Source organism: Streptomyces tubbatahanensis, from assembly GCF_022699385.1.
GTDB classification, from domain to species: domain Bacteria; phylum Actinomycetota; class Actinomycetes; order Streptomycetales; family Streptomycetaceae; genus Streptomyces; species Streptomyces diacarni.
Map to the genome: position 1 here is coordinate 3034724 of NZ_CP093846.1, position 50277 is coordinate 3085000.

Genomic DNA, 50277 nt, shown 5'->3' on the forward strand with positions numbered 1-50277 from the left:
CGCTCAGCGGCCCTGCGGTCCACCTGCTCAGCGGCCCGGCGGCCGACCGGCTCAGCGGCCCGGCGGCCGACCGGCTCAGCGCAGGAAGCCGTCCAGCACGTCGGCGGTGTAGCCGCCGTCGTGGTAGGTGCGCACGTACTCCACCGACTCCTGTGCCGTACGGCGGGCGGAGTCGCGGTCCTCGACCAGGGACTCGACCGCGGTGCGGAGCGTGGCGGGGGTGGCGTTGACGATGGGCGGGCGGATGCCGACGGAACGGTGCAGCCGCTCGTCCAGGAAGGCGATCACGGGCCGGCCCGCCGCCATGCCCTCGCAGGCGAAGGTGCCGTAGGTGCCGACCGCGAACTGGTCCACGACGATGTCCGCCTCCTTGACCAGCTCCTGCACCTGGAGCCACGGCACCCCCGTGGCCATGCGGAACTCGATCAGGCCGCGCCGGTCCAGCTCCTCCAGGACCGGGACCACCCGCTCGGTGCCCTTGGTCCAGCGCTTGGAGGGCGCGTGCACCACCACGGGCCTGGCGCGTTCCAGGGCGGGCCGCTCGCTCGCCCAGCCGTCCACGTCCACCACCAGGGGCGCCCAGCGGGACCCCGGCAGTTCGTCCAGCAGGTCGGGGGTGGTCACGAACTGCGGCAGCCCGCTGCGCGCCGCCAGCCGCCGGTTCCGTGCGCTCTTCTTCACCAGGGCCGCCAGGATCGCCTCGTCCGCCGCGTGGAAGAGGGAGTGCTCGTAGCGGCTCATGTGCCGTTCGGGGTCGCGGACGTCGCTGCCGTGCGCCAGCAGCGCCACCTTGATCCCGGCGGCGGCCAGCGACGGCAGGTCGTCGCAGATGTGGCCGCCGTTGAGCCTGCCCAGGGCCGGGGTGAAGGAGTCGGCGAGGTAGTGGGTGTAGGAGCCGAGCACGCGGCGTGCCCTGTCCAGTTGGAAGCCCAGGTCGCCGGTGCGCTCGCCGATCGCGTAGATGTCGGCCGGGTAGATGACGCTCTGGTCGTGGGTGTGCATCACGACCTCGGCGGACAGGTCCTGGCGCCGCTCGCACAGCGCGCGGGCGAAGCCGGCCAGCTGCCCGGCGGAGTTGGCGCAGCCCAGGCCGAGCCGTACGGGCGTGGTGCCCAGCGCCCGCCAGCCGGGCGGCGCCCCGTCGGGCGGGGTGGTCTCCAGCGGGCGCGGCCGCCCGGGGGCGCCGAGGCCCGGCTGTTCGGACACCGACCACGACAGGCCGCGGGGGGCGAGCCTGGCGGCCGCCTCGGACCCCGCCAGCCGCTCGTAGAGGGCGAGCAGCCCGGCCGACTGCTGCTCCCAGGACAGTTCCCGCAGCAGCGGTTCGGTGATCTTGCCGACCAGCGTGCCGCGCCGGGACAGGCCGCGCTGGACGGCGGTGGCGAAGGAGGGGACGTCCTCGGTGACGAACACCTCGCCGACGCCGGTGCGCTCCACGAAGTTGCGCAGCGTACGCACCCCGCTGGTGATCAGCGGCAGCCCCGCGTGCAGGTACTCGGCGGCCTTGGTGGGCAGGGAGATCTCGCAGTTGGGCACGTGCCGGAAGCAGATCAGGCCGAGGTCGGCGGAGGAGAGGTAGTCGGGCACCTGTTCCTGCGGCACGTAGGGGACGACGTGCACGCGCTCCCGTACGCCCAGCTCCTCCGCGCGGGCCAGCAGCGCCTGGAGGGTCGCGTTCGGCTTGGGCCCCACGACGAGCGCGAGGTGGGCGTGCGGCAGCGCCGGCAGACCCTCGACGGCGGTGTCCAGGCCGCGCTCGGGCCCGATCCACCCGGCGTAGACGAGCAGCGGCACGTCGGGCCCGAGCCCGCAGGCGTCGCGGACGGAGACGCACTCGTCGGTGTGGGCGCTGACGGCCTCGCGCACCGGCGCGTTGGCGACGACGTGCGGCGTCTGGGGCAGCCCGTACGCCTCGCGCAGGATGCCCGCCAGCTCGCCCGAGACGGTCACCACCGCGTCCGCGCGGGAGATGAACTCCTTCTCCACGCCGGGGAACGCGGAGGCGCGCACCGCGTCGGGCCACTCGACGCCGCGTACGTACTCGTGGGCGTCGTAGAGCCAGGCGGTGCGGTGCCCGCGGGCGCGGAGCCGGGCGACGCTGCGGGCGCCCACGGCGATCATGGTGATGTCGTTGGCGTGCACGACGTCGGGCGCGAGCTCCTCGATGACCGGGCCGAACGCCAGGTCGAGGTCGAGGAGTTCGGGCCAGTCCCGGCGCCAGTCTCCGGTCGGCCGCGGCGGGCCCGCGGCCATCCTGCGCTCCCACTGGTAGACACGGCCTCGCCCCTTGTGCGCGTACCGGCGCAGCCGCACCCAGCCCTTGAGCGCCTCCCTGGCCACCGCGGCGCCCGGTCTCGACGCGAGCCTCGACGCGGGTCTCGTCGCGGGCCTCGGCGCTGATCCCGCCAGCCAGCCGACGCGGGCCGTCTGCTCGCGCACCCACGCCGCGTGCGCGGAGCGGGCCCGCACCCAGGCGCCGTCGTCCGGCAGCCCGAACTGGGTGACGTGGGCGCGCAGGTGGGGGCGGCGCCGCTCGGCGTTCACCACGGCCCGCATGTGCGTGGACACCGGCACCTTGACGACCCGGACAGGCCCGAGCACGGACTCCTCACGCCGTTTGGAGGGGCTGCGGCCGACCAGCGTCACGTCCCAGCCCGCGCGCGCCGCGGCGATCGCGGTCTTCTGCACCCGCGAGTCCCCGGCGATGGAGTTGCCGACGATGACGGCGAGCCGCGGCCTGCCCCGGGGACGGCCGTCCCCGGTACGGCCGCCGGCCGCCGCCGGGCCGGCCGCCGCCTGGCCTTCGGGGCCCGCGCCCTCCGGTGCGGGCGCCGGTCCCGCGCCGGGTCCCGGTGCCTCCTCGTCCTCGCCGAACCGCGCCTCGGCCGCGCCGGGCGCCTCGGGGGTGGTGCCGGTGAGCGTGGCGCGGCGGCGGATCCTCCCGCGTGGCCGCCTCATGCCGTGCGCTCCGCGACGTGCGCGCTCCGGTGGGCGGACGCGCCGCGCTCCGCCGGGGCCTGGTCCGCTTCCCGGGTGCGGAACGCCGGGGCCGTCTCCCCGGTGGCACCCGCCTCCTGACCAGCGCCGCCCGCGCCTGTTTGGGCGTCCGGGCCGCCCGCACCGCCCGGGTCCGACGCGCCGTGCGGTACGGCCAGGTCGCTGGTGCCGCGCGCCGACTCCAGCACGGCCGCCGACACCTCCACCGTCCGCAGGCCCTCCCGTATGGTGACGATGCCGCAGCCCTCCGCCGCCTGCCCCGCCCGCACCGCGTCGCGGAACCGCTCGTGCTCGACGGCCAGCGGCTCCCGCTTGGGGAACGCGAAGCGCACGGTGTCGCCCTCCGCCACACCGCGGAAGGCACGCAGGGCCTCCCACTCGGTGGCGACGGCGCCGTTGGCGTGGAACGTCAGATCGGCGGTCAGGGTGTCCGCGACGAAACACCCCCGCTCCCCGGTGACGGCCGTGAAGCGCTCCTTGAGCGGACTGAGCCAGTTCACCAGGTGCGAGACCATCGTCCCGTCCACCAGGGAGCCGACGACCGCGACCATGTCCTCGTGCTCCCGCCCGCTCTTGGAGACCGTGCGGGCCGACAGCGACGCGTACGCCGCTCCCGTGATCCAGCTCGTGAGATCGATGTCGTGGGTGGCCAGATCCTTGACCACACCGACATCCGCGATGCGGTGCGGGAAAGGGCCCTGGCGCCGGGTGACGACCTGGAAGACCTCCCCCAGTTCCCCGGCCTCCAGCCGGGAGCGCAGCTGCTGGAGCGCCGGGTTGAACCGCTCGACGTGGCCGACACCCGCGACCAGCCCCCGCTCCTCGAACGCGCGCACGAGCCGGCGGGCTGCCTGCGCCGTGTGGGCCAGCGGCTTCTCGATGAGCGCACACACCCCGTGCGCCGCCAGCTGGAGGCCGACCTCCTCGTGCAGGCCGGTCGGGCAGGCGATCACCGCGTAGTCGACGCCCAGCGCCAGCAGGTCGGCCACCTCGGGCAGCACCGGCACGCCCTGCGCGCCGAGCAGCCCGCGCAGACTGCCGTGCGGATCGCCCGCAGGGTCGACGGCGCCGACGAACTCGACGCCCTCCAGGGACGAGAGGATCCGCGCGTGGTTGCGGCCCATCGCGCCCAGACCGATGAGCCCGGCGCGCAGCGTGCCGGGGCGGCGGCGCCCGTCGGCGGCCCGCTCCGCCGCCGGAGCGTCCGCGCGTGCGGGCGCCTGGGCCGCCGGGTCCGCGGTGTCGGCGGCCCTGGGTGCGTCGGCCGTCTTCGGGGCGTTCGCGCGCGGCGCCGTGGGCGCCGGCTTCGCTCTCGATCCGGTCATCGGGCCCCTCCCACCTCGGCGACCGCACGGTTGGCGGCCGCCACGATCTGGTCCAGGTCGCCCGGGGTGAGCGAGGGGTGCACGGGCAGGGACAGCACCTCGGCCGCCGCCCGGTCGGTGACCGACAGTTCGGCGCCCACGTGCGCGTACGGCTTCAGCCGGTGGATGGGCGTCGGATAGTAGACGGCGCAGCCGACGCCCTCCGCACGCAACCGGGCCTGCACCGCGTCCCGCACGGCCGCGCCGCCGCGCACGCGCACCGTGTATTGGTGGTAGACGTGCCGGGCGCCGTCCGCGACCCGCGGGGCGACCAGACCGGTCTCAAGCCCCAGATCCAGCACCCGCGCGTTGCGGCGCCGCTGCTGCGTCCACTCCGCCAGCCGTTCGAGCTGGACGCGGCCGATGGCGGCGGCCACGTCGGTCATCCGCATGTTGGCGCCGACGATCTCGTTCTCGTACCGCTGCTCCATGCCCTGGTTGCGCAGCAGCCGCAGCGTACGGGCGCGCTCCTCGTCGGGGACGACGACCAGACCGCCCTCCAGGGTGTGCATGTTCTTCGTCGGGTAGAAGCTGAAGCACGCCGCGTCCCCGAATGTCCCCACGGGGCGGCCGTGCAGCTGCGCCGCGTGCGCCTGGCAGGCGTCCTCGATCAGAGCGAGCCCGTGCCGCTGCGCGAGCTGGGTCAGCCTGCCCATCGGCGCCGGATGCCCGTACAGGTGTACGGGCATCAGTGCCGCCGTGCGCGGGCCCACGGCCTCGGCGGCCGCGTCCGGGTCCAGGCAGAAGGTGTCCGGGTCGACCTCGGCGAAGACCGGCTCGGCACCGGCCAGCCGCACCGCGTTGGCGGTCGCCGCGAACGAGAACGAGGGCACGACCACCTCGTCGCCCGGCCCGATTCCCAGCGCCAGCAACGCCAGATGCAGCGCCGAGGTGCCCGAGTTCACCGCGATGCACGGACGGCCCTCGACCAGCGCCGCGAACTCCTGCTCGAACGCGGCGACCTCGGGGCCCTGCACCACCCGGCCGTCCCGCAGCACCCGCACGGCGGCGGCCACCTCCTCGTCCCCGATCACCGGCTTGGCCGCCGGAATCGTGGACGAGGCCACGAGAGGCGCAGCGGAAGCGGTCGGCGGCGCCAGAACCCCGCCGACCGCGCCGGAATCCACGGATCCGGCGACGTGCGTGTCCGGCCTCGCGGAGCCCGCCACCACGGGCTCGGCGGCGAGCGCCTCCCGCAGGGCGGGCGCGTCGTGCGCGGCGGGCGCGTCGTGGCCGGTGGGCGCGTCGTGGCCGGTGGGCGCGTCGTGGCCGGTGGGCGCGTCGTGGCCGGCGGGCGCGTCGTGGCCGGCGGGCGCCTCATGGGTGGCGGGCGCCGGGCGGGCGTCGGTGGACGCGCCGGGGCCGCCGGGGTCGCCGGCGGTCGTCGCGTGCGCCGACGCCGGGTCTGTCGTCGATGCCGTCGTCGGCGCCGACGCGGGCCCGGCAGCCGGATTCATGTCTTTTCGCAGCCCTTGCATGGCGGATGTGCCCCTCCGGTTCCCCGGCAGATTCGCCCTATGTGGACCCACATCCGGCCGCGCTCTTGCACTATAGGCCTACAAATCACCCGGACCGCCTAATCACGGGCTCATCCTGGACCTCGGGCACAGGCCCACGGTTCACCCTGCGGAGCGCCCCGCGGGGCCGGACTCACGCAGCGTCACGGCCGCGCCCACCACGCCCTCCGCACCGTCCGCCGCGCGCTCCTCGTACCGTTCGCCCGTCGCCGTGCACTCCCACACGCCGGGGCGGTCCGGCACGGCACGCAGCCGCACGCCCGCTCTGCCCACCCAGCCGATCCGGCGCGCCGGCACCCCCACCACGAGTGCGAAGTCCGGTACGTCGGACGTCACCACGGCACCCGCCGCCACCATCGCCCAGCGGCCGATCCGCACCGGAGCCACGCACACCGCGCGCGCCCCCAGCGACGCGCCCTCGGCGACGGTGACGCCGACCGCGTGCCAGTCGCCCGCCCGCTTGAGCGTCCCGTCCGGGTCCACGGCGCGCGGCGCACGGTCGTTGGTGAGCACCACGGCGGGCCCGACGAAGACGCCGTCGGCCAGCTCGGCCGGCTCGTAGAGCAGCGCGTGGTTTTGCACCTTGCACCGCGCGCCGATCCTGACGCCCGCACCGACGTAGGCGCCCCGCCCGATGACGCACTCCGTACCGACCACGGCTCCCTCCCGCACCTGCGCCAGCTCCCACACGGTCGTGCCCGCGCCCACGGCGGCGTCGTCGGCGACCTGCGCGCCCGGCATCGCCCGGAAGGAACCGCACGAGCCCTCGCCCGAAACGGTGCTCGCCGCAGTGGTGGTCACAGTGCTCGTGTCGGTGATGTCCATGAGGGCTCGCTCTCTGTGTGGGCGGGGTCCGCGTGATCGGTGCTGTGTGACCGGTGCTGCGTGACCGGTGCTGCGTGATCGGTGCTGCGTGACCGGTGCTGTGTGACCGGTGCTGTGTGACCGGCTCCGCGTGGCGGGGTGTGGCGTGGCGGGCCGCGGGTGCCGCGCCGGACCGTCGGTGGCCGGGAGGCCGGCCGACGGCCCGCTGGGGCGAGGATGGCGGCACCCGTGCGGACGCGGTGCCCGGCGCGCCGCGCCGCGCGGGTACCGTCGACCGCCCGGGGCGGCCCGTCCGCCGACCGGGTGAGTGGGCCCCGTGCGGCGCGCCGTGCGCGAGGGGGCCCACGGGCCCGGAGCGATGGTGGCGTCATGGCCCGATCCGATGAGATTCCCGTCCCCCAACCGACCGGGGAGCCGCGGTCCTTCAGCCTGCCCGGCACCCTGGCCCAGCGGTGGAACGCGCTGGCCGTGGCCGCCTGCGGGGCCACGGTGCTGGTCATGGGGTACCGGCACCGCTGGACCAACGACGACGCGCTGATCTACACCCGCGCCGTGCGCCAGATCCTCGCGGGCAACGGCCCCGTCTTCAACGTCGCGGAGCGCGCCGAGACGTCGACCGGAACGCTGTGGCAGTGGTTGCTCGCCGCTGGCAGCGCCGTGCCGGGCGTGGACGATCCGCTGCGGCTGGCCGTGGCGCTGGGGCTGCTGCTGACTGTCGTCGGCTACCTCCTCGCGCTCGACGGCACCCGCCGCATGATCCGTCTCACCCGCCCTGCGGGGGCGCTGCTCCCCGTCGGTGTCGTGCTGCTGCTGCCGCTGTGCGCGACCTGGGACTACGCGACCTCGGGCCTTGAGACGGGCCTCTCGTTCGCCTACCTGGGCGGATGCTGGTGGCTGCTGGTCCACGCGCGGGTACTGCGGGCGCGGGTGGAGGGCGGCGGCCCGGCACTGCCCGCGACGGCGTTCGCGCTGGGGCTCGGCCCCCTGGTGCGGCCCGACCTGGCGCTGGTGAGCGGGCTGTTCCTGGTGGCGCTGTGGCTGATGTGGCGTCCCGGGTGGCGCACGACCCTCGGCTGGGCGGGCGCCGCCGTGGCGCTCCCCGTCGCCTACGAGGTCTTCCGCGCGGGCTACTACGGGGTACTCGTCCCCCTGCCCGCCATCGCCAAGGAGGCCTCGGGAACCGAGTGGCGGTTCGGCTGGGACTACCTGCTCAACACGGTGAACACCTACGCGCTGTGGGTGCCGCTGGGACTGCTCACCGCGTACGCGCTGCACGCGGCGGTCCGCCGCGCCCTCGGACGGCGGCCGGGCGACGCCCCCACACCGGACGACGCCCAGGCACCGGACGGCCTCCACGGGCCGGCCGGCCTCCACGAGCCGGACGGCGTCCACGGGCCGGACGGCACCCGGCGTCCCTGCGGGGGGCACGTGGCGGACGCGGCGCTGGTGGGGGCGCCGGTCGTCGCCGGGCTGCTGTCGGCGTTCTTCGTCGTCAAGATCGGCGGCGACTTCATGCACGGCCGCATGGTGCTGCCCGCGCTGTTCCTGGTGCTCCTGCCGGTCTTCCTGCTGCCGTACGGGCGGACGACGGCGGCGCTGGCCGGGGCGGTCGGAGTGTGGGGGCTGGTGTGCGCGCTGGCGCTGCGGCCCCCCATCGAGAGCCCCGACGACCCGCGCATCGTCTTCGACTCCCACACCGTCTACCAGCACATCCTCGGCGACCGGCACCCGGTCGGCCAGCTCGCCCACACCACGACCCCGCGCGCCTTCACCACGGCCGCACGGCGCACCATCGAGAACGGGAACCACGGGCTGGTGCTGCGGCTGCCCTACGACAAGGGATACCCCGTCGTCCCCCTCGCGCCCCACGTGCGGGCGCCGGTCGCCGCCGCCGAGGCCCGGCTGGGGCACGCCGGAGCGGTACTCCCGCTGGACGGCTTCGTCATCGACATCCTCGGACTGGCCAACCCGCTCGGCGCCCACACCGAACCCGTCAGCCACAAGAAGGCGGGGCACGAGAAGCCGATCGACCGGGCCTGGATCGTCGCGGACGTGACCGCGCCCGGCACCAGCGTCCCGGGCGTCGACTCGGGTGACGTACGCGCCGCACGGCACGCCTTGACCTGCGGACCGCTCCCCGAACTGCTGGCCTCGACCCGCGAGGCGATGAGCCCCGCGCGCTTCTGGGACAACCTCACCGGCGCCTGGGACCGCACCCGCATGCGCGTCCCCGCCGACCCGGTGGAGGCCGAACGCGCCCTGTGCCGGCGGGGCTAGAGGCGCTGGAGGGCGCCGTCGTCAGCGTGCCGGGCGGCGGGTGTCGCGGGCGCGGACGAGGGCGCGGGTCACCACGGGGGGCAGGAGGTCGACGGCGAGGCGGCGGGCGGCGCGGGTGCGCGGCGCCCGCGCGGCGGCGGCGTCCGGCGCCGGCGCGTGCCGCGAGACGGGCACCGGCGGCGCGTCGGACTTCCGCGCACCGACCAGCAGCATCCGCCGGCCCGCCACCTCCTGCCACTGCAACCAGCACCTGCCCCGCTCCCGCAGCGCGGCGTGCAGCGCGTCCTGCCACGGCTCGGCGTCGCCCCACGTGCCGTAGAACTTGTGGCTGGAGACGCACACGGGCCGTAGCCCGCTCTCCAGTACGGCCTGCCAGGTGGCGCAGGCGACACCCGGCGTGTGGTCCGAGCGGTAGTCGTCGAGGACGACGATGCCCCCGGGCCCGAGGGCGTCCCGGGCGGCCGCGATGTCGCCGTACACGTGCTCGTACAGGTGCGAGGCGTCCACGTGCACGAAGCGGCAGCTGCCGTCCTCCACCTCGCGCGGCACCACGGTGGTGGGCGCCTGGAGGATGTGCGGCAGGTCGTCCCAGAAGGAGCCGTAGTTGGCCTCGAACGCGCGCCGGGTGAGGGTCGCGTAGGAGCCGCGCATCTCGCGCCCGTTGGCGGCGTCCGGCGCCTCGGAGTCGAACAGGTCGCAGACGGTGAACCTCTCGTGCGGGGCGTCGAGGTAGGCCCGCAGGAGAACGGCGCTCTTGCCCATGTAGGCGCCCATCTCCAGCAGGTCGCCACGGTGTCGCAGTTCCCGCTGACGGCGCAGGAACCAGTCGAAGAGGATGAGATCCGTGCGGTAGAACCAGCCGGGCACCTCCTCGAAGGAGCGCGGTGCGGGCAGTTCCTGCGCCTGGCCGCCCGGGTCGGTGGCGGACGGCGTCCGGCCGGGCGTGGACGCGGCTGTGGTGGTCATGGGGGCGGGTCTCCTCTGCGGACGGGGGCGTTCGAGGGGGCCGAGGCCCTGTATAGGGGGCAGGACCGCGCCGGCGCACGCCCCCAAGCCGCACATCGGCAGAGCTTCCGCGCGCCGCCGCCCGCGGGCCACCCGGCGTTCAGCGACCGTTCCGCGCGGCTGGGGAACCGCCCTGACGGGCACGGTTCACGCCCTGCCCTGGGCCGTGCGCGAACGCCCCGCCCGCGACGCCGCTGACGCCGCTGACGCCTTTGACGCCCGCGACGCCGTTGACGCCGTTGACACCCGCGACGCTCGCGACGCCCTCGGGCCGGTGCGGGTCCGCCGGGTCGCCGCCGGAGCGGTCACGGGACCGCAGCCACCCGGGGAACGGCGGCTCGACGAACGGCCACAGACAGCTCCGCACCTGGGGCGTGCTCAACAGCACGGCGAGCCCGACGGCCAGCACCGTCGTCCCCGCCACGGCCGGCAGGCCCCAGCCGAGGACGAGCCGGTAGCCGCCCGCCCTCTCGACCGCCTCGATCACCAGCCCGTGCAGCAGGAACGGGTAGAGCGCGCACGCCCCCAGCGCGGAGAACCTGGTCACCCGCTGCGAGACGAGGGCCAGGAAGGCGGCGACGAGAACGGCGCCCGCACCGAAGAGCGCCAGCCGCACACACACGTACCTCAGCGGGGACAGCCCCAACTCCTCGCTGGTCGCCTCCATCAGCAGCCAGCCGCGGCTCACCCTGGGCGCCGCCCACCAGGCTCCCGCCACGGCGGCCGCCACCACGGGCAGCGCACACAGCCGCGCCACCCGGCCCCCCACCAGACGCAGGTGCGCGGGGCGCAGCCGCAGACCGAGGACGAACCACGGCCAGTACATCAGCAGCCGCGGCAGGGCCGGTTCGCCGCCCAGGTGCAGGAATCCGGTGCCGACGGAGACGAGCGCGGCCAGCGCGACGGGCCAGCGCACCGCGTGCCACAGCGGCGCGGTCAGCCGCCACACGAGCAACGCCGCGAGGAACCAGCACACGAAGGACGGCCGCGTCAGGGTGACGGCGAAGGGCCGGTCCCACACAAGCGTGTCCCACCCCGCGTACGCCGCCTCGAAGGCGAGATAGGGCACCAGGACGTGCGTCAGCAGCCTTTGCACCTGGTCCGGGCGCCCGGTGAAGCCGCGCGAGAGGTAGCCGCTCAGCAGGGAGAGGGCGGGCAGGTGGAAGGCGTACACCAGCAGCCAGGCCGCCTTGGCGCCGCGCATCCCGTCGGCGACGGGCGCCCAGTTGTGCGCCAGCACCACCAGAACGACCAGGAGGAACTTCGCGTTGTCCATGAACGGGTCCCGCCCGCCGTACCGCCGCGCCGGGCCGCGGTCCGGGCGCCGCTGCTGCGGTGCCCGGACCGCGCGCCGCAGCCGTGCTCCTCCCGTCGCCGCGCGCGTCGCCCCCGTGGGCGGAGCGGGGGCCGGACCCAGTGCCTGGGCCCTGGCCCGGGGCCGGGCCCCCGCGGCCGTCCCGGCTCCCGCGGCCATCCCGGCTGCCGCCGCCGTGCCGGTTGCCGTGCCGGTTGCCGTGCCGGCGTGTGTGCGGGTCCGCGAGCGCGGACCGTCGAGCACGCGGGCGCGGGGCCGCCGGCGCGGGGCGGACGAGGGGGAGGGAGCGGGGACCGGCGGGGCCGCCGGGGCTGTGCGGGCGCTCGGCGGGTAGGGCGCGGCGCCGGGGGCCCCGCCCCCGGAGGGGCGGGACCCGGTCGTTCCGACCCCGGCCGTTCGGGGCCTGGCCATTCCGGCCTCTGCCGTTGCGATATCGGGCCCGGCGGTCGTGGTCCCGACGGTTGCGGCCCCGGCCGTTCGGAGCCCAGCGGTTACGGGCCCCGTACCGGGCCCGGTCGTCGCGGTCACGCCCATCCCGGCGGCGGCCGTTCCGGCGCCGGGCGTCGCGGCCCCGCGTCCCGCTTCGGGCGAGTGCCCCGTCGCGGCCTCGCATCCCGTCGCAGGTGCGCTCCCCGTTGCGGCATGGCGTCCCGCCGCGGATGGGTGCCCCGTCGCGGCGTCGCGTCCCGTCGCAGGTGGTCGCTCCGTCGCCGGGGGAAGCCCGCTGCCCCGCGTGGGGTGCGGGGCACCGGGTGGGGAGGCCCAGGGGGCGGCGCCGCCCACCGCGTAACCGTGGGTCGCGTAGGTGTCGGTGAAAGGGTCCCAGGCCATCACGCCGTCCTCGGCTCGCTCGGCTCACTCGGCTCGTTCGGCTCGCCCTGACCCCGCGCCTCACCGGCGGCGCCCAGGCCGCTCGGCCCGTCCACCGCGCCCGCCCCGGGGCCGGCGGGCTCTTCCGCCGTTCCCGCCCCGAAGCCGCCGGGCTTCTCCAACTCGCCCGCCCCAGGACCGCCGAGCGCGGTCACCGCACCAGTCGCCGCACCGGTCGCCGGGCCACTCGCCGGCCCGCTCTCCGAGTGGGTCCTCGCCCGGGGGCGGCGGGTGACGCCCGGCAGTGGCGGTTCGACGAGGGGCCGCGCGAGCCACCGTACGGGCGCGGTCGACAGCAGGACGGCGACGGCGGCGCCCAGCGCCGTCAGCAGAGCGGCGCCGAGAGGGCCCAGCGGGCGCAGCGGCGCGTCCCAGCCGTAGGCGTGCGCGGCGGTGGCCAGCAGCCCGTGCAGCAGGTACGGGTACAGGGTGACGGCGCCCAGCGCGGTCAGCCACAGCGTGCGCCGGGGTACCAGGGCGAGGAAGGCGGCGGTCATCGAGGCGGTCACCGCGAAGAGGGCCAGTCGCACGAGCAGGTAGGGCGTCGTGGCCACGCCGAGGTCGGCCTGGCCGTAGCTCATCCACAGCCAGTGCACATCGGTACGGGGAGCGAGCCCGTACGCCGCCACGGCGCCGGCCGTGAGTACCGCGGGGGCGCACCAGCGCACCCAGCCGTTGACGCGCAGACGTGCGAGGTGTGCGGGTTCCAGATGCAGCCCGAGCACGAACCAGGGCAGGAACATCAACACCCGGGGCAGCGCCAGATCGTCGCCCAGGGTGGAGGTGCCCGCGGCCAGCGAGACCAGCGCGGCGACGGGTACGGGCCAGGGCACGACGCGCCACACCGGTGCGGTCAGCCGCCAGACGAAGAGCGCGGCCAGGAACCAGCACACGAAGGTGGGTTCGGTCAGCGTGAGCCGGTAGGGCTTGTGCCAGACGGTGGCCTCCACGGCGCTGTAGAGCACCTCGAAGACGAGGTAGGGCGCGAGTACGCCGGCGAGCAGTCTGCGTACCTGGTCGGGCCGTCCGGTGAAGCCGCGCGAGAGGTAACCGCTGAGCAGGATGAAGGCGGGCATGTGGAACGAGGCGATCCACAGGTAGGCGGCCTTCACGGTGCGGGAGCCCTCGACGAGCCCCATGGGCCAGGTGTGGCCGATGACGACGAGCACGATCAGCAGGAACTTGGCGTTGTCGAGAAAGGGGTCGCGCTCGACGGGGCCTTTCCCCGCTCGTGCGCCGGGCGCCGACCCGCCCGGCCCACCCGGTTCCGGTCCGCCCCACCCACCCGCCGAGGGCCGGCCTCCACCCACACCCCCGGGCGACCGGTCACACCCGGCGTCCTCGGGGAGCCGGTCACGCCCCGCACCCCGGGAAGACCGCTCTCGCCCCACACCCCCGGGAGACCGCCCTCGCCCCACACCCCCGGGCGACCGCTCTCGCCCCGCGTCCTCGGGGCGGCTCGCCCCCGTACGCGCCGGCTCGCGCGGCCCGTCGCACAGGAACCGCAGGGGCCGCCCGGCCCGCAGGGACCGCCCGGGCCGGACCAACCGCACGGTCCGCACGGACCGTGCGGCCCGCGCGGCCCGCCTCGCCCCACGTCCGCCGCCGAGCGCGGCGGACGTGCGCGCGCCGGGGACGGCGGGTCGGCTGCCGACGCCGCCTTCCGGTCCGACTGGGTCGATGATCTGCGAGGCCATTGATCGGACAGTAAGTGCGGTCGGGCTTTCGGCCGTCGCGGCATGCCGCCGTCGGGGCCGAATGAGGGACATACGAGTGTTAAGAACGCATCTCCTCCCTTTTCCCACCTGAAATAGGCGGGGACGAAATAGAGAAATCCGGTCAATACGGTACGAAGAGCACCGAGTGAAGGGGAGGCCGCGATGAAGATCGTGTTCTTGTTGGACAACGCCTACGGAATCGGCGGGACGATCAGATCAACGGTCAACCTCTCCGGCGCCCTGGCCGACCGGCACCAGGTGGAGGTCGTCAGTCTGCGCCGCTCCCGCCAGGAGCCCGCGCTCTGCTTCGACCCGCGTGTACGGCTGACCTCCCTCATCGACCTGCGCCCCTCCTCGCCCGCCTACGACGGCGACGACCCCGCCTACCACCAGCGCAGCGAGCGCTTCACCGAAGGGCATGACCACTTCGAGAGGGGCATCTCCACCCGCCTCGGCGACCTGCGGGTCAAGGCGCTGCTGGAGAACCTGGACGCCGACGTCGTCATCGGCACCCGGCCGAAGATCAACGACTATCTCGCCGCCTACGGCACCAGGCGCTACGTCCGCATCGGCCAGGAACACCTCACCCACCGGATGCACAGCGACCACATCCGTACCCACCAGGACGCGGCCCTCGCCCACCTGGACGGGTTCGTGACCGTCTCCTACGCCGACGCCGACGCCTACCGCGCCGCCCTGCCCGACGTCCGCGCCCGGATCGTCTGCGTCCCCAACGCCGTCCCGCCGACCGACGTCGAGCCCTCGGACGGGCAGGCCAAGCTCATCGTCGCCGCGGGGCGCCTGATCAAGGTCAAGCGCTACGACCGGCTGCTGCGCGCCTTCGCCCTCGTCGCCGACAAGCACCCCGACTGGTCGCTGCGCCTGTACGGACGCGGCCCCCAGCGCGCCGCGCTGCGCCGTACCCTCGACGACCTCGGCCTGTCCGACCGCGCCTTCATGATGGGCGCCCACTCCCCCATCGAGACCGAGTGGGCCAAGGGCTCGATCGCCGCCGTCTCCTCCGACGGCGAGTCCTTCGGCATGACCCTCGTCGAGGCCATGCACTGCGGCGTCCCCGTCGTCAGCACCGACTGCCCCTACGGCCCCGGCGAGATCATCGCCAACGGCCGCGACGGGCTGCTCGCGCCGCTGGGCGGGAACGAGGACACCAACGTCCGCGCCTACGCCGACGCCCTCCTCCACCTCGTCGAGGACCCCGCCCTCCGCGCCCGCATGGGCCACGCCGCCCGCGAGAAGGCCGCCCGCTACAGCCCCCGGCGTATCGCGGGAGAGTACGAGGAGCTGATGGAGGGCCTCCTCGCCGAACACCGCGGCACACCGGACGGCGCCGGGCGAGCGACGGACGACACCGCACGGGAGGAAACCGGCGACGCCGCACGGGAGAAAACCCACGACGCCGCACGGAAGGCGGCCCCCGGCGCCGGACGCGAGACGGTCCCCGACAGCGCGCGGGACGCGGCCGGCGCCCCCGGGGGCGGGCAGGGGGGCGCCGACCGCCCGGCGGGCGAGGAGGCCGGAGCGGCACCTCGCCCGGGGGCGCCCACGACCCCCCGGGCGCCCGCACCGCGCGGCGCGCGCTCTCGTACCGCACCACGCGGTGTGCGCGCCCGCGCGCTCCGAGCCGCACGGCGCGTCGTCCCCCGCGCGCTGGTCCCTGCCCTGCGCCCCCTCGCGAGAGTCCTGTTGGACGCCCCGCGTGCGGGCGGCGGCGGCCTGCCGCGCCCGCTCGCCCGCGTCCTGGCGCAGCACGACGGCGCGCTGCTGTTCCGCCTGCGCGCCACCACCCTCCCCCGGAGCACCGCGACGCTCTCCCTCCGCCCCCGGGGCCGCGACGGCACCGCCCCCGTCCGCCTTCCGCTGCCGCCCCGCGAGCAGGCCGACGCGGACGGCTGGGTCGAGGTCCGGCTCAGCCGCCAGGACGGCCCCTCCCTCGCCGAGGCCCGGTGGGACGCCTACGTCGAGCGCGCCTCGGACGGGCGGAGCAAGCGGGTCAAGGCCGAGCGGGTCGAGACGGCCCGGCTGCTGAGCATGCCGGCGCCGGTGAACGCGGACGGCGTGCTGGAGCCCTGGGTGCCGTACGTGACGGAGGACGGCTGTCTCGCCGTCCGGGTCTGGTCCCGCGACCGGCACGCGGAGGTCACCGGGGTCGTACGCGGCGAGCACGGCTACACCCTCACCGCACGGCTGTACGGACAGGCCGTCGCGCCCGAGCTGTCCCGGCGCACCGTCGAACTCTCGGGCGGTCCCGTGCTGGTGGCGGTACCGCGCGGCGGCAACCCCCGGCAGGCGTTCGAGTTCCCCGGCCGCCAGGGCACCGAAGCCGCCACCGTGGAACTGGAACTGCCCTACGAACTGCCCGCGGCCTTCGCCGACGGCGCGGCCGAGGGGGTGTGGGACCTGTGGCTGCGACCGGGGCTCGGCCCCGAGCGGGTACGTCTGGGGCGGCTGCTGGGCGACCTGGCGGACCGCAAGAAGACCGACGTCACCCCCCGCACCCGGCTGGGCGAGAGCAACCTGGCCGTGCAGCTGTACTTCTCGCTCAACAACAACCTGGTCCTCACCCTCAGGACACTGGCCGCGCCCAAGGCCGAGGACCACACCGCACCGGCGGCCGCGCAGCGCTCCGACGAGGAGGCGCGACAGCAGCGGGAGACGGCAGGGTCACGCCAGGGCTCCGCGGCGCACACGGGCGCGAGTCGGCAGGGGCCGGATCCGGCGGCGAAGAGCGCTCAGGGCCGCTCGTCCTCGCCGAGCGCCTCCGCCAGCGCCTGACCCCGCTCCCTCTCCTCCTCGGCCTCCACCTCTCCCTCCGCATCACCCTCCGCGTCGAGCGGCTGCCCGGCCACCGCGCGCACCCTCTCCTCGCGCGCCTCGGCCTCCCTCACGAGCGCTTGCACGGCCCGGTTGAAGCGGACGAGGGACGGCGGTTCGGCCGGTCCGAGCAGCCGGACCTTCAAGGCGGCGCGGGCGGGGGCGAGGGTGTCCTCCCGCGGGTGCCGCACGGTGTGCAGCAGCCGGTCGATGCCCGTACCGTCAGGGCCGAGGAGGGTCGCGGCACGCACGGTGGGGCAGGCCGCCCTGAAGCCGTCGTCGTCCAGGCCGCTGGTGTTGGCGACGGCGTACGGCTTCTCGCTGCTGAGGTAGTCGGAGACGACGGACGAGACGTCCGAGACCAGCACGTCGGCCTCGTTGAAGCAGCAGAAGAGGCCGGGTCCGCCGGCGGTGACGATCTGGTGGAGCCAGGGGGGCTGCGCCGCCCAGTACGCCTCCTCCCACGCCCGCGCCGCCTCCTCCACCTCCCGGGCGCGGCCGGGTTCGGGTGCCTGCTGGCGCAGCATCCGCTCCACCTCGTCTGCGCGCCGGCCGAAGTCCACGCGGGTGAGCCTGCGCAACTCGGCGGTCGCCTCCCGAAGCGCCGCCTGCGCCTCGGGACCTGGCTCCTCGCCGCCCCGCCCGGCGTTCGCCCGCTGGATCAGCGCGCGGATGCACCGGTCGGCCTCCCCCGCGCGCGGGTCGACGGTGCCGGTCATCGGGTGCGGCTTGTACAGCAGCCGCACCCCGCGGTCGGCCAGCAGCGCGGAGACGATCGCCTCGCCCGCCACCAGCACCGAGGTGTTGCCCGGATCGTCGGTGAACCCCTCCCAGGTCGGCGCGTACAGCACGGTGAGACGGCCGTCGCGGCCCCCGGGCCCGGCTGCCGTCCCGCGGGTGCCCGCTGCCTCGATGGGTGCGAGCTGCGGGCGGCCGACCTCGACCACGTCCTTGTCCTCCACCCCGATGTGCGCCAGCGCGTAGCGCTCGCGGGCGGCCTCGCCGGCGACCCACACCTGGTCGTAGGCCTTGGCGTAGGGGTTGCAGGAGGAGAGCTTGTCGGACTCGCCGTGGTTGATGAAGGCGTGCTTGAGGGTGGGGATACGCAGCACCTGCGAGGTCTTGCCGGAGTTCGCCGGGTGCAGCAGCACCTTCAGCGTGGAGTGCTCCAGCCGCATCAGGTGCGACACCTTCGGCACGCACAGGACGGGCACGTCCGTGGCGTCGATCTTCTGCACCATGAACCGCTCGCGCAGCACGATCACGGGCCGCCCCTCCAGCTCGGCCAGCGTGCTCAGCCACATGTTCGCCTGGTAAGCGGAGGCGTTGCCGCCGGAGAAGTACATGCCCACCGTCGGCCGGTACTCCGCCAGCCACCCGTCAAGCCAGGCCAGCGCCTCCTCCTCGCCGACCACCCGCTTGCCGGGCAGCAGCCAGGTGGCCAGCCACGCGATCCCGGCGAGCATCCCTGCGCAGCAGCCCACGGCCGCCGCCAGCGCCCACACCGGATCCCCCGTCGCGGCCGACGCGCTCATCCCCGCCGTCAGCACGGCCGCCACGCCCAGCAGGCGCACCGTCGCCCGCTGCGCGAACAGCGCCGGCGGTGAGGGAGTGAGCCCGAGCGCCGAGGCGTCGATGTTGCGGGTGACCACGGGCAGCCGTCTGCGGGCGCGCACCGACCCGGCGACCGCCTGGCACAGGAAGTGCAGGGCCCAGCACGCCAGCACGGCCCCCAGCAGCGGCGCGGTGCTGCCCGAGTCGAGAACGCCGAGCCGTCCCAGACCGCCCAGCAGCAGCGCATCCCGCAGCATCTGCCGGACGGCGGGGGTGAACTGCGCCCGGGCCAGCCGCCGCTCCGTGCCGCGTGCGTGGTGCGGCAGCAGTACGTCCGTCAGCAGGCCCAGCGCCGCACCGAGGACGACGAGGGCGGCGCCGGCCCCGGCGATGCCCGACATCTGGAACAGGTAGCCGGCGGCCAGCAGACCGAGCGCGCATCCCGACCGGGTGCGCTCCCGCATCCGGCGGACACGCTGCTGCCGCTCCCGCGCGGCCTCGGCGCTTCGCACCGCACCCGCGCCCGCGTCGTCCACCTCAGCCACGCCCTCCACCAGCCCGCCCATTCCCGCACGGTAAGCAGCGCGGCGGGCGGCCCGCACGCGGTGGAGGGCCGAACGCGTGACCGCCGTGCCGGGAAGGGTGTCCCTCCCGGCACGGCGGTCAGCAGCGCCTCGCCCCGCCGGACCTCAGCGGTTGCTGCGCAGCAGCGTGCGCATCGTCCGCATGGCCACCGACAGGTTCGCCAGATCGAACGTCTCCGAGGCCTGGATCTCGTCCAGGGTGCCCCGGGCGCGCACGAGGATGGCGCGGTTCTTCTCCTCCCACGCCTCGTACCGCTGCCCCGGCGTGTCGGCGCCGTTGCCCGCGGCCAGCACGTCGGCCACCAGCAGCTGGTGCGCCGCGTACAGGTCCTCGCGGATGGAGGAGCGGGCCATCGACTGCCAGCGGTCGGCCCGCGGCAGCTCGCTGACGCGGCCCTGGAGCTGGGTGATGCCCAGCCGGTCGGCGAGGTCGAAGTAGACCTCGGCGACGTCCATCAGCTCCTTGCCCATGCGGTCCGCGACGGCGACCACGTCCAGCGTGGAGAACGCCGCGGCCGAGCCCGCGATCCGCTGCGCCAGCTCCGCGGGGACGCCGGCGCCCGACAGCTTGTCGTACACCCGCTGGTGCCACTTGAGGTCGTCGCCCTTGAGCAGCTTGGGCAGCTCCGCCCAGACCGTCTCCACCCGCTCGGAGAACAGCTCGATGGTGTCGGCCAGCAGCAGCGGCTGCGGACGGTTGTTCAGCAGCCAGCGGGTACCGCGCTCGACGAGCTGCCGCGAGCGCAGCCGGATGTCGGTGAGCACATTGGCCGCGACCTGGTTGTCCAGCGACTCGACCTCGTCCCAGATGTCGCCGAGCCGGAAGATGGCGCGCGCGGCCGTGTGCGCGCGCACGATCTCCTCCGTCGAGGCCCCCGACTCCTCCTTCATACGGTGCACGAAGGTGGAGCCCGCCACGTTCACGGTGTCGTTGACCAGGACCGTCGTGACGATCTCGCGGCGCAGCGCGTGCGCCTCGATCTGCTGTCCGAAGCGCTCGCGCAGCGCCTCGGGGAAGTAGCAGTACAGCAGCCGCTTCAGGTAGGCGTCGTCCGGCAGCGACGTCGCGATCAGCTCGTCCGTCACGTTGATCTTCGTGTAGGCGAGCAGCACGGCGATCTCCGGCTGGGTCAGCCCGTCGCCGTTGTTCAGCCGCTCACGGATCTGCCGGTCCGTGGGCAGGAACTCCAGCTGCCGGTCCAGCTTGCCCTCCTTGGCCAGCCTGCGCATCTGCCGCTGGCTGGCCAGCAGCAGGCTGGGGGCCTGCGCCAGGGAGTTGGACAGCGCCGCGTTCTGCGCGTAGTTGTTGCGCAGCACCAGCTCGCCGACCTCGTCCGTCATCTGGGCGAGCAGCTTGTTGCGCTGCTTGACGGTCATGTCGCCGTCGGCCACCACGGAGTTGAGCAGGATCTTGATGTTCACCTCGTGGTCGGAGGTGTCCACACCCGCGCTGTTGTCGATCGCGTCGGTGTTGATCCGCCCCCCGTCCGAGGCGAACTCGATCCGGCCCAGCTGGGTGCAGCCCAGGTTGCCGCCCTCGCCGACGACCTTGACCCGCAGGTCCTGGCCGTCCACCCGGATCGCGTCGTTGGCCTTGTCGCCGACGTCCGCGTCGCTCTCCGTCGACGCCTTGACGTAGGTGCCGATGCCGCCGTTCCACAGCAGGTCGACGGGGGCCGTCAGGATGGCCCGCATCAGCTCGGCGGGGGTCATCTTCGTGACGCCCTGCTCGATGCCCAGGGCCTCGCGCACCTGCGGGGTGATCGGCACCGACTTGGCGCTGCGCGGGTGGACGCCGCCGCCGGCCGAGATCAGCGTCGTGTCGTAGTCCGCCCACGAGGAGCGCGGCAGCTCGAACAGGCGGCGGCGCTCCGCGTAGGAGGTGGCCGCCTCCGGGTCGGGGTCGAGGAAGATGTGCCGGTGGTCGAAGGCCGCCACCAGCCGGATGTGCTCCGAGAGCAGCATGCCGTTGCCGAACACGTCACCCGACATGTCGCCGACGCCGACGACGGTGAAGTCCTCAGTCTGGGTGTCGTGGCCCAGCTCGCGGAAGTGCCGCTTGACCGAATCCCAGGCGCCGCGCGCCGTGATGCCCATGCCCTTGTGGTCGTACCCGGCCGAACCGCCCGAGGCGAACGCGTCACCCAGCCAGTAGCCGTAGGAGTTCGCGACCTCGTTGGCGATGTCGGAGAAGGTGGCCGTGCCCTTGTCGGCGGCCACGACGAGGTAGGTGTCGTCCTCGTCGTGCCGCACCACGTCCTGGGGGTACTCGACCTCGCCGGAGACCAGGTTGTCGGTGACGTCCAGCAGGCCCGAGATGAACGTCTTGTAGCAGGCGATGCCCTCGGCCTGCCACGCGTCGCGGTCCACGGCCGGGTCGGGCAGCTGCTTGCCGACGAAGCCGCCCTTGGCGCCGACCGGCACGATGACGGTGTTCTTGACCTCCTGCGCCTTGACCAGGCCGAGGATCTCCGTGCGGAAGTCCTCACGCCGGTCCGACCAGCGCAGACCACCGCGCGCCACCTTGCCGAACCGCAGGTGGACGCCCTCGACCCGCGGCGAGTACACCCAGATCTCGTAGGCGGGGCGCGGCGCGGGCAGGTCCGGAATCGCCTGCGGATCCAGCTTCATCGACACGTAGGTGTGCGGCTTGCCGTCGCCGGCCAGCTGGAAGTAGTTGGTGCGCAGGGTGGCGGTGATGACGGTGAGGAAGGAGCGCAGGATGCGGTCCTCGTCCAGGCTGGCGACCTGGTCCAGCGCCCCGGTCAGCTCCTCCAGGATGCCGTCGATCAGCTCGTGGCCCGCACGCCTGCGCGTGGGGTCCAGCCGCGCCTCGAACAGGCTGACGAGCAGCCGCGTGGTGTGCACGTTCCCGCGCAGCGTGTCCTCGATGTACGCCTGGCTGAACGTCGAACCCGCCTGCCGCAGGTACTTCGCGTACGCGCGCAGCACCATCGCCTGCCGCCAGGTCAACCCGGCCGAGAGCACCAGCGCGTTGAGGCCGTCGTTCTCCGCGTGGCCCGTCCACACCGCCGTGAACGCCTCCTGGAAACGCTCCCGCGTCTCCTCCTCCAGACCGCGCTGCCCGTCCGGCATCCGCAGCCCGAAGTCGTAGATCCACGCGTGCGACCTGTCCGCGCAGCGCAGCTCGTAGGGGCGCTCGTCCACCACCTCGACGCCCATCGCCTGCAACCCGGGCAGCACGGCGGAGAGCGAGACGGGACTGCCCGTGCGGTAGATCTTGAAGCGGCGCTCCCCCGGAGCAGCGCCCACCGGCTCGTACAGGCTCAGCGCGAAGTCGTCCTCCGCACCGCCGCGCACCAACTGCTCGATGTGCTGCAGGTCCGCCACGGCCGCACGCGGCGAGAAGTCCGCCTTGTAGCCCTCGGGGAAGGCGTGCGCGTACTTCTGCGCCATCTCGGCGGCCTGCTCCTCGCCGCACTCGGCGACCAGCGCCTCGCTGAAGCCGTCCGCCCACGAGCGCGCCGCCTCGGCCAGCCGCGTCTCGATGCGGTCGACCTCCGCGTCCGTCAGCTCCCGCAGCTCGGCGCCCGTACGCACCCGGATCACGAAGTGCAGCCTGGAGAGCACCGACTCCGTGTTCCAGGCGGTGAAGTCGACGCTGGTGCCGCCCAGCTCCTCGGTCAGGATGTCCGTCAGCCGCAGCCGCACCCCGGTGGTGTAGCGGTCGCGCGGCAGGTAGACCAGCGCCGAGTAGTACCGCCCGTACTCGTCCTGGCGCAGGTACAGCCGCAGCTTGCGGCGCTCTTGGAGGTAGAGGACCGAGGTGACGATGGAGCGCAGCTCGTCGGCCGGCGTCTGGAACAGCTCGTCGCGCGGGTAGGTCTCCAGGATCTGCAGCAGGTCGCGGCCCGCGTGGCTGTCCGGCGTGAACCCGGCGCCGTCCAGCACCTCCGCGACCTTCCGCCGGATGACCGGCACCCGCCGCACCGACTCCGTGTAGGCCGCGGACGAGAACAGGCCCAGGAAGCGCCGCTCCCCCACCACGTTGCCCTCGGCGTCGAACTTCTTGACGCCCACGTAGTCCAGGTACGAGGCACGGTGCACCGTCGAACGACTGTTCGCCTTCGTCAGCACCAGCATCCGGTGCTCACGCGCCTTCGCCCGCGCGTCCGCGGGCAGCCGGTTGAACGACGGCGAGACCGGATGCCCCTCATCCCCCGGCTGGTGCGGATCGGACCGCAGAATACCCAGACCCGTGCCGGGCAGCGGCGTGAGCGTCAGCTCCTCGCCCTCCACGGCTTCCTTGCCGTCCTTCGCCGCCTTGCCGGCCTTGGCACCCTTGGCGGCCTTACCGCTCTTGGTGCCCTTGCCGCCCTTGCCGCCCTCGGCGTCGAGTTCGTACTCGCGGTAGCCGAGGAAGGTGAAGTGATCATCCGCCAGCCAGCGCAGCAGCTCACGCGCCTCGTCGACCTCCTCACCCGGCAGGTCGTCGGTCGGCTCCCCCGTCAGCTCGTCCGCGATGCGCAGCGCCGCGCCCCGCATCTTCTGCCAGTCCTCGACCGCCTCCCGCACGTCCGAGAGGACCCGGCGCAGATCCGCGCTGATCTGCTTGAGGTCCTCCCGGTCGGTCTCCCGGTCGATCTCCACGTGAATCCATGATTCGACCAGCGCGTCGTGCGGCAGCTTCTCCCGCTTCTCCTTCGCCTGGCGCTTCCCCGGCCCCTGCGAAGCCGTGCCCGCCTGCTGCGCGGCGTCGGCCTGCTGGGCCGCCACGTCGTCACGGCCGACGGAGAGGACCTCCAGCAGCTTCCCGGCCAGATCCCGGCGCACCACCATCTGCGGGTGGATCACGACGTGGATGCCGCGGCCCTGCCGGGAGAGCTCGTTGGTGACCGAGTCGACCAGGAACGGCATGTCATCCGTCACGACCTCGATCACCGAGTGCGTGCACGAGAAGCCGTTCTCATCGATCGACGGTGAGTACACCCGCACATTCGCCGTGCCCTGCGGACGCTCCTGTGCGAGACGGTAGTGGGCGAGTGCACCGCCGAGGATGTCGACCGGGTCACGGTCGGTGAGGTCCTCCGGCGCCGTGTGCAGGTAGTACCGCTGGAGATACGCGCCAAGGGCGTCGTCCTGGGGGCCGTTGAGGCCCTGCACCGGGTGGCGTCCCTGCGCCGGGCTCTGTTCAGCCACCCTAGCGGCTTCCGCCAGCCGCTCGGCTTTTGCTTCTTCCAGCTTGCTCTGCATGTCCTCTGGCTCCTGTCGCGCGCCGTTGCGTGACGTCGGGATGGAAGGGGCACGGCGCCGGAACACGGGGTGTCCGCACGGGTCCGCCACTGTGCCGGGAGAGACGACCAGCGGCGCCCCACGCGCTGTCACGCGGGGGGCGCTGAACGGAGCGGCGCCCGCGGGCAGACCCTCCGGTGGATATCGCGCTGATCACGTAGGCCAGGCTATCTCTCTCCGGCACCCTCGCGTCATGGCCCTTATGTGTACAAAGAGGGGGACAGAAAAGATCGTCTTGGCCCTTTCGGACACCTTCCGGCCGCGGGGCGTGGGGTGCCGCGGGGTGGCGGCCACCTCGTGGCGTGCCACCGCGTGGCGCCAGTCGTGTGCTGCCATGCGGCGGCCTGCGGGCGCCGCTTCGCCGACGGCACTGCTGAGGCTACCCCCATGCCGCTGCTTCCCCCTCCGTGGCGGGGCGGGGGCTCGCTGCGCGCCCCGCGCCCCCTGTGCCCCCCGAGCCCTCTGTGCCCTCTGTGCCCTCTGTGCCCTCTGTGCCCTCTGTGGGAGGGGAGTCCTCGGCGGCCTCGCGGGCCAGGCGCTCCGCCGTTTCGACCGCCTCACGCAAGGTGTCGACGACCGGCACCCCCGCCTCCTCCAGGCTGGCCCTGCTGTGCGAGCCCCCGGTGAAGAGCACGGCGCGCGCCCCCGCGTGGGCGGCCGCCAACGCGTCGTCGACCGCGTCCCCGATCACCACGGCCCGGCTCGGCTCCACCCCACGCAGCGCGGCGAGATGCCGCACCATCTGGGCGGCCTTGCCGCCACCGGTCGGGCCGACCGCACCGTCGACCCGCAGGAAGTGCCCGTCGATGCCGTACGTACGCAGCAGCGGCAGCAGCCGGTCGTGCGGCGCCAGCGAGCACAGCGACTGGGTGTGACCGGCCGCCTGCCGCGTCGCCAGGAGTTCCGCGGCGCCCTCGGCCAGACCCGCGCCGGCGATACGGGCCCAGTAGTGGCGGTGGAACGTCTCGTCCATGACCTGCCACTCGCTGCCCGTGGGCATCCTGCCGAACAGCCGCTCGTAGAAGCGCGGCACCGGAACGCAGTACAGCTCCCGATACCGCTCCAGCGTGATCGCCGGGAAGCCGAGCTCGTCGAACGCGGCGTTGGTCGCCTCGAGCACGGTATGGATGTCGTGCAGCAGCGTGCCGTTCCAGTCCCACACGATGTGCGCGGAACTCAGAACGCGCCGGCCCTGCTGCGGTGCCGACTCCGATTGCCGCGGCTGCTGCGACTGCTGCGACTGCTGCGGTTGCTGCCCCAAGACCATGCTTCTGACGGTACGGGGAGGGACTGACAACGCGACAGAGCAGCGACCGGTCAGGCCACGGCCTGTCCGGTCAGGCCATCAGTGACCGGCCTGGCCGTCTGCTACAGCTCCGGCCACCGGCGACGGGTCAGGCGATCAGGGCGGGGATCTCCTGGGTGGCGAACCACAGCAGCTCGTGCTCCTCGGCACCGTCGACGACCGCCTGCGCCCGCTGGTCGCCGCCCGCGGCCGCGGGCAGGGCGTCGATCGCCGCCGTCACCGCCTCGACCGCCTCCTCGGCGTCCAGATGGACGGCCGCGACCCTGGAGATCGGCACCGCAGCCGTGAGGCGCACCCGGCCGACGGAGGCCGCGTCCTCGTCCCGCACGGAACGGCCGTCTGCCACGTCACGCTCCTCGCTGTGCACGAGAGCGTCGGAGACCTCGGCCACCACGACGACGCGGCGCCGCACGGCTTCGGCGTCCCTCGCCAGCGAGCGCAGGGAGGAGGCGGCCGCCAGACCCAGCGCGGCGTACTCCAGCTCCTCCTCATCCTCGGGGTTCTCGGAACCCCACCACGCGCGCAGCCCCGCAGTGACCGCGTACGCCTCGAAGGGGGCCGGTCCCAGCTCACCCGCACCGTGCGCCTGGCTCAGTGCGGGCAGGGTCAGAGGGACATAGACACGCATGGCTGCCGCTTTCGTGTATCGCCGGGGACCGTCTGCCCGTCAGCATACGGGCAGCCGGCGCGACTCGCCCCGACGAGCACCCGGACAAACCCGCAGGTAGACGCGTGGCCGCGTCAACCTCGCTCCGCGAGCTGATCCTGATAGGGGAATTCTCCCAGCCCCTTCCCGGAGCCCACCGCCTCGTTGCCGTACGGCTCCTCCCAGGGCTAAAACCGTTGCCAGCCGTCGGTTACTGGCCGGTATCGAGATCGGCCCTCACCGGCGGATCCGGCAGGCCAGCCCTTCACACACGCCGCGCCCACGGGGGAGCCCATGACCACATCCGTCTCCGAGTCCGCGTCCGGACGCCAGCCGCGCCGGCGCACCCCGCGCTCGGCACCGTCCCGGCCGCCGACACGGCGCGACAGCCGCAGGCCTGCCGAGTCGGCGCTCCGCGCGGCCGCCCACCGCGCACGGGAACGGCAGCCTCCGTACTGGTTCGCCCGCCGCCTGCTGCTGGTCCTCAGCGGACAGTGCCCCGTCCACACCCTCCTCGGCTACGCCACGGACGAGACCTACGAACGGCTCGGCGCCCTCGCCCCCTCGGCCCCGCTCCGTCCCCGCGGCACCGACCGCACGGCCCCCGCCGTCCTGGAGGCCCGCGGCACCCAGATCCGGCCCGGCGTCATCGAAGCCTTCGCCCGCATCGCCACCGGCCACCGCCAGCGCGCCATGGCCTTCCGCCTGGAACACGGCCACAACCGCTGGCGCTGCACAGCCCTCGAACTCGACCTCGCCCCGTGAACTCCCTCGACTGCCACCCCCTCAGGTCCTCACGCGCCCGACCTCCGGGGGCCGGGCCTGCGCGGACCGAGCCCCCCGGGGCCCAACAGGTTGCGGGGGCCCAGCAGGGTGCGGGGGCCGGCAGGTTGCGGGGGAGGCCTCCAAGGGGCTGGAGGGGGGACAGAAGGCCCGGGCGGAGTCCGTCGGGCCTCGGCGACGGGGGCTGGAGGCGGCAGTGGTGTCAGGCGCGGCTGAGGGGCCGGGCAGCAGGTGCTCGGCCCCTCAGCGGGGGTGCGGCCCGTGAGGGACGCACCAGGTGTCGTCGGCGTGGCCGCCGCGCGGTCACTTGCGCTTCTTGCGGCCCTTCTGGGCCTTCCTCCGCTCCGCGCGGGTGAGGCCGTCGGCCTGGGAGCGGATGGGGCCGGTCTCGTCCCCGTCCGTGCCGGCGCCGGTGTCGAGGTCGCCCTCGACCACGCCGCCCTCGGCGGTGGGCGCGGAGAAGTGCAGGCGGTCGGGGCGCTGCGGCTGGTCCAGGCCCTTGGCGTGGATCGCCGGGGCCGGACCGGCGCCCGCACCGGCCGGAACGGCATCCCGGGGCTCGCTGTCCTTCTCCAGGGAGGGCGCGGGAACGGTGTCCTCGACGGGCACCTCCTCGACCTGCTGCTCGACCTGGACCTCCAGGTTGAACAGGTAGCCGACGGATTCCTCCTTGATGCCCTCCATCATGGCCTGGAACATGTCGTAGCCCTCCCGCTGGTACTCGACCAGCGGATCCTTCTGGGCCATCGCGCGCAGGCCGATGCCTTCCTGGAGGTAGTCCATCTCGTACAGGTGCTCGCGCCACTTGCGGTCGAGCACCGACAGCACCACGCGCCGCTCCAGCTCGCGCATGATCTCGGAGCCGAGCTCCTTCTCGCGCGCTTCGTACTGCTCGTGGATGTCGTCCTTGACGGAGTCGATGATGAAGTCGGCCGTGATGCCCTCGCGGTCGCCCGCGGCCTCCTCCAGCTCCTCGATCGTCACCTTGACGGGGTACAGCTGCTTGAAGGCGCTCCACAGCCGGTCGAGGTCCCACTCCTCGGCGAAGCCCTCGACGGTCTCGGCCTGGACGTAGGCCTCGATCGTGTCGTCCATGAAGTGCCCCACCTGCTCCTGCAGGTCCTCGCCCTCCAGGACGCGGCGGCGCTCGCCGTAGATGACCTCGCGCTGCCGGTTGAGCACCTCGTCGTACTTGAGGACGTTCTTGCGGATCTCGAAGTTCTGCTGCTCCACCTGGGACTGCGCGGAGGCGATCGCGCGGGTGACCATCTTGTTCTCGATCGGCACGTCGTCCGGCACGTTCGCCATCGACATCACGCGCTCGACCATCTGCGCCTTGAACAGCCGCATCAGGTCGTCGCCCAGGGAGAGGTAGAAGCGGGACTCGCCCGGGTCACCCTGGCGGCCCGAGCGGCCGCGCAGCTGGTTGTCGATCCGGCGGGACTCGTGCCGCTCGGTGCCCAGGACGTAAAGGCCGCCGAGCTCCTTGACCTCGTCGACGGCCGCCTTGACCGACTTCTCGGCCTTCTCCAGGGCGGTGGGCAGCGCGGCCGCCCACTCCTCGACGTGCTCGTTCGGGTCGAGGCCGCGCTCGCGCAGTTCGTTCTCCGCCATGCCCTCGGCGTTGCCGCCGAGCTTGATGTCGGTGCCGCGGCCCGCCATGTTGGTGGCCACGGTGACGGCGCCCTTGCGGCCCGCCTCGGCGACGATCAGGGCCTCGCGCTCGTGATTCTTCGCGTTCAGCACCTGGTGGGTGACGCCGCGCTTGGTGAGCTGCTTGGACAGGTACTCGGACTTCTCGACCGAGGTGGTGCCCACGAGGATCGGCTGGCCGCTCTCGTGCTTCTCGACGATGTCGTCGACCACCGCGTCGAACTTGGAGACCTCGGTGCGGTAGATCAGGTCGGCCTGGTCCTTGCGGGCCAGCGGCCGATTGGTCGGGATCGGGACCACGCCGAGCTTGTAGATCTGGTGGAACTCGGCCGCCTCGGTCATGGCCGTACCGGTCATGCCGGAGAGGGTGTTGTAGAGGCGGAAGAAGTTCTGGAGGGTGATCGTGGCGAGCGTCTGGTTCTCGTCCTTGATCTCCACCCCCTCCTTGGCCTCGATCGCCTGGTGCATGCCCTCGTTGTAGCGGCGGCCCGCCAGGATGCGGCCGGTGTGCTCGTCGACGATCATGACTTCGCCGTCCATGACGACGTAGTCCTTGTCGTTCTTGTAGAGCTCCTTGGCCTTGATCGCGTTGTTGAGATACCCCACCAGCGGCGTGTTGACCGACTCGTAGAGGTTGTCGATGCCCAGCCAGTCCTCGACCTTGCCGACGCCCGACTCGTGGATGGCGACGGTGCGCTTCTTCTCGTCCACCTCGTAGTCGCCCGTCTCGGGCTTCTGGGTGCGCGGGTCGCCAGGCTCGCCCTTGTCCAGGCGCTTGACGAGCTTCGCGAAGTCGCTGTACCACTTCGTGGCCTGGTCGGCGGGGCCGGAGATGATCAGCGGCGTACGGGCCTCGTCGACGAGGATGGAGTCGACCTCGTCGACGATGGCGAAGTTGTGACCCCGCTGGACCAGTTCGTCCTTGGACCACGCCATGTTGTCGCGCAGGTAGTCGAACCCGAACTCGTTGTTCGTGCCGTAGGTGATGTCGCACGCGTACTGCTCGCGGCGCTCGGCCGGGCTCATGTTGGCCACGATGCAGCCGACCGTCAGGCCGAGGAACCTGTGCACGCGCCCCATCCACTCGGAGTCGCGCTGCGCCAGGTAGTCGTTGACCGTGACGATGTGCACACCGTCACCCGAGATGCCGTTCAGGTACGCCGGCAGCGTGCCGACCAGCGTCTTGCCCTCACCGGTCTTCATCTCGGCGACGTAGCCGAGGTGCAGCGCGGCGCCGCCCATCAGCTGCACGTCGTAGTGCCGCTCGCCCAGGACGCGCTTGGCGGCCTCACGGACGGTGGCGAACGCCTCCGGCATCAGGTCGTCCAGGGACTCGCCCTCGGCGTACCGCTCCTTGTACTCATCCGTGAGCGCGCGCAGCTCCGCGTCCGACAGGTCGACGAAGTCCTCTTCGATGGAATTCACCTGCCGCGCGACGCGGTCCAGCTTGCGCAGGATCTTCCCTTCACCTGCGCGCATGAGCTTGCCGAAGACGGACACTTAGGGTGGCTCCTTGCCGGTCGGGCCTGGCACGGTCTGCACGGGTCAGTGCGGATGTCGGTGCCGATCCGCGAGGTCCTCTCCTTGCCGAGGGCCTGAACCGCACCGGCCATCGTATGCGAGGGAGGACTGACCCTGTACCCCCAACGTGCCGGAGGCCCGGAAGGTGCCGGGGAGCGGCGCTGCACAATCTGACTATGGAACCCATCACACTGCGCACCGAGCGGCTCCTCCTCCGCCCCTTCGAGCGGGGAGACGCCGAGGCCGTGGCCGCCGCGTGTGACGACCCCGACATCCAGCGTTACGTCCCCGTACCCGAACCGTACACACTCGCCGACGCCGAGGAGTTCGTCACCGTCACCAGCCCGGCCGGCTGGCGGGACGACACGATGTACAACTTCGGGGTCTTCACCCACGACGGTCAACTCGTCGGCTCCATGGGCCTGGTCGGGCTGACGATCCCGCGCACCGCGGAACACCGCGCCGAGCTGGGCTTCTGGACCGCACGCCGGCACCGGCGCAGAGGCTGCACGACCGAGGCCGGGCGCGCCGTCGCCGAGTGGGCCTTCACCTCGCTGGGCGTGGAACGGCTGGAGTGGGTCGCCCAGGCGGACAACGAGGGCTCCCGTGCCGTGGCGCAGCGCATCGGGTTCGTCGAGGAAGGCATCCAACGGGCACGCATCGTGCACAGGGGAACACGGCGCGACGCGCGCATCGCGGCCCTGCTCCCCTCCGACTGGGGACTCCCCTTCGGCACCCCGTACCTGCCCTCTCGCCTGTGAACGGGACAGCCGCACAACCGCTGAATGGGGGCGCCGCGCAGGCTCTGAGCGGGGCAGCCCCGCTCAGGCTCAGGCTTTGATAGGGACAGCCCAGCGGCCGCAGAACAGGGCGGCCGCGCGGCCGCTGAACGGGGACGCCGCGCGGAAACACGTGGCCGGCGGGCCCACTTGGAGCGCGGTGTCAGCGGGTCCGCTTCGAGTGCGTTGTCAGTGGGTCCTTTTAGGGTGACGCCTATGACCACAGGCCTCACCGGCGCCGCGCCCGCGGCCACCCCCCGCCCCACGGTTTCCCTCTCCGCCGACGAGGCACGACGGATCGCGCTGCGGGCGCAGGGCCTGCTGGGCGCGCCCGACCGACGGGCGGGCGTACGCGGCGTGCTGCGGAGCCTGGGAGCGGTGCAGCTGGACACCATCTCGGTGCTGGCACGGTCGCACGAGCTGGTGCCCTACGCCCGCCTGGGCGCGGTGGGACGCCAGACGGTGGACGCGGCCTACTGGACGGGCGCGCACAGTTTCGAGTACTGGTCGCACGCCGCCTGCGTCCTGCCCATCGAGGAGTGGCCCCACTTCGCCTTCCGCCGCCGCGCCTTCCGGGAGCGGGGCCGCCGCTGGCACGTGATGAAGGACCGCGAGGGCTCCTGCGCCGCCGTCCGCGCGCAGCTCGCGGCCGAGGGCCCGCTGACGACGGCCGAACTGGGCGGCGGCCGCAAGGGCGGCGAGTGGTGGGACTGGTCGGAGCGCAAGATCGCCGTGGAGTGGCTGCTGGACATCGGCGAGGTCGTCGTCAGCGAGCGCCGCGGCTGGAAACGCGTCTACGACCTGGCCGAACGCGCCGTCCCCGCCTCCCTCCTCCACGACGACCTGGACGAGAGCGAGTGCCTGCGCCGCCTGGTGGCCCAAGCGGGCGCCGCGCTGGGGGTCGCCACCCGCGCCGACCTGGCCGACTACCACCGCCTCAAGGCCGAGCAAGTGGAGTCCGTGGTGGCCGACACCGGCCTGGTACCAGTCGAGGTGCGGGGCTGGCCGCGGCGTGCCTGGGCCGACCCGGCGGCGCTGGCCGGCACCCCGCGTGGCCGCCACCGCACCACCCTGCTCTCCCCGTTCGACTCCCTCATCTGGGACCGGCCCCGCACCGAACGGATCTTCGACTTCACCCACCGGCTAGAGGCCTACGTGCCCAAGCCGAAGCGGGTCCACGGCTACTTCACCATGCCCCTGCTGGCCGGGGGCAGGCTCTGCGGGCGGGTCGACCCGGCTCGCGAGGGAACGACTCTGGTCGCCCGCCAGCTGTCGATGGACGGCGCCAAGGCCGTCGAGCCGATGGCGCGGGCGCTGGGGGAGGCCGCTTCCTGGGTGGGCTGCGACGCGGTACGGGTGGAGCGCTGCGACCCCGAACCGCTGCGCCCCCGCCTGCGCTCGGCCCTCGACGCACTGGGGCTGTGAGCCGGCGCGCCATCCGGGCTCCGAGCGAACAGCGCACTGATCTGTGAGGCACTGAGCTGTGAGGCACTGAGCTGTGAGCGAGCCGCCGACAGACCGCGCGCGGTCGGAAGGCCCGGGGTTTCTTCCGGCGTCCGCTCAGCGGATCTCCAGGATCTTCTCCCGCATCGCATAGACGACGGCTTCCATCCTGGAGTGCAGCTGGAGCTTCTCCAGGATGTTGCGCACGTGGTTCTTGACGGTGTTCTCGCTGATGAACAGCTCTTTGGCGATGTCGCGGTTGTTCATCCCGGTCGCCACCAGCTTGAGAACCTCCAGCTCGCGGTCGGTGAGCTTCGGCGCGGGCACGAGCTTGCTCTCGTCGGTCCGCTGGATCATCGACTTGAACTCGGTGAGCAGCTTGGCCGCCATCGAGGGGCTGATCTGCGACTGGCCGTCGGCCACGGCCCGGATCGCGGCGGAGACCTCGTCCGTGGAGATCTCCTTGAGGAGGTAGCCCGTGGCACCCGCCTTGATCGCGTCGTAGAGGTCGGCCTCCTCGTCGCTGATCGTCAGCATGATGATGCGGGCGCTGGGCGCCACCTCCTTGATGGCGGTACAGGCCTCGATACCGCCCCGTTTGGGCATGCGCACGTCCATCAGCACGATGTCGGGCAGCAGGTCGGCCGCCTTGTCCACCGCTTCGGCCCCGTCCCCGGCCTCCCCGACGACCTCGATGTCCTCCTCCTGCGCCAGGACGATCTCCAGTCCCCGGCGGAAGAGCTCGTGGTCGTCGACGACCAGCACTCTGATCGGCTCCTGGCACCGTTCCCGTGCGGGCGGGTCCGCCTCGGCCACCGGACCCGGGTGTGCATCGGGCATGGGCATCACGGGCCCGAAGCTGTCCACCATCGTTCCTCCCCCTGCACCTGTCTCGCCACCAACCCCGCTACGGAGAAAGGAGATTGGTGCGGGTCTTGATGTTACTCACGTCGGCGCCCCCGGCCGGGTTCCGATGACCTGCCGAGGGCGCGAACATCAAGCCGGTGACTCGCAGGGCTGTGCCGACCGTCCTGCGCCGTCGTCAGCCGCTGAGCGCTCCGCCCGCGCCGGGCGGCGGCTCCTCGACGAACGGATCCGGCTCCAGATGAATCACGCCGTAGTCGTAACCGTGCCGACGGTAGACGACGCTCGGCTGCTTGGTCTCGGAGTCGATGAACAGGTAGAAGTCGTGACCCACCAACTCCATCTCGTAGAGCGCTTGGTCAAGCGTCATGGGTGCCGCCGCGTGCGTTTTCTCCCGCACGATGAGCGGCCCTTCCCCCTGGACTTCCAGGGATCCCACCCTGGTGACCGCGGGCTGGCCGTCGGCCTCGGGGGGAGCGGCCACCGATCCGGCGGCCCCTTCGAGTTCTCCGTTGAGTTCCGACGCGAGGTGGGCGGTTGCCGCCGCCACACTCATCGGTGCGCGGCTTCCGCCACGGTGCACACGGCGCTTGTCGGCCTGCTTGCGCATCCGGGCCTCCAGCTTGCTGGAAGCCAGATCCAACGCCGCGTACGGGTCGGAGGCGGCTGCCTCCGCTCGGATGACCGGTCCACGGGTACGCAGGGTGATCTCCACCCTGTCGGAACGGTCGGCCTGCCGGGGGTTGTGCTCCTTGGCCACCTCGACCTCAAGGTTGATCACCTTGCCGTCGAGCTTCCTGACCTTTTCCAGCTTCTCGGCCACGTGCTTGCGGAACCGGTCGGGCACCTCTGTCTTACGGCCCTTGACGACGATGTCCACGCAGAACTCCGTTCCCGGACGGTCCGCGACACTCGGTGCGGAGCGTCCTTGGTGCACTGACGCCGGAGGTCGGCCCTCTTGCCGATGGCTCTCCGGCTCGAGGTCGGCTTGCGGGTTTCACCTCCTTCTCCCCCGGAGGGAAGATCGCCACCCAATCCGAACGTACCTCCACCGGGGGAGGCTCGGCACCCCCTACTGGCACGTACCTCCGATCAGGCGAGTCATCCCTCGTATCACCTGCAACGACGATCTCAATCTGGTAGTTCCAGCAATTGTCCCTTCGCTCACCGTGCGCGACGGTTCATGCCCGCTCATGTGTCGGCGCGCACGGCCAGCACCGCGGCCGAGTCCACTCCTCCCAGGGCTCTCGCCGCTTCCGCCAGCGAGGCGCCCGTTGTCATCACATCGTCCACCAGCACCACCCGCGCCGCACCCAGCAGCCGGGCTCCGGCTGGCGCCGGCTCCAGTGCTCCCGCAAGATTCGCGGTCCGCTGCGCCGCCGTCAGCCCCGCCTGGTCGACGACCCTGCGTCGCTGGCGCAGCACAGGCAGCACCCGGACGGCCATGCCCTCCCTCCTGAGCGTCCGCGCGGCCTCCCGCGCCAGCCGCCGTACCGGGTCGTGCCCCCGTCCCGCGACGGCCCGGCGCGCTGAGGGCACCGGGACGAGCGTGACCGGCGCCCCGCGCCCGGAGGACGGGCCGCCGCCCCGGGAAGGCGGCCCGCGCCGTGCACAGGCGGCGGAAGCGGGTGCGGCGAGCCCCACGGTGGCGGCCGGGGTGGCCTGCGGTGCGTTCGCGGCCAGGCGGACGGCCCGGGCCAGCACCGTCCCCAGTGGCGCGGCCAGCCCGAGGGCACCGCGCTCCTTGTGAGCCAGCAGCGCGGCCCGTACCCCGCCGGTGTACGTGAGCGCTCCGTACACCCGAGGCAGCCCGGACGGTACGCGCGAGGGCCACACCCGCCGCGGCACCGCGCCCTTCAGCACGCTGCTGCACTCTTCGCACAAACGGTCCCGCTCGCGCGGACGACCGCACCCGGCGCACCCCATGGGAAGCACCAGACCTGCGATTTCCCGCGGGAGGCTCTGCCATGACTCCCGCATGACCCCTACTGTGGCAGCACGGGTGCGACGCCACCAGCCCTGTGGACAACTCCCGGAACCGGCGTCCGCTGGCGGCCCCCGTGCTCGAACGTCTGGGGGAACGACGGGCGCTCCGTAGCAGGTCAGGCCGCGGGTCAGTCCGGGTCTGGGCGAGACGGTCCGGCCCCGTTCAGGTCGTACAGGCCGCGCTCATCCCGGGTAGGCCGGGGCGGATCCGGTCTCGGTGAGCATCTTCCAGGTCGCGTCCGGCGGCAGCCGCACGATGCCGTCCTCGGAGTCGGCGAGCAGCGGTTTGCTCTCGTCCTCCGAAGCGGCCACGCCGGTCACGTCGTTGATGCCGGGGAGGGCCGGCTGGTCCGAGATCGAGCCGTCCGTCTCCATGTACTGCACCTGCTGCACGCTGCCAGACTCGCGCCCCACCACCACGAGCCGGCTGCCGCCCGCCCACGAGGCCGCGGAGACGTCCTCCAGGTGCGGTGCGACCGGCCGCAGTTGTTCGACGGTCAGCTTCGGCTCTGCGGCGGTCCCTTCGCGCACCACCCGCCCCAGGTGCAGCGAGGTGTGTCCGTCCTGCTCCCGTACACGCAGCGCGATCCGCACCCCGTCCGAGGCGATCCGCAGCGACTCGATCCGCTCGTCGTCGGCGAGGTCCGGTACCCGCACCTCGTCCGGCTCGTCTTTGCCGCCGCGCAACCGCAGCAGTCGCCGGTTGTCCGGGTCCCGGTCCGCGACCCACAGATCGCCCAGCCCGTCCCAACTCGGCGCCGTCAACCGGTCCTTCTCGTGCGCGGCCTTGCTGGTGAGCACCGGGTCGCCGAGCACGGTGGAGGCGCTGCCGTCCAGCGAGGCGACGTACAGCGCGCGACGGCCGCGCGAGACGGCCGCCGCCTCGCTCTCGATCCGGTTGACCGCGACGGCCCCCATCTCCACGTGGCCGCTGCCCAGCGGTCCCGGCACGGGACGCGGCGACTCCTTGCTCTGGAACGCGGCGACCCGGTGGTCCTCGTCGATGAAGTACGCCTTCTTCGCACTCCCGTTGAGACGCCCCGGCTGGTACGGGGCGACCTGCTCCCGGGTGCGGGTGCACAGCTCGCGGTCGGTGGGGCCGGCCAGCTCGACCTTGCTGACCTTCGCGGAGGCCTGATCCTGTACGGCGTAGAGGACCTGTGCCGCCATGCGCCCGCACCGGGCCTGTCCCGCGGACGCGCCCCGTGCGTTCATCCGCACTCTGAGCACCCCCGAGTCGTTCAGCGACAGGTGCTGGTCCGGCGCCAGGCGCGTACCGCTCGGGAAGGAGGAGGTGACGACCGGATCGAGCCAGCCGGACGGCCCCTGGAGCAGCGCGGAGACCGTTTCGGTGACCGGATTGATGCGGCGCCGCAGATAAACGGGATCAGCGACGAGCACATTCTGTCCGTCCGTGATCGAATCTCCGTCCGGGCCCAGCTGCGCGTAGTAGTAGGTGTTGACGGGACGGTAGATGCGCTGGAAGTCGGACTCGCCCAGCAGGAGACCGTCAGGCATCTGGTCGATGCGCCACTGCTTGTCCACCTTCGTCAGGTGGAAGACCTCGCTGTAGTCGCCCTTGGAGGGCGAGTAGGCGTGCTTGCTGTCGACCTCCGCCATGCGCGTCCCGGAAATCTCGACGGAGTAGCCGTTTTCGGCGATCGCTCTGCTGCGGGGCGCCTTGCGTGCGCTCGGCCCGTCCGACAGCACCGTCGTCGACGCGAACGGGTCCCAGTCGCGTGCCATCCTCGGCGTCAGGTACTCCCGCGCGGTGGGAAAGGTCGCCTCGTCACTGGTGGTGGCCTCCAGGAAGCCCCGCACGATCTGGGTCGGCGTCTCCCCCTTCTGCGGGCTGACGCTGTAGACCCTCACCTGGGAGTCCGCCTCGGCGCGCCTGGAGGAGTCGACCTGGTCGACACTTCCGTCGTCCGGCATGGACGCGCACCCGGCCAGTAGTACGGCACACACCGCCGGCACCAGCAGCGCACGCGCACGGCGTGCCAGGCCCCGAGAGCGGCGCGGAGCGCGTGAGGCGGCGCCCAGTCGCTGCGAACGGCGCTCGCCCCTCATCCGCGCTCCCCTCCGAAACGTGCCCCTCCCGATCGGGCTTCGCCCGGTCTCGCCTCTCCTGGCCGCGTCTCTCCCGTCTGCCTGCCGTTCGCAGCGCCTCCCCCTGCCGGCAGCGCCGCGGACGGCCCCCGGGACGGCGCCGATCCGGCGGCCGCCAGCTCCCTCCTGCGCCGGGAGTCCTCCGGCTCCAGCCGCAACGGTGATCCCCGCAGCGGCTCCCCCGCGGTGCAGGGCACCACGAGCAGGAACTGCGACCCGTTCCCCTGCTCACCCCACGCGCGCAGCCATCCACCGTGCAGCCGTGCGTCCTCCAGCGCGATGGACAGCCCCAGGCCTGTGCCCCCCGTGGTCCTGGCCCGGGCCGGGTCGGCCCGCCAGAAGCGGTTGAAGACGCGCTCCGCTTCGCCTTCCTTGAGGCCGACTCCGTAGTCGCGCACCGCCACCGCCACAGCACCGCCCCCAGTCGCGAGCCGGACCACGACATCGCGGCCCTCGCCGTGCTCGACGGCGTTGCCCACGAGATTGCGCAGCACCCGCTCGATCCTGCGGCTGTCCACTTCGGCGATCACGGGCTGCTCGTCACCGCGCACGAGGATCCGACCGCCCTTCCGCTCGGCGAGCGGCTCGCACCCCTCGACGACCCGGTGGACGACGTCCCGCAGGTCGACAGGGCCCGGCTCCAGGTTGGCCGCACCGGCGTCAAACCTGCTGATCTCCAGCAGATCACCCAGCAGCGACTCGAATCTGTCCAGTTGCCCGAGCAGCAGTTCGGCCGACCGGGCCGTCGCCGGGTCGAAGTCCTCGCGCGCCTCATGGATGACGTCGGCCGCCATCCGCACCGTCGTCAGCGGCGTCCGCAACTCGTGTGAGACGTCCGAGACGAACCGCCGCTGCATCCGGGAAAGCTCCTCCAGCTGCTGGATCTTGTTCTGGAGGTTCTGCGCCATCTTGTTGAACGACTCACCCAGACGTGCGATGTCGTCCTCACCGGTGACCTTCATCCGCTCCTGGAGCCGCCCGGCCGCCAGCCGCTCGGAGATCCCCGCGGCCATCCGCACCGGCGTCACCACCTGCCGCACCACCAGCCACGCGATCGCGCCCAGCAGGACGACCACGAACACCCCCGCCGTGGCCAGCGTCCCCTTGACCAGGCTCAGCGACTCCTCCTCCTGGGTGAAGGGGAAGACGTAGTAGAGCTGGTAGGGATTGCCCCGCGCGTCGTTCAGGCGCTTGCCGACGATCAACGCCGGATCGCTGCTGCGGTCCTGGTGGTAGACCCGGGCGTAGCGGCGGTGGGGCCCTGGCTCGTCGTCCAGGGCCTTGCGCAGATCAGCTGGGACGCTGTCCTCGGGGCGGATGTCGCCGGTGGAGCGCGGGCCCCTGGTCGTGGTCGCGCTGTTGCCCAGGAACGGCGACTCGTCGTTCTCCGAGCCCAGCGCCACCACGGAGTAGACGCCTTGGCCGCCGCTGGCCAGCTGCTCGACCAGGTTGTTCAGCCACGTGCTCGAATTCTGGGTGCCCCGACCGCCACGGACGCCGTTGTCGATCACGGTGCCACCGGGCCCGGCGCCCGCACTGTCGGCCATGTGTTCGGCCGCGGCGAAGCCGCCGGAGGCCTGACTCTGCGCCGTCTTCTCCTTGGCCTCCAGCAGGCCGTTGCGCACCTGGCCGATGACGACCAGCCCCAGCAGGAGCACCACCCCAAGAGAGAGCAGCAGGGTGGCCACGACCACCCGCAGCTGGATGTTGCGTCGCCACAGCCGCATGACCGGCAGCAGCGGTCTGCGGACCCACCGCACGAAGAAGCGCACCATGGGGCGCGCGCCGGGACCCGTCGCGCCCTCCGGCAGCAGCCCGTCGGAGAACAGGACGCCACTTCTCCACAAACGCCCGAATTTGGAAATATCGGACTCCCGCCCCGTGCTCCGTCCCCCACCGGGGCGCGGCGGAGCCGAGGATGTGCGGGTCATCTCAGCTGGGCCCGGCCTTGTATCCGACGCCGCGCACGGTCACCACGATCTCCGGCCGCTCCGGGTCCCTCTCGACCTTGGAACGCAGCCGCTGCACATGCACGTTCACCAGACGGGTGTCCGCCGCGTGCCGGTAGCCCCACACCTGCTCCAGGAGCACCTCGCGCGTGAAGACCTGCCACGGCTTGCGCGCCAGCGCCACCAGGAGATCGAACTCGAGCGGTGTCAGGGCTATGGAGCGCCCGTCCCGCTTGACCGAATGCCCCGCCACGTCGATCACCAGATCGCCGATGGCCAGCTGCTCAGGCGCCGGCTCCTCGGACCGGCGCAGCCGGGCCCTGATCCGCGCCACCAGCTCCTTCGGCTTGAACGGCTTGACGATGTAGTCGTCAGCCCCGGACTCCAGCCCGACCACCACGTCGACCGTGTCCGTCTTCGCGGTGAGCATGACCACCGGCACCCCGGACTCCGCCCGGATCAGCCGGCACACCTCGATACCGTCCCGCCCGGGCAGCATCAGATCGAGCAGCACCAGATCCGGCTTGGTCTCCCGAAAGGCGGCAAGCGCCTTGTCACCATCCGCGACGAACGACGGTTCGAAGCCTTCTCCGCGCAGCACAATGCCGAGCATCTCTGCCAGTGCGGTGTCGTCGTCGACGACAAGGACGCGTCCCTTCATGACCTCATCATCCCATCAGCCGATCGCGACGCCTGCGTGACGCGGAACACAGCTCGGTGAGGCGCTCCGCCGTCACCGGAGAAGCCACCCCTTCGTCCGTCACCACAGCGGTGACCAGTTCGGACGGCGTCACATCGAACGCCGGATTGTATGCCTGCGCCCCCACAGGAGCCAGAGCCCGCCTCTCCTCCCCCTCTGCCTCAGAAAGGCCACTCCCGCCCCACGGCCCCACGGTCACCTCGTGCGCGGCCCGCTGCTCGACCTCGATGTCACACCCCGAAGCCGTAGCCGGATCGATCGTCGTCACCGGAGCCACCACCACGAACGGCACCCGGTGGTGCCTCGCCAGCACCGCCAGCGGATACGTCCCCACCTTGTTCGCCACCGAGCCGTCCGCCGCGATCCGGTCGGCCCCCACCAGCACCGCGTCCACCTCGCCAGAGGCGAACAACGAACCGGCCGCACCGTCGGTCAGCACGCTGTAGGCCATCCCGGCCTTCGCCGCCTCGTACGCAGTCAACCGCGCCCCCTGCAACAACGGCCGTGTCTCCCCCACCCACAGCCGCCGCAGTGCGCCTGCCCGATGCACCGCCTTGACGACGGCCAGCGCCGTACCTTCCCCGCCGGAAACCAGCCTCCCGGTGTTGCAGTGCGTCAGGACCCGCAGCCCACCACCGGGCACCAGCTCCTCCAACAGCGCGCTTCCGTGCCCGGCCAGCCGGTCGCTGCTCTCGGCGTCCTCCCGGTGCAGCGCCCGCGCCTGCGCCAACGCACGCACGGCCGCGGCCCCCGCCCCCTCGCCCGCGCGTGCCGCCTCCCGGTAGGCCGCCTCCACACGGCGGGCACCGTAGGCGAGGTTCACCGCCGTCGGCCGCGCGCTCGCCAGCTGCTCCGCCGCGTCCGCCACATCGACCCCCCGCGCCGCGGCGAGTGCCACCCCGTAGCCGCCGGCGATCCCGAGCACCGGCGCACCCCGCACCGCCAGCGACTGGATGGCATCCACCAGAGCCGGCACATCCGTGCACACCAACTCGGTCTCCTCACGCGGGAGCCGCCTCTGGTCGAGGAGCACCACGGCGGGCCCCTCCGGCAACTCCTCGTAACGGATTACGGGCACACCCTCTTCAGCCATCCGCCCAGTCTGCCCTCTCCTCGCAAGCCACTAGAAGGGCATGGGCCGCTCCCGCCTGGCCTCGGGCGCACCAGCCCGTGGCACGATGGTCAGCCAACCAGGCACGGGACTACCCACACGAGGTGACCTCACGTGAACGACTCCCCGGGCTGGGCCGCGCCCGGATCCTCCTCGCCCGAACCCGACCCCGCCGACCCGGCCCACGCCGAGAACGGCAGCGGAGCGGAGGCCGAGAAGGCCCAGGGCACCCCGGGCGACGACACGGAGCACACCACCTCCCCCATTCCGCCGCAGTCCCCGCCCAACGAGCCCGCGGACCAGCGCCCTCCCAACTGGGCCCCCGAGCAGCCTCCCGCCGCCCCGCGCAGCTGGACCTGGGGCAGCCAGAGCGGAACGCCCACCGCGGGCCAAGGACCGCAGCCCGGATACGGACCCACCCGAGGCCGCGGATGGGGCCCCACCCCGCCGCCGCCCGGCGGCCCAGGGCCGCGCCAGCCCGGCTGGCACTCCGGCTGGGCGCAGCAGCCCCAGCCGCCCAAGCCCGGTGTCGTCCCCCTGCGCCCCCTCGGCGTGGGCGAAGTCCTCGACGGCTCGGTCAGCACCATGCGGGCACACTGGCGCACCGTACTGGGCATCTCCCTCGCCGTCGCAGTCATCACCGAAGTGGTGGCCGCCCTGGTCATGGGCCTCTGGCTCAACGACACCAGCGAACTCGACGCCCTCGCCAACAACGACAACCCCAGCCTGGACGAACTGAACAACGCCCTCAGCGGCATGCTCAGCAGTCTCGCCGTCGTGGCCGTCGTCGGCATGCTGGGCAGCGTGATCGCCACGGCAATGCTGACCGTCGTCGTCAGCCGCGCGGTCCTCGGCCGCTCCGTCACCCTGGGGGAAGCCTGGCGCGACTCCCGTCCTCAGCTCCTGCGCCTCCTCGGCCTGCTGATCCTCATCCCCCTCCTGGTCTCCGTGGCCATGGCGATCTGCTTGCTCCCGGGCCTTCTCGTCTCGTTCACCGGCGTCGGCAGCCTGGCGATCGTCCTCCTCTTCTTCGGTTTCCTCGGCGGCATCGTCGCCGCTGTCTGGATGTGGGTGCGCTTCTGCCTCGCACCGCCCGCGCTGATGCTGGAGAAACAAGGACTGATCGCAGCGATGCGCCGCTCGGGCAAACTCGTCAGCGGCAGTTGGTGGCGCATCCTGGGCATTCAGCTCCTGGCATTCGTTTTGGTCACCGCCATCTCCTTCGTCGTCTCGATCCCGACCACCGCACTCACCGCACTCGTCAGCGGAGGAACGGCGCTCACCGACACCGCCGCCGCAACCGGCTGGACATCGCTGATCATCAACGGCATCGGCTCCGTCGTGGCCTCGACCATCTCCCTCCCCCTCAACGCCGGCATCACCGCACTCCTCTACCTCGACCAGCGCATCCGGCGCGAGGCACTCGACCTCGAACTGGCCCGCGCCGCAGGGGTCCCCGGCTACGAGTTCCGCGACACCGAGCCGCCCGCGCCGGGAAGCTGAGGTCATGCCGGGGGGTATCGCAAGCGGCTCGTCGCTCCACACAGCCGCGCTCCGCCAAGCGGTGGGCGTGGCCGTGCCCGGTGATCACGACGTTCCGGTCACCACCCCCCGGCTGCCCGCCCGGGAGGACGCCGAGCGCGAACTGTCCAGACCCGAATACCACCAGCACGACCCTCCTCTCTACCAACGCGCCCTCGACTGGCTGTGGCATCACCTCACCGACCTGCTGAACACCGCCGCGGCAGCAACCCCCGGTGGCTGGGTCGGCCTGCTCGCCGTCTGTCTCCTCATCGCCCTCCTGCTCCTCTCTCTCCGCCTACGTCTGGGCAGACTCCGCCCCGCGCCGTCCACAGACCCCGGCGCCCTCTTCACCGACCGCACGCGCAGCGCCGCAGAACACCGGACAGCCGCCGAGAACCACGCCCAGGCCGGCAACTGGAACGCCGCCGTCCAGGAGCGCATGCGCGGCATCGTCCGCTCCCTCGAAGAACGCGCCCTGCTCGACGCCCGCCCCGGCCGAACCGCCGACGAGGCCGCGGCCGAAGCGGGCCAGGCACTGCCACACCACTCCGCACGACTTCACGCAGCCGCCCGCACCTTCGACGAAGTGACCTACGCCGACCGTCCGGCCGACCGCACCTCCTACGAGGACCTGCGCGACCTGGACGCCGCGCTCCTCCGCACACCCCCTCCCAGCCCCCAGCTCGCCTCCCCCACTCCGAGCCGCCGAGGGGAAACCCTGTGACGGTCACGGCCCCTACCTCGACCTCTCCGACAGCCCGCCACCTGTGGCGACGGGCCCGCGGATTGCTCCTGGCCGCCGCCATCATCGCGGTGACCGCAGTCGTCCTCGCCGCCCTGCGCTCCGGCGACGAGAACGGCGCTCTCGACCCCCGCTCAACGGCCCCCTACGGGAGTAAGGCCGTCTCCCGCCTCCTGTCCGATCACGGCGTGCGGACGAAGGTACTCACCGACCCCGCGCAGCTGCGCACCTCGGTGGGCCCCGACACCACTGTGGTCGTGCCGTTCCCCGACTCACTCGGTGACGACCGGCGCACAGTTCTTCGAACAGCCACGCGCAGAAGCGGCCGCACCGTTCTCCTCGCCCCGAACCCCCAAACCACCGCTGCCCTTACCCAAGGCGTCCGCACCGCCGCTCCTACCCAGGTACGCACGACGGCCCCAGCCTGCGGCCTCCCCGCCGCTCACCGTGCCGGCGACGCCGACCTCGGTGGCTTCCGCTACAGCACCGACGCGAAGACCGCCGACTCCTGCTACCTCCACGACGGCAAAGCCACCCTCCTGCGCGTTCCCCGCTCCGACCCCGCAGGCCCTGGCACGGCCGGAGACACGGTGCTCCTGGGATCACCCGCCCCCCTCTACAACAAGCACCTGGACGAACACGGCAACGCCTCCCTCAGCCTGCAAGTCCTCGGAGCCCATTCCCAGCTGCTGTGGTACCTCCCCGCAACGACCGACGCCGGCCCCGCCCCGAGCGAGGAGCGCGGCTTCCTCGACCTCCTCCCCAGCGGCTGGTCGTGGGCAGCACTCCAGCTCGCCATCGCCGCCGCCTTCGCCGCGCTCTGGAGGGCACGGCGACTCGGTCCGCTCGTCACCGAGCAGCTCCCCGTCCACGTACCGGCCGCCGAGGCCACCGAAGGCAGAGCGCGCCTCTATCGTCGCGCCAACGCCCGCGGCCACGCGGCCGATGCCCTTCGCGCTGCCACCCGGACCCGGCTCGCTCCGCGGATCGGAGTGCCTCTCGCAGAGGCGCACCGCTCCGAGAGCATGCTTCCGGCCTTGGCCGACCAGACAGCCGGCGCCGCCGACACCGATGGCACCCGGATCCAGCCCGATGCCCTTCGCTCCCTCCTCTTCGGCCCCCCACCCCGGGACGACGCCGCGCTGATTGCCCTCGCCGACGATCTCGATCGCCTGGAGCGGCGCGTCCTCGGCCACACCGGCCCCGACACACCATCGACAGACAAGGACGTCCGCTCGTGAGCGCCCCCTCCGCAGACAGCGCCCGCACCGCCCTCGATGCACTCCGCCAGGAAATCTCCAAGGCCGTCGTGGGCCAGGACGCGGCGGTCACCGGCCTCGTCGTCGCACTGCTGTGCCGAGGCCACGTTTTGCTGGAGGGCGTGCCAGGTGTCGCCAAGACGCTACTCGTCCGCACCCTGGCCGGCGCTCTCGAACTCGGCACCAAACGTGTCCAGTTCACCCCCGATCTGATGCCCAGCGACGTCACCGGCTCGCTGGTCTACGACGCGCGGGCCGCCGAGTTCTCCTTCCAGCCCGGACCCGTCTTCACCCATCTCCTTCTCGCCGACGAGATCAACCGCACCCCGCCCAAGACCCAGGCCGCCCTCCTGGAGGCCATGGAAGAACACCAGGTCACCGTCGATGGAACACCCCGCGCCCTGCCGGACCCGTTTCTCGTCGCAGCCACACAGAACCCCGTCGAGTACGAGGGCACCTATCCTCTTCCCGAAGCACAGCTCGACCGTTTCTTGTTGAAGCTGCACGTCCCCCTGCCCTCGCGGGACGCCGAGATCGACGTCCTGACACGGCACGCCTCGGGTTTCGATCCGAAGAACCTGCCTGCCGCGGGCGTACGTCCTGTGGCCGGGCCCGCCGAGATCGAGGCGGCCCGCGCGGCTGTGGGCGCCGTCTCTCTGGCCCCGGACATCACCGGCTACATCGTCGATATCTGCCGTGCCACTCGCGATTCCCCCTCACTCGCGCTCGGAGTCTCGCCCCGAGGCGCCACCGCCCTGCTCTCCACCGCCCGTGCCTGGGCCTGGCTCGCCGGCCGGGACTACGTCATCCCCGACGACGTCAAAGCCTTCGCGCCCTCCACGCTCCGACACCGCGTCCAGCTCCGGCCCGAGGCCGAGATGGAAGGCATCACCGCGGACAGCGTGATCACTTCGATCCTTTCCCACGTCCCGGTCCCCCGCTGAGAGAGTCGGCTCCCTCCCATGGCCCTCACTGGACGAACAGCACTCATCGCCGCCCTCGGAGCGCTCTTCGTAGGACTCGTACAGCCCAGTTGGACCGGCCTGCTCGCCGTCGAACTTCTCTTGCTGCTTGCCATCGTCACCGACCTCGCCTGGGCAGCGCCAGTGAATCGGCTGGTGTTCACCCGAAGCGGTGACACCTCAGTTCGACTAGGCGAACACCTGTCCGTCTCTCTTGTTGTCAGCAACCCCAGCCGTCGCACCCTGCACGCCCATCTCCGCGATGCCTGGCCGCCAAGTTGCCGCGCGGGCGCCTCATCACCCGAGACCGACCGACATCACCTGCGCATCCCCTCCCGAGAACGGCGACGCCTCACCACAAGCCTGCAGCCCACCCGGCGGGGCGATCGAGAGGCCGAGCGCGTCACCGTGCGCTCGTACGGCCCACTCGGTCTTGCCGCCCGGCAAGGCAACCACGACGTCCCCTGGACGATTCGCGTGCTGCCGGCCTTCAACAGCCGCAAACACCTCCCGGCCAAGTTGGCCCGTCTCCGGGAGCTCGACGGCCGGACAAGTGTTCTGACACGCGGCGAAGGGACCGAGTTCGACAGCCTCCGTGACTACGCCCCCGGTGACGACACCCGCTCCATCGACTGGCGGGCCACCGCCCGCCAGTCGACCGTGGCGGTGCGAACATGGCGGCCCGAACGCGACCGCAGAGTACTCATGGTCCTCGACACGGGCCGGACCTCCGCCGGCAGACTCGGGGACCTGCCTCGGCTCGACATCTCCATGGATGCCGCGCTCCTGCTCGCCGCATTGGCCTCCCGGGCCGGCGACAGGGTTGATCTTCTCGCACACGATCGAGCGACCAGGTCCCGGGTTTCCGGACGTTCCGGGCCTCACCTGCTGCCCACGCTGATCGACGGAATGGCCCGACTGGAACCGGCGCTCATCGAGTCCGACCTTCGGGGTCTCGCATCAGCCGCCCTGCGTATGACACCACAGCGGTCACTTCTGGTCCTCTTCACCGGTCTCGACCGGGCCCCGGTCGAGGAAGGACTGCTGCCCGTCCTACCGCTCCTGGCCCAGCGGCACACCGTTGTCCTCGCGACGGTCGCAGATCCCCGGATCCAGGAGATGGCCGGTGCCCGCGGCACCCTCGACGCCGTCTACGAGGCGGCAGCCGCAGCGCAAGCACAAGCGGAACGCCGTGAAACCGCGGCGCTCCTACGCCGGTACGGGGTCACTGTCGTGGACGCCCCACCCGCTCAGCTCGCTCCGGCGCTAGCCGACACGTACCTGGCACTCAAAGCAGCGGGGCGGCTGTAGAGAGCGGCGGCGCGGTTGGAAGAGAGTCGAAGCGGTCGCGAACAGGGAGCTTTCGTCGCGCGACCGAGACAGGGGGCGTAGGGGTGTGGCCGGGATCCTCCGGCGATTGATTGCTTGCGGAAGGTCTGCACGGGCATTGTGGACGTCGCTCGGAGCCACAGTGCCGTGCCGCGGGCCGACGTCCGGGCAAGGGTCGCCAATTGTGCCGTCCGGACGTGGGTGGGCCAATTTTCAGTGCCTGGACTCCAGCCCGCTCAAAACCTGTAGAAAAACGTCCCGTCAACGCGGAAAAGCCCCGTTGGCGTGTGCCAACGGGGCTTTCCCTCACAAAGAGTTCGGCGGCGTCCTACTCTCCCACACGCTCCCGCATGCAGTACCATCGGCGCTGAAAGGCTTAGCTTCCGGGTTCGGAATGTAACCGGGCGTTTCCCTCACGCTATGACCACCGAAACACTACGAAACACAACCGGCACAACCCCACAACACGTGGGGGTGCTCGGGTTGTTGTCTCAGAACCCACACAGTGGACGCGAGCCTCTATGGACAAGCCCTCGGCCTATTAGTACCGGTCACCTCCACCCATTACTGGGCTTCCAGATCCGGCCTATCAACCCCGTCATCTCCAGGGAGCCTTACCCTCTCAAAGGAGGCAGGAGTCCTCATCTCGAAGCAGGCTTCCCGCTTAGATGCTTTCAGCGGTTATCCTTCCCGAACGTAGCCAACCAGCCATGCCCTTGGCAGAACAACTGGCACACCAGAGGTCCGTCCGTCCCGGTCCTCTCGTACTAGGGACAGCCCTTCTCAAGACTCCAACGCGCGCAGCGGATAGGGACCGAACTGTCTCACGACGTTCTAAACCCAGCTCGCGTACCGCTTTAATGGGCGAACAGCCCAACCCTTGGGACCGACTCCAGCCCCAGGATGCGACGAGCCGACATCGAGGTGCCAAACCATCCCGTCGATATGGACTCTTGGGGAAGATCAGCCTGTTATCCCCGGGGTACCTTTTATCCGTTGAGCGACGGCGCTTCCACAAGCCACCGCCGGATCACTAGTCCCGACTTTCGTCCCTGCTCGACCCGTCAGTCTCACAGTCAAGCTCCCTTGTGCACTTACACTCACCACCTGATGACCAACCAGGCTGAGGGAACCTTTGGGCGCCTCCGTTACCATTTAGGAGGCAACCGCCCCAGTTAAACTACCCACCAGACACTGTCCCCGATCCGGATCACGGACCCAGGTTAGACATCCAGCACGACCAGAGTGGTATTTCAACAACGACTCCACGAACACTGGCGTGCCCGCATCACAGTCTCCCACCTATCCTACACAAGCCGAACCGAACACCAATATCAAGCTATAGTAAAGGTCCCGGGGTCTTTCCGTCCTGCTGCGCGAAACGAGCATCTTTACTCGTAGTGCAATTTCACCGGGTCTATGGTTGAGACAGTCAAGAAGTCGTTACGCCATTCGTGCAGGTCGGAACTTACCCGACAAGGAATTTCGCTACCTTAGGATGGTTATAGTTACCACCGCCGTTTACTGGCGCTTAAGTTCTCAGCTTCACCACACCGAAATGTGACTAACCGGTCCCCTTAACGTTCCAGCACCGGGCAGGCGTCAGTCCGTATACCTCGCCTTACGGCTTCGCACGGACCTGTGTTTTTAGTAAACAGTCGCTTCTCGCTGGTCTCTGCGGCCACCCCCAGCTCACACTGCAAAAGTGATCACCAGGTGTGGCCCCCCTTCTCCCGAAGTTACGGGGGCATTTTGCCGAGTTCCTTAACCATAGTTCACCCGAACGCCTCGGTATTCTCTACCAGACCACCTGAGTCGGTTTAGGGTACGGGCCGCCACACACCTCGCTAGAGGCTTTTCTCGACAGCACAGGATCATCCACTTCACCACAAACGGCTCGGCATCAGGTCTCACCCCTGTAACGAGGAACGGATTTACCTACTCCTCGGGCTACACCCTTACCCCGGGACAACCACCGCCCGGGATGGACTACCTCACTGCGTCACCCCATCACTCACCTACTACAGACTTGGACCGTCGGCTCCACCACTCCCGAAACCAGCAAAGCCGGCACGGACGGTTTCACGGACTTAGCATCACCTGATTCGATGTTGATCGCTGCATAGCGGGTACCGGAATATCAACCGGTTCTCCATCGACTACGCCTGTCGGCCTCGCCTTAGGTCCCGACTTACCCTGGGCAGATCAGCTTGACCCAGGAACCCTTAGTCAATCGGCGCACACGTTTCTCACGCATGTATCGCTACTCATGCCTGCATTCTCACTCGTGAACCATCCACAACTCGCTTCCACGGCTGCTTCACCCGGCACACGACGCTCCCCTACCCACCCCAACAGGCGTTAGCCCTCACGTTGGAGTGACACGACTTCGGCGGTGTACTTGAGCCCCGCTACATTGTCGGCGCGGAATCACTTGACCAGTGAGCTATTACGCACTCTTTCAAGGATGGCTGCTTCTAAGCCAACCTCCTGGTTGTCTCTGCGACTCCACATCCTTTCCCACTTAGCACACGCTTAGGGGCCTTAGTCGATGCTCTGGGCTGTTTCCCTCTCGACCATGGAGCTTATCCCCCACAGTCTCACTGCCGCGCTCTCACTTACCGGCATTCGGAGTTTGGCTAAGGTCAGTAACCCGGTAAGGCCCATCGCCTATCCAGTGCTCTACCTCCGGCAAGAAACACACGACGCTGCACCTAAATGCATTTCGGGGAGAACCAGCTATCACGGAGTTTGATTGGCCTTTCACCCCTAACCACAGGTCATCCCCCAGGTTTTCAACCCTGGTGGGTTCGGGCCTCCACGAAGTCTTACCTCCGCTTCACCCTGCCCATGGCTAGATCACTCCGCTTCGGGTCTTGAACACGCTACTCAAACGCCCTCTTCGGACTCGCTTTCGCTACGGCTCCCCCACACGGGTTAACCTCGCAACATGCCGCAAACTCGCAGGCTCATTCTTCAAAAGGCACGCAGTCACGACATCACATGCGAGCATGTGATGCGACGCTCCCACGGCTTGTAGGCACACGGTTTCAGGTACTCTTTCACTCCGCTCCCGCGGTACTTTTCACCATTCCCTCACGGTACTATCCGCTATCGGTCACCAGGGAATATTTAGGCTTAACGGGTGGTCCCGCCAGATTCACACAGGATTTCTCGGGCCCCATGCTACTTGGGTGGCTCCCAAACGAGCCGCTGACATTTCAGCTACGGGGGTCTTACCCTCTACGCCGGGCCTTTCGCATGCCCTTCGCCTACATCAACGGTTTCTCACTCGCCTCATGGCCGGCAGACCATAAAAGAAAGCTCCCACAACCCCGCATGCGCAACCCCTGCCGGGTCTCACACACATACGGTTTAGCCTCCTCCGGTTTCGCTCACCACTACTCCCGGAATCACGGTTGTTTTCTCTTCCTACGGGTACTGAGATGTTTCACTTCCCCGCGTTCCCTCCACACCGCCTATACATTCAGCGGCAGGTG

28 protein-coding genes, 2 rRNA genes and 1 pseudogene (1 of these 31 running past the window's edge) are annotated in these 50277 nt (G+C 71.6%); 10 read left to right on the plus strand and 21 right to left on the minus strand.

Going from position 1 to position 50277, the window contains the following annotated elements:
- Positions 1-75 precede the first annotated feature (75 nt).
- From MMF93_RS13050 to MMF93_RS13065, 4 genes are all read right to left on the minus strand, one after another.
- Positions 76-2958: a glycosyltransferase gene (locus MMF93_RS13050; RefSeq protein ID WP_242751474.1), complete on the minus strand. Its 2883-nt coding sequence runs from the start codon at positions 2956-2958 to the stop codon at positions 76-78.
- Complete coding sequence (locus MMF93_RS13055) at positions 2955-4322, minus strand: Gfo/Idh/MocA family protein (protein ID WP_274709455.1); 1368 nt, start codon at positions 4320-4322, stop codon at positions 2955-2957. Before MMF93_RS13055 ends, MMF93_RS13050 begins: the two co-directional genes overlap by 4 nt.
- Positions 4319-5461 (minus strand): DegT/DnrJ/EryC1/StrS family aminotransferase, encoded by a 1143-nt coding sequence (locus MMF93_RS13060; RefSeq protein ID WP_423835598.1) that lies wholly within the window; start codon positions 5459-5461, stop codon positions 4319-4321. Before MMF93_RS13060 ends, MMF93_RS13055 begins: the two co-directional genes overlap by 4 nt.
- A 519-nt stretch (positions 5462-5980) precedes the next feature.
- The gene (locus MMF93_RS13065) at positions 5981-6619 is read right to left on the minus strand and encodes an acyltransferase (RefSeq protein ID WP_242757525.1); all 639 of its coding nucleotides are present in this window, start codon (positions 6617-6619) and stop codon (positions 5981-5983) included.
- A 453-nt stretch (positions 6620-7072) separates the two neighbouring features.
- Here MMF93_RS13065 and MMF93_RS13070 point away from each other — a divergent pair, with 453 nt between their 5' ends.
- On the plus strand, positions 7073-8980 hold the full coding sequence (locus MMF93_RS13070; RefSeq protein WP_242751475.1) for an arabinofuranosyltransferase AftB family protein: 1908 nt from the start codon (positions 7073-7075) through the stop codon (positions 8978-8980).
- Positions 8981-9001: 21 nt separating this feature from the next.
- Here MMF93_RS13070 and MMF93_RS13075 read toward each other — a convergent pair whose 3' ends face one another.
- The 3 genes from MMF93_RS13075 to MMF93_RS13085 form a co-directional block, all read right to left on the minus strand.
- Positions 9002-9946: a class I SAM-dependent methyltransferase gene (locus tag MMF93_RS13075; RefSeq protein WP_242751476.1), complete on the minus strand. Its 945-nt coding sequence runs from the start codon at positions 9944-9946 to the stop codon at positions 9002-9004.
- A gap of 139 nt (positions 9947-10085) precedes the next feature.
- The gene (locus MMF93_RS13080) at positions 10086-11261 is read right to left on the minus strand and encodes an acyltransferase family protein (RefSeq protein ID WP_242757892.1); all 1176 of its coding nucleotides are present in this window, start codon (positions 11259-11261) and stop codon (positions 10086-10088) included.
- 869 nt (positions 11262-12130) lie between these two features.
- The gene (locus MMF93_RS13085; RefSeq protein ID WP_242751477.1) at positions 12131-13480 is read right to left on the minus strand and encodes an acyltransferase family protein; all 1350 of its coding nucleotides are present in this window, start codon (positions 13478-13480) and stop codon (positions 12131-12133) included.
- Positions 13481-14050: 570 nt separating this feature from the next.
- On the opposite strand from MMF93_RS13085, the gene MMF93_RS13095 reads away from it, so the two are divergent.
- A complete protein-coding gene (locus MMF93_RS13095) occupies positions 14051-16681 on the plus strand; it encodes a glycosyltransferase family 4 protein (RefSeq protein ID WP_274709456.1) in 2631 nt (876 codons plus the stop codon).
- On the opposite strand, the gene MMF93_RS13100 is transcribed toward MMF93_RS13095, so the two are convergent.
- From MMF93_RS13100 to MMF93_RS13115, 4 genes and pseudogenes are all read right to left on the minus strand, one after another.
- Positions 16639-18738 carry a hypothetical protein gene (locus tag MMF93_RS13100; protein ID WP_423835599.1) on the minus strand — a complete coding sequence of 700 codons (2100 nt, stop codon included), beginning with the start codon at positions 18736-18738 and terminating at the stop codon, positions 16639-16641. The two genes, MMF93_RS13095 and MMF93_RS13100, sit on opposite strands and share 43 nt — an antisense overlap.
- A gap of 225 nt (positions 18739-18963) precedes the next feature.
- The gene (locus tag MMF93_RS13105; RefSeq protein WP_242751479.1) at positions 18964-24072 is read right to left on the minus strand and encodes an NAD-glutamate dehydrogenase; all 5109 of its coding nucleotides are present in this window, start codon (positions 24070-24072) and stop codon (positions 18964-18966) included.
- A 568-nt stretch (positions 24073-24640) separates the two neighbouring features.
- Positions 24641-25273: pseudogene (locus tag MMF93_RS13110) on the minus strand (HAD family hydrolase); the annotation flags it as partial.
- A 232-nt stretch (positions 25274-25505) separates the two neighbouring features.
- Entirely contained in the window at positions 25506-26045 is a 540-nt protein-coding gene (locus MMF93_RS13115; protein WP_242751480.1) for a DUF6912 family protein, read from the minus strand.
- A 312-nt stretch (positions 26046-26357) separates the two neighbouring features.
- Between MMF93_RS13115 and MMF93_RS13120 the strand changes: the two genes are divergently transcribed.
- On the plus strand, positions 26358-26828 hold the full coding sequence (locus tag MMF93_RS13120; protein WP_242751481.1) for an Rv3235 family protein: 471 nt from the start codon (positions 26358-26360) through the stop codon (positions 26826-26828).
- A gap of 321 nt (positions 26829-27149) precedes the next feature.
- Here MMF93_RS13120 and secA read toward each other — a convergent pair whose 3' ends face one another.
- Complete coding sequence (gene secA, locus MMF93_RS13125; RefSeq protein ID WP_242751482.1) at positions 27150-29999, minus strand: preprotein translocase subunit SecA; 2850 nt, start codon at positions 29997-29999, stop codon at positions 27150-27152.
- Positions 30000-30196: 197 nt separating this feature from the next.
- Here secA and MMF93_RS13130 point away from each other — a divergent pair, with 197 nt between their 5' ends.
- On the plus strand, positions 30197-30781 hold the full coding sequence (locus tag MMF93_RS13130) for a GNAT family N-acetyltransferase (protein ID WP_242751483.1): 585 nt from the start codon (positions 30197-30199) through the stop codon (positions 30779-30781).
- Between the two features lie 234 nt (positions 30782-31015).
- A complete protein-coding gene (locus MMF93_RS13135) occupies positions 31016-32224 on the plus strand; it encodes a winged helix-turn-helix domain-containing protein (RefSeq protein WP_242751484.1) in 1209 nt (402 codons plus the stop codon).
- Positions 32225-32359: 135 nt separating this feature from the next.
- Here the strand turns inward: MMF93_RS13135 and MMF93_RS13140 are convergent, their stop codons facing one another.
- The 7 genes from MMF93_RS13140 to mtnA form a co-directional block, all read right to left on the minus strand.
- Positions 32360-33112, minus strand: coding sequence for a response regulator (locus tag MMF93_RS13140; protein ID WP_114013827.1), 753 nt, complete (start codon positions 33110-33112; stop codon positions 32360-32362).
- 172 nt (positions 33113-33284) lie between these two features.
- Positions 33285-33986 (minus strand): ribosome hibernation-promoting factor, HPF/YfiA family, encoded by a 702-nt coding sequence (gene hpf / locus MMF93_RS13145; protein ID WP_242751485.1) that lies wholly within the window; start codon positions 33984-33986, stop codon positions 33285-33287.
- 311 nt (positions 33987-34297) lie between these two features.
- Complete coding sequence (locus MMF93_RS13150) at positions 34298-34969, minus strand: ComF family protein (protein WP_242751486.1); 672 nt, start codon at positions 34967-34969, stop codon at positions 34298-34300.
- A 306-nt stretch (positions 34970-35275) separates the two neighbouring features.
- On the minus strand, positions 35276-37162 hold the full coding sequence (locus MMF93_RS13155) for an LpqB family beta-propeller domain-containing protein (RefSeq protein WP_423835414.1): 1887 nt from the start codon (positions 37160-37162) through the stop codon (positions 35276-35278).
- Positions 37159-39132 (minus strand): MtrAB system histidine kinase MtrB, encoded by a 1974-nt coding sequence (gene mtrB / locus MMF93_RS13160; RefSeq protein ID WP_274709457.1) that lies wholly within the window; start codon positions 39130-39132, stop codon positions 37159-37161. The genes MMF93_RS13155 and mtrB overlap by 4 nt, the downstream gene beginning before the upstream one ends.
- Before the next feature lies 1 nt (position 39133).
- Positions 39134-39811 carry a two-component system response regulator MtrA gene (gene mtrA, locus MMF93_RS13165; RefSeq protein WP_114013830.1) on the minus strand — a complete coding sequence of 226 codons (678 nt, stop codon included), beginning with the start codon at positions 39809-39811 and terminating at the stop codon, positions 39134-39136.
- A gap of 7 nt (positions 39812-39818) precedes the next feature.
- Positions 39819-40943: an S-methyl-5-thioribose-1-phosphate isomerase gene (gene mtnA, locus MMF93_RS13170; RefSeq protein ID WP_242751488.1), complete on the minus strand. Its 1125-nt coding sequence runs from the start codon at positions 40941-40943 to the stop codon at positions 39819-39821.
- Positions 40944-41075: 132 nt separating this feature from the next.
- Between mtnA and MMF93_RS13175 the strand changes: the two genes are divergently transcribed.
- Genes MMF93_RS13175 through MMF93_RS13195 form a run of 5 tightly spaced genes read left to right on the plus strand, consistent with a single transcriptional unit; the run spans position 41076 to position 46759 of the window.
- Entirely contained in the window at positions 41076-42464 is a 1389-nt protein-coding gene (locus MMF93_RS13175) for a DUF7847 domain-containing protein (RefSeq protein ID WP_242751489.1), read from the plus strand.
- A 4-nt stretch (positions 42465-42468) separates the two neighbouring features.
- The gene (locus tag MMF93_RS13180; RefSeq protein WP_242751490.1) at positions 42469-43209 is read left to right on the plus strand and encodes a DUF4129 domain-containing protein; all 741 of its coding nucleotides are present in this window, start codon (positions 42469-42471) and stop codon (positions 43207-43209) included.
- The gene (locus tag MMF93_RS13185; protein WP_242751491.1) at positions 43206-44468 is read left to right on the plus strand and encodes a DUF4350 domain-containing protein; all 1263 of its coding nucleotides are present in this window, start codon (positions 43206-43208) and stop codon (positions 44466-44468) included. The genes MMF93_RS13180 and MMF93_RS13185 overlap by 4 nt, the downstream gene beginning before the upstream one ends.
- Positions 44465-45430: an AAA family ATPase gene (locus MMF93_RS13190; RefSeq protein WP_242751492.1), complete on the plus strand. Its 966-nt coding sequence runs from the start codon at positions 44465-44467 to the stop codon at positions 45428-45430. Before MMF93_RS13185 ends, MMF93_RS13190 begins: the two co-directional genes overlap by 4 nt.
- Before the next feature lie 18 nt (positions 45431-45448).
- On the plus strand, positions 45449-46759 hold the full coding sequence (locus MMF93_RS13195) for a DUF58 domain-containing protein (RefSeq protein WP_242751493.1): 1311 nt from the start codon (positions 45449-45451) through the stop codon (positions 46757-46759).
- Positions 46760-47092: 333 nt separating this feature from the next.
- On the opposite strand, the gene rrf is transcribed toward MMF93_RS13195, so the two are convergent.
- Both rrf and MMF93_RS13205 read right to left on the minus strand, forming a co-directional pair.
- A 5S ribosomal RNA gene (rrf, locus tag MMF93_RS13200) occupies positions 47093-47209 on the minus strand.
- Between the two features lie 89 nt (positions 47210-47298).
- Positions 47299-50277 (minus strand): 23S ribosomal RNA (locus MMF93_RS13205) (it continues 149 nt past the right edge of the window).

Coding starts and splice junctions, on each gene's coding strand:
- MMF93_RS13195 (WP_242751493.1), top strand. CDS start 45,449: ATGGCCCTCACTGGACGAACAGCACTCATCGCCGCCCTCGGAGCGCTC.
- MMF93_RS13135 (WP_242751484.1), top strand. CDS start 31,016: ATGACCACAGGCCTCACCGGCGCCGCGCCCGCGGCCACCCCCCGCCCC.
- MMF93_RS13055 (WP_274709455.1), bottom strand. CDS start 4,322: ATGACCGGATCGAGAGCGAAGCCGGCGCCCACGGCGCCGCGCGCGAAC.
- MMF93_RS13130 (WP_242751483.1), top strand. CDS start 30,197: ATGGAACCCATCACACTGCGCACCGAGCGGCTCCTCCTCCGCCCCTTC.
- MMF93_RS13180 (WP_242751490.1), top strand. CDS start 42,469: ATGCCGGGGGGTATCGCAAGCGGCTCGTCGCTCCACACAGCCGCGCTC.
- MMF93_RS13065 (WP_242757525.1), bottom strand. CDS start 6,619: ATGCCGGGCGCGCAGGTCGCCGACGACGCCGCCGTGGGCGCGGGCACG.
- MMF93_RS13075 (WP_242751476.1), bottom strand. CDS start 9,946: ATGACCACCACAGCCGCGTCCACGCCCGGCCGGACGCCGTCCGCCACC.
- MMF93_RS13095 (WP_274709456.1), top strand. CDS start 14,051: ATGAAGATCGTGTTCTTGTTGGACAACGCCTACGGAATCGGCGGGACG.
- MMF93_RS13105 (WP_242751479.1), bottom strand. CDS start 24,072: ATGCAGAGCAAGCTGGAAGAAGCAAAAGCCGAGCGGCTGGCGGAAGCC.
- MMF93_RS13115 (WP_242751480.1), bottom strand. CDS start 26,045: ATGCGTGTCTATGTCCCTCTGACCCTGCCCGCACTGAGCCAGGCGCAC.
- MMF93_RS13050 (WP_242751474.1), bottom strand. CDS start 2,958: ATGAGGCGGCCACGCGGGAGGATCCGCCGCCGCGCCACGCTCACCGGC.
- MMF93_RS13080 (WP_242757892.1), bottom strand. CDS start 11,261: ATGGACAACGCGAAGTTCCTCCTGGTCGTTCTGGTGGTGCTGGCGCAC.
- MMF93_RS13100 (WP_423835599.1), bottom strand. CDS start 18,738: ATGCGGGAGCGCACCCGGTCGGGATGCGCGCTCGGTCTGCTGGCCGCC.
- MMF93_RS13120 (WP_242751481.1), top strand. CDS start 26,358: ATGACCACATCCGTCTCCGAGTCCGCGTCCGGACGCCAGCCGCGCCGG.
- MMF93_RS13070 (WP_242751475.1), top strand. CDS start 7,073: ATGGCCCGATCCGATGAGATTCCCGTCCCCCAACCGACCGGGGAGCCG.
- MMF93_RS13140 (WP_114013827.1), bottom strand. CDS start 33,112: ATGGTGGACAGCTTCGGGCCCGTGATGCCCATGCCCGATGCACACCCG.
- mtrB (WP_274709457.1), bottom strand. CDS start 39,132: ATGACCCGCACATCCTCGGCTCCGCCGCGCCCCGGTGGGGGACGGAGC.
- mtnA (WP_242751488.1), bottom strand. CDS start 40,943: ATGGCTGAAGAGGGTGTGCCCGTAATCCGTTACGAGGAGTTGCCGGAG.
- mtrA (WP_114013830.1), bottom strand. CDS start 39,811: ATGAAGGGACGCGTCCTTGTCGTCGACGACGACACCGCACTGGCAGAG.
- MMF93_RS13155 (WP_423835414.1), bottom strand. CDS start 37,162: ATGAGGGGCGAGCGCCGTTCGCAGCGACTGGGCGCCGCCTCACGCGCT.